Genomic DNA, 57671 nt, shown 5'->3' on the forward strand with positions numbered 1-57671 from the left:
ATTAAATATAAACAATTTTACTCTATAAGAAAAATTTTTCTTCTTTATTAGATTTCTCTTCTTCTACAATATTTTATTAATTCAAAGTTTTTCTTCTTCTGTAGTTTTTTCTTCTTCCGTAGTTTCTTCTTCTTCCGTAGTTTCTTCTTCTTCCGTAGTTTCTTCTTTTTCCGTAGTTTCTTCTTCTTCCGTAGTTTCTTCTTCTTCCGTAGTTTCTTCTTTTTCCGTAGTTTCTTCTTCTTCCGTAGTTTCTTCTTCTTCCGTAGTTTCTTCTTCTTCCGTAATTTCTTCTTCTTCCGTAATTTCTTCTTCTTCCGTAATTTTTTCATCTTCCGTAGTTTTTTCTTCTTCCTTAGTTTTTTCTTCTTCTGTAATTTTCTCTACTTGAATAGGTTTAATCTCTACAATGTTTTCCAATGAATTAGGCTTGCCTCTGTTTTTTAGAATTTGAGAAATCTCCTCTCCAGAATCTGATTCAGAACCCTTGAGCAAAAATTTCAGAATATACCCAAGAGAAACAAACAAAGCAATTGGGAGGACAAATCCCATCAGGAATTTATAGAGAATTATTCCTATGCCAATAACACCAATAGATATAAGAATGTTTTTGATGTTCATATGTTCTATATAAATAGAACTTAAATCTAAGCCATTTCTTTGCTTTCAACACCAAATGGTCAAAACACGATGTCTATTTAAATAATCTAGATTAAAAAAACCAACAACAAATCACATGCTCATCAAAGAGGAAAAATTAAAAAAGTTTTTCAATTTATCCTATGGAGAGAAAGCTCCTACTAGAGAAGAATGGGAAGTCTTGTACAATAAAACAGTTAAGTTCATAGATCCTACCCAAGAAAAGAATGGAATTGATGCTTATATCAAAGCCCAAGACGGATTAATAAAGAGATGTGATGATATTTATTTAGAATCACATTCAATTGCAATAAATGGGAATATTGCTTTTATTGAATGGACTATGGGATTAAAAATAAAAGGTCTAGAATTTTTATACGACGGTACAACAAGATTAATATTCGATAAAGAAGGGAAGGTTAAAGAGCATAGAGATTATTTTGATTTTTGTTCAGGTACATTTGGAAATCTTCCAGTAATAGGAGGTTTAGTAAAATGGTTATATTCAATGTTTGTTGACTAAAAATTATTTTCATCAAACAATTAAATCAAGATTTAAACAAAAAGTTGATTAAATTTTAAGCTAAATTAAAGGAGATTCTCTTATTATTAAAAAAGGTATATAACTATTATAAATTTTTCATCTTCCAACAAAAAACAAAAACTATCCTAAAACATTAACAACACTTTTCTACATCTACTAAAAGAAGACACTAACTGGTTATTGGATCTATCTTGCTTTTCTTTGGCTAAATTACGTGAATCACATTTTTATTAGCTATAACATTGGGGTATTGGGATAATCTAATGGAAACATTAGTTGAAATAATCAAAGAAACTTATGACCAAAAAGCTTGCCAAGAGATTGCGAATAGTGGATGTTCCAATGGAGCGTGCACTAGACATAACCATCAAGCTGACACTCTTTTACTCTATATGAGTTATTCTGATGAGATTATTCAATACATTTCAGAAAAACTTGGATATTCTTTTCTTTCTAATCTTGCAAGAGATTTTGGATCCCCGATAAAAGGCATTCAAGAACAAGATGAATTCTCATGGCAAGATGTAGTCTCAGCTTGTCCTAACAAGGACGACTATAAACATGCACTGGTATGGAAATTTATAGAGTTAGTGGCTAAAGAAAAAAGTTTAGAACTTAACTAACAAACTTAAAACTTTATTTTCGCCCTCAGTATTTTCAGTTATTCAGTTAATGCTATTAGAGAATTTTTATTATTTAAAAAAAATTCAATTAATGGATTCATCCAATCAGGTTGAAAAAATAAATAAAATATAAAAAAGAAAAATATTGCTCCTATTATTCCATAAAATTGAGTCTCAATCTCCTCCCAAATATCTTCAAACCAAGCATGAATTGATTTATTAGTACTTTCCTTTTTCATAGAAAAAGAGATTAATATTATTGAATAATAAAAGTTCTGCAAATAATATTTAATAAAAAAGATTAAAATCTTAAAGATTATCTATATTTAATTTAGATTAATAAATTGAATATAAAATTATACCCTGAAAAGTCTCGGAGGTGAAAATAAATAACTAAATTGGGGTAGTTATTTATTTGTTAAAATTGAAAAATGAACCTTCAGTTGAAGAAATTATACTAGTCACTATTAATTGCGTCCTCATTAGGATGACCGAAATAAATAGAACAGATAGATCGGTTCTTTATCAAGAATTCAAAGAATGGATTATAAATTCTCAAGAACAAGATCAGAAGCAAGAAGTTTTGTGCTTAAGGTATCTAAAAAATGAAAGGTAAAAAATTTAGTATAACTTATATTTATTGATTGGATTAGCTTATATTTTTCACCAAATCCTCGTTCAAAACAAAAAAGCACTAATATGAATAAAACCTTAAGAAAATGCTCCCCTCACTTTTTTCCTTGGTTTTCTCGACACTCCTATGGGTCCAAGTACCTCAATGGAGCAATAATTGGTCAAAATGCGCTGTAGATGTTCCTGATACAGCTTGCCATTGGTATATTGTTTCACCTGATAATACTTTTGGGAAAGGATTTGATTGGGCGACTGCCTCTTGGTTTGATGCAAATGGGTTGAATGATGTTCCAAAAATTTCCTCAAAAACAGTCGTAGAGAAATTACAGTCTTGAGTAAAACTTGAAATTTATTCTTTTATAATAATAAAAAAGTTACTTTCTTATCTCGCCTAATACTCTTAATGCTTCATTAACATGAGCAGGTCCATTTAAAAGGTCGTTAAATATATGCCTAATTACACCATCTGCATCAACAATATAAGTAACTCGACCATCAAGTAAACCAAGTACTTTAGGAACTCCAAAAGCTCTCCTCAAAGAATTATCTGTATCGCAGAGCAAAGGGAATGGAAGTTTATTTTTATCTGCAAAAGATCGATGGCTTGCTTCATCATCACCACTTACTCCCCAGACTTCGGCTCCAAATAATTTAAAAAGGTCATATTTATCTCTAAAGCCACAATTCTCAGCGGTGCAACCTGGAGTATCATCTTTGGGATAAAAAAATAAAACTAGTGGCCTACCTTTTGCTTGCTTATTTGTCCTTTTAACACCTAGTTGATCAGACAGTGAAAAATCAGGTATTTGATCACCCAACTTTAAAGGCATTGGTTAGTAAAAGAATATCTAAATATTATATAAAAAAAAAAGTCTTTTTGTAGAAAAAATTTTAAAAAGGTTTTAAATTAAATACTAGTATTAATACTAACCAACTATAAATTAAAAATTGTACATTTATTACGGTGAAATAATAAGAATTTATATTTAAGTATAATAGAGTTACTTAAGCAAAAAAAATTGGGTGGATTCGGGCAAAAGAAAAAGGAGACTAAAGCATTCTCTAAAAAGCTCCAAAGGCTTTCAGAAAAAGAACTCAAAGAAAAATCGATTAGAAATCATATAAAAGGCGATCTAGATGAGGCAGAAAAAGGATACTTAACTTTTATAAAAAATGGATATTATGATGCAGATATATTTTCTAATTATGCACTAATATGTGAGAAAAAAAAAGAAGACAAAAAAGCGATTAAATTATATGAAAGATGCATAGAATATTTTCCAAATCATATCTTCTCGAAATTAAATTTATCTTTTTTATTTTATAAGTTGAATGATTTCGAGAAAGCAGAATCAGTGGTTAATGATGCAATTAATTTAAAACCAAGCCTACCAAATGGATATTGTATTAGAGGGTTAATATTTAAAAGTATAAATAAATATGTCGAGTCTCAATTATCTCTTGAGAAAGCAATCGAACTAGATAATAATTACATTGATGCATATATCAATCTTGGACTATTATATAAAGATTCTAATAAATATAATGAAGCAGAGGAATATTATTTGAAAGCATTAGAAATAGATACTAAATCAGCTGTCGCTCATTTGAATCTAGGTGCGTGTTACAGAGAGAAAAATGAGATGAAAAAGGCAATATTACATACAAGCATGGCAATAGATCTAGATAATACACTAAAGAACTGTTATTTAAATCTTGCTTCAATATACAACCAAATAGGTGATTATAAAAAATCACTCTTACTTGCAAAGAAAGAACTTCTTTTAAATAAAGATAATGAGTTAAGTTATCAACTTATAAGTGAATTGATGAAAAAAGGTGAATTACAAAACATATCAGAAAAAGATAATAGGGAATTACTTAAAAAGATATTAGATAGAAAAGATATTTCTCATCGAGAACTATTTGGGAATATAAACAGTCTTATCTCCAAAGAAATATTAGAGAAATTATCTATTTTAGGATCAGAATTGTATGAGAATAATGAATTTAATATTCTTATTAAGGACAAGGAGTTGGTAAAAGCACTTTCACTACTAATATTTTGCTCTCCATTATGGGAAAAGGTTTTAGGGAATATACGTAAGAATATTCTTATAAATTATTCAGATAAAGATAAAATAAGTAGTACTATTCTTGAATTTACTATAGGGCTTGGATCTCAATGCTTCTTAAATGAGTATGTCTATTATATATCCTCAGAAGAAAAGGAGAAGCTAAAAGAACTTACGAAAACAATAAAGAGTAATAAGAATCAAGACTATAAATTAGCAATAATCTCATGCTACAAATCTCTATCATCAATAAATGGCGAAATAATTAATTTAAATGCTTATAGCTCAAATAATCAGGCATTCAATAATCTACTTAATTTACAATTTAAAGAGTTAAATTATGAAAAACAGATTTCAAAAGGAATTAAAAATATAGGAACTATAAAAGATTCTATATCTAAAGAAGTAAAAAATCAGTATGAATTAAATCCATATCCTAGATGGAGATATAATTCATATGCTAGAGAAAATAAATTAAACTTTTTATCAGTTATTAATTCTGAGATTTATCCAAATTCTATTAAATCAAATTCAACTAAATTAAACAATCAAAGAATAAATGTACTTATAGCTGGTTGTGGAACCGGAATTCAAATAATTGAAGCTTCTCGCTACAATAATTGTAAAATAACAGCAATCGATTTAAGCAATTCAAGTATCTCATATGCAAAGAGAAAGGTCGATGAATATGGATTAAAAAATGTAGATTTTTTAGAAATGGATTTGCTTGAATTGAGATCACTAAATAAACGATTTGATTTAATAGAATGTTCAGGTGTTCTTCACCATATGAATGATGCTACTAAAGCATTGTCAAATTTATTTGATGCATTAGAACCAAAAGGTTTTTTAAAGTTAGGCTTGTATAGCAAGTACGCAAGAGAAGAAATATTAAAAGCGAGAGAGCTAATTAAAGAAAAAGATATTAAACCAAATATTGATGGAATAAGAAACTTCCGAAATGATGTTCTTAATGGGGAAATAAAACAGTTAAATACAATAACTAATTGGTCAGATTTCTACTCAACCTCAATGTGTAGAGATCTCTGCTTTCATAGTCACGAAAAATGTTACTCTCTAATTGAAATCAAAAATATGTTAAAAGTATCCGATTTTGAATTTCTAGGTTTTACTCTTTCAAAAGATATAAAAGATAAATATCAGAGAGATAATAAAGATAAAGACTCTTTAAAAGATTTAGAATTATGGGATAAATTTGAAAAACTAAATCCTAATTCTTTTAGAGAAATGTATCAATTCTGGGTCAGAAAATCAATTAAATAGTTGATCTTCTAATCCTGGAATAAACATTTTACATAAGGAGAAAATAAATAATATTGCTAGTACATTTCCTAGCATTGCAATTGCAAAGCGAATTCTTAGGTCCTTAGCAAATGGTAGTAGGTTTTCCCAAAGTTGTAATAATGGTCCGCCTGCCATTGGTTATTAATGTTTAATTACTAATAGCTTACATTGGGACTACCTTATTGGCTACATGAAAACAAAGATTTAAAGTAAAAAAATCCATTAATATCTTCTAATGTAATTTACTTCTCATAACAAACAGAAGTATCAAGCCTATCGAGATTAGGGCTAGAGGGTAAAGAAATAAAAATAATATATCTGTAAAGCTTTCTGATCTATTCACAATAAATAAACCTACTATAAAAATTATGATTGGCAAAAGTATAAGTGATTTTATTAATAGGCCTTCATTCCATTTTTTAATCTCATTTTCTTCATCTAATAAAGTTTCCAATTTATCCTTAAAAAGCTCTTCATTGAAATCAGACTGATCGCTCATAAGTTTTTGATAGTATTAATGCAAGATAGAACTATATAATAAATTATTATATAGTTTTGATCCATATCCATTTTTATAAAAAATAATGAGTCAATTAAATTATATAGATTTATTTGGTTTTTTAGCTGCTTTTCTCACTACAATTGCTTTTCTACCTCAATTATATAAAACATGGCAAACAAAATCAGCAGAGGATGTATCATTAATAATGTTGATTCTATTTTTAATAGGTCTTATTTGCTGGATTTTTTACGGGTTAAAAATACATTCAACTCCAATCATAGTTGCGAATGTTGTTACCTTTATTTTTAATTTTTCAATTTTAATTTTAAAAATCACTTATAGAAAAAGGAAGGAATAATGAATTTGTTTTATATATATTAAATATTTTTTATTGAGCTCCGTTAGACGCTATAGTTATCAAAGAATTAAATTAATTAAATGTCAGGAGAAGAACTACAACTAATTGGCAGATCTCTAGCGTTACATCCTCCTGTAATGATAATCACTCTTGGTTTATTTATGTACATAAGAGGTAAAGCTATTGCTAGTAGCAACCCTACAAAAAAAGTTACTCCGTTTTTCCCTTTCAGAAACGTCTGAAAAAACAATTAATTATCACTACCCAATATAAATAAAATAAATATTTGACCTAGAGATCAACCAAATGGATTAGTGCCCATAAGTGGTCCTACGAATAAAAATTCCATAACTGCTCCAGTTATTGCTACGGGGAAAACCCAAATAGACATAAATCTAATCCCCATAAATTTCATTCCTCCTTCCCCTGCAAATGCATCTTTAGTCATTGTGTAAACAGTTTCTGTATCTTTAACTGTGTATGTACTTTCTCCAGGATCGGAGTAAGGCTGTGCAAAATTCAAATTATTAATTAGATTTCTGACTTTGTTATGAAAAACTATGGGCCATACCCATAAGAAAAATATCCTACTTGCAAATGCAAAAGTATCAGATTGAGGAATACCTAATTGCTGATTAGCTTTATCCTTTGGAAAAGCATCCTCAATAATAGATGATATTAAATCTTGATCTGTTGGAAATAGCTCTTTTTCATTAACGTTTTTGGGTTCAATATCCACCGAAACAATATCAGCTTCATTATTTTCTAAAACAGCTGTTGAGCTATTATTTTCATTCAGATTTGATTCTTGACTTTCCATAACAAACTTTTTTCTTACCAGATTATAAGCTTTCTAAGTTGCTTTTGATTAAAGAAATATATAATTTAAAAATTATCAATAGAAATTTAAATATCTCTTTTTATTCCATAAAAAAAAAGGCCCACCAAAAGTTAAGACCTTTTAATTTTATTTTTATTTTTATTTATGCGTTTATTACTCCACGGCGGATAAATTGCATAGCAAAAATTGCACCAAGGAAAAAAACTGTTGGAATTCCTAATGCATTCACTGCCAAAGTTCTAACAGTAAATACAGGGTATCCATCTCCTGGTCTTCCTTTATCTGCAACGATCGCTGTATCTTCCCAAACTTGCTGGTTCTGAATAGTAGGACCATTATCCCAGACAAATACTCCCCATCTTCTCAACCAATAATCAGTAAAGGCAACTGAAAAAATGACTGGGGTTAGTACCAAGAGTAATTTGAGGTTGATCATCCATCTATATATTTATCCAATAAATCTTGGCATATGAGAGCCAAAAAGGCTGATTGATTGATTGACCGTATGAATTCTGTAACAAATTGGGCCGATTTTAGAAGCTTTGATAACTCCATAAGTTCACTCGCTTTACTTCTGATATGGTGGAATCATTGCCTTAAAAGGCGTAAATTAATTGGTTAAATTTATGGAATTCGGTTTTAAAGAAATTCTCTTCGGATTAGCTGGCGTAAGCATGATTGCTTGGGCTGGAGTGATCGGCCTATGGCATACATATATGTTTCCAAGATTTTTCAGAGAAGATTCAAGTCGAATTAAAGGCGCTTCTGCTGTAACTTCAGGAATCTCCGAATTTCAGTCGATCACTGATAACAATAGTCCCAAAAAGCCTTGGTTCCTTAATGACGAAGGAGGTACTCTTACCCCTCAATCAGCAATAGGAGCGATAGGTCTTAACGATAGAGGGAAATACAGCAAAAAATCTTTTGTAGTTGCTGATTTCAATCCTGTTGAAGCTGGTTATGGAGTTAATAGGCTTTACACTTCTGTTTTAATTGGGTTGGCTATTAGTACTTTTGTAATAATTTGCTTTGGACTTCAAAGTGGATTCGGAATGATGGGACCAAACTTATAAATTGACAAAAACAGAACTATTCAGCAAAATTTAAATTTTCTTGGTACCAAATAAACTTTAATAAAACGAATACAAATGTTTTCAGATAAAGATCTTTAATAAGTGCATTTTTGAATAATTTTTTCATTTTTTGTCCCAAGGCAAGTCAAAATAGACAACAATTGATTTTTAGTTCGTATACTTTTCAAGAGTTTTCCTTAAAAACCCTTTTGAGAGCTGAATTGAAAAATCTTCATTGACACGAAAAATAATCTTGGAAATTAGTTTCCAAGAGAGAAGAGCAACAAATATTGACTTGTTTATGTATCAAAAATCAATATTGAATAGACAAGAAAATTTAAAAAAAACCAAATTCACTCTAAATGTGCAAAGCTGCTTTAAAATATTCTTGATTTTAAATTGCTCCATGACTGTAGGAATCTACTTCGCTACAACAACAGGTAAAACCGAAGATATAGCGGAAAGGCTGCACGGCTTACTTGACTCTGCTGAAGGTCCAAAGGATATTTCAGACGTCGATGACCTTAGTGAATTAGCTGGACATGATGGGGTTATTTGTGGCATCCCTACATGGAACACAGGTGCTGACTCTGAAAGATCAGGAACTGCTTGGGACTCAATCCTTGAAGACATTGGAGAACTAGATCTCAATGGTAAGAAAGTTGCAATTTTTGGTTTAGGAGATTCTTCTACTTATACCGAAAACTATTGCGATGCTATGGAAGAACTTCATAGATACTTCCAGCAAGCAGGTGCTTCAATGGTTGGATACACTTCTAAGTCTGATTACACTTTTGATGAGTCCAAAAGCGTAGTTGGAGAAGAATTCTGCGGATTACCTCTTGACGAAGACAGCGAATCAGACATGACTGATGAAAGGCTTTCAGGATGGGCTGAGAAACTAAAAGGCGAAATGTTTTAAGCCTTAAACAAAAATTAAAATAGTTAAATCTTCCTAAGTAATTACTTAGGAAGATTTTTTTTGCACATTTTTGATGAGATCAAAAATATCCCTAAAAAATCATTTTCTAAAGCTATTTAAAAAAAACCCCCAAACAGTCCGGCAATATCTTAATGTTTTCTTTATGAACTCGAACAATTGCCCAGATAAAAACGTTTCTATAAACGTAAATCTCTCTTTAAAAGATGAGACTTTGCGTATGTTGATAGAGATGGCAAATGATATGGGTACAAGTCTTGAGGATTTAATTAGCTCAATTACTGAAGACTCAGTAATTGATTTAGAAAGGCTTCAGGATGATTTAGACATTGTTATCATCCCAGAAAAATGTAGCAAGCAAGATTTAATAAATTCGATCCAATAGATATTTGATGATTTTTTAAAATCTTTCCGGTCTAGGATTTTTCCAAGTAGAAATAACACCATCTCTTTTCAAAGAATTAGCACGTCTTTCAAGATTTTCTCTATCAAGTCTCCAAACGCTATATACACCGAAATTACCTAATACTTTTGGATTAAGTCCTTGCCAATAAGATTTTTCCACTGATCTTTTATCAATAACTAGAAGAGTAGTTTCTGAGCCATTGGTTCCGTATATAGGTTTTCCTTTCCACCCTCTTCGTTTTTCATTTTTAAGTCGATCTGAAACATTTACCAATGCATTTTGGGATCGACCTTCAAAAACAATAACCTGATTGGTATAAAAATGAATTGAGGGTTTCATAGCTCCTACCATTACTAAAGGCTCGTTTCTATTTTTAGAATTTAAAAGCAATTCTGAGGCTTTTCTTAGGGGTAGTTGTCTTAACCTATCTGCCAAATCAAAAGTTGGTAAAACAATCAAAAAATGAGATAAAAATATAGGGATTTGAAAAATCAATAGTTTTCCATATATTTTCCTAGAAGAAAATATAATTCCAAAAACAGCCATTAAAAGAAAAATAATTCCAGCCTTTTCAATTAAAAAGCTATTGGTTAATTCTTCAGAGAAATTGGGTATCTCGGGATCTTTAAGAAGCTTAATCCATAGTTTTGAAGAGAAAAAAACTATGGAAAAGACTATTGACAAAAATATTGTAAATTTCCAAGCCAAAGATTTTAAAAATTCCTCTTTAACATTACTGCTTAAGGAAAGTGATATTAAAACTGATGCCGCAGGAGTAGCAGGAAGCCAATAGCTTGGCAGCTTTGTCGCTGAAATAGTAAAGAAGACAAATACAGCAATCAACCAAAAAAATGAAAACTCAAATAACGACTTCTCTGGTTTTTTAATAAGCCTTGTAGACCATTTAGATATATTGCAAAAATTCTTCCAAATGCTTATCAATAAAAATGGCGTAAAAGGCAAAGAAGCTATGCATAATACTATTAAAAAAAACCACCATGGCTCCCCATGGGAATTTACTACTGAGGTAAATCTTTGAAGATTATGATATCCAAAAAAACTATCTAAAAATGGTTTTCCCTCTATTAATAATTCAATTAAATACCAAGGGAAACTAATAATAAAAACAATAAAAAGTCCTGGTATTACTCTAAATATTTTTAAAATTTCAAGGAAATTATTTTGAAAAAAGGCAAAAAATAAAATTGTTAATGCTGATAAAACCAAGGCAACAGGACCTTTAGTTAGAACTGCTAATGACAAAAAAATCCAAGACAACCACCAAACTTCTCCTTCTGGATTAGCGAATCTTCTCCATTTAAGAAGTAAGCAAATGCCTAGAGTGCTGCAAAGTAGTGCATCACTAACAGCAATTCTTCCCCAAATTATTACCAAAGGCGATAGAGCAAATACCAGCGCAGTAACAACTGCTGTTCTCCTATTGAAATTATTTTCTTCTTGGGGATATTTCATCATTGTGTCCCCTAAAACAAGCATTAAAAGAATTGTCGATAATGCAGAAGGAATTCTGGCAGCCCAGGTACCTAAAGGATCCCAAGAAATATTTCCTGGCATTGAAAATCCCAGTCCCATTAACCAATAAACCAAAGGGGGCTTATCAAATCGAGGTAATCCATTTACTTGTGGAGTCAACCAATCACCTGTTTCTGCCATTGCTCTACTGGCTGCCGCAAACAAAGGTGGGGTTTCATCAACTAAACCTGTTGACCCTAATTGCCAAACAAAAATTAATAATCCAAGAAATAAAATACAAAGAAGACCACGTCTTCTTTGTTTAAATGTTGGGGAAAAAGAATTCGTTAAACTTTTCAATTAATCTTGAAAGTCTGCAGAGATTTTTATATTTAAGCCTTTATTAAGCCAATTCTCCACTCTTTGGGCAAAGACTTTGTCAGTGGCTTTTTTTTCAAACCAATCCCTGCAATTTTTTCTTTTAATTTCTGAGATTGATTTTGTTGCTTTTATCAATCCTTCAATATCATTCGGCTTAACCAAAAATCCATTGAATCCATCTTCGATCAATTCCCCAGGTCCTCCAAGGTCGTAAGCAATTACAGGAACACCACATGCCATCGCCTCAACAATAACGTTACCGTAGGCTTCATTCCATTTAGGGGTATTGATCAACGCTCTACATCGTCCTAATTGTTCCTGAAATTTAATCGTTGGAAGAAATCCTCTCCACTCAATAATTTCTTTTGTGAAAATATTTTCAATTTTTGATGCATATTCTTTATCTTCTATAAGTCCCCAAACTAACAATTTTTCTCCTAAATTATTCGCAACTTTCACTGCATCTTCTAAACCTTTCTCTGGGGCAATTCTTCCAGCCCAACCTAATGGTCCGTTCTCATTTTCATTGAATGAATAATTTTCGATATCAAAACCATTACCGACAATAATTGGATCGTTTTTTAAGCAATAATCTTTAGATTGTCTTTTAGTATGAAAAGCAAACTGAAAAGGAAATAACTGACTTATTTCACTAATAGATTCTTTCATTATTATTGATTCAGCGCCCATACTAATTAAGTGAAATATTTTAATTGCTTGAATTTTTGTTAACCATAATGGAAGCCAATCATATGCAAAATTAATAACTGCATCGGATTCATTTGCTATTTCAATTACATCTTCCCATAACTTTGGTAAAACACTATTAGAGGGAATTAAAACTGGATCTGTTCTCTTCTGATGTTGCCAACTAGGTTGATCAATTCCATCTATTAATCTTATTTCAAGTAATTCACTTTCAAAAGGTAATTTTGATCCTTTTGGTGCAATTAAAATAATTTTATGACCTAATGAAATTAATCCTTTTATGAGAGAAACAATAGTAAGTTCAACTCCTCCACCTTTGCCACTGCCCAGATAACCAATAGGTGTGCTTACAAGAATAAGTTTTAATTTCTTATTAATCACTTAAATTAAGCCTCTTTTATTAATTCATTTTTGCTTTTATCCCCCCAAAATCTTCTCCTCTGACTTACAAATAGTACTGAAATTAAAACTAAAGCCACTCCAATCCATTGAAGGAGGAAAAGTCTCTCGCCCAACCATATTCCGCCAGTTATCAAGGCAAAAACAGGTGTTAAAAATGCAAGGGTACTAAAACTTGTTAATTCTTTGCGACTTGCAAACCAAAAAAATAAGCCATAGGCCAGTGCACTGCCAAACAAACTTGAATAAGACATCAAAGTCCATTCAAAAGCAGACCAATCTGGAACTAAAGGCCAATTTTTATCGAACACATGCCAAACGAGAAGAGGAACACTTCCTAAAACCATGTGCCATCCTGTTACGGCAACAGGATCACTGTTTCTGCAAGCAAATCGAATAAGTACCGTTCCTAAAGCCATCGAAGTTGCTGCGCATATCATCCATACTTCTCCATGGCTTAAAAAATTACTTCCTGATTCAAATTTGCCAAGCAAAAACCAATTTCCTAGCAGCTCAGTAGGGACTCCAAGACAAATTATGCCGACCAAGCCAAGCACCAATCCAAGCCATCCAATTGGATTTATTGCATCTCCAAACAAAATTCTTGCCAATAAAGCAACCATCAAAGGTTGGGAATCGATAAGAACAGAACCCAATCCTGCTCCAGTTTCCATTAACCCTTTAGCCAAAAAAATCTGAAAAAGAGTTGCGTCAATCAAAGTAAATACTAAAAACCACACCAAATCATCTTTTGAAATATTCCAACTCCTTTTCAAGAAAGGTATTGACGCTAAAACTACTAGACCTGCAGGCAAAAGCCTTAGTGAGGCTACAATCTCAGGCCCTGCTGCATTAACCAAAGGTGCCATAGCCGCCATTGAGGTTCCCCAAAGAGCGAACGGCAAAATCATCAAAAACCAATTCCAAATGACAAACATAAGGTCAGAAAGCAATCTCCTTTTTAAGATCAATAAAGTTATGCATAATTTGAATGATTTGGCCCTTAAGACGAAAATCCAAAAAAAGGATGGCGCGAATCTGTATTGAAGGTCCTATCAATTCAGAAACTCGAAAAAATGTTCTAAAAGCATTAAAACAAATTGAGGAAAGAGAGTTTCCAGCCCTGTTACTTCGCATTGATAGCCCTGGAGGAACAGTTGGTGATAGCCAAGAAATTCATAGTGCTCTCCTTAGGCTAAGAGAAAAAGGTTGTCATGTTGTAGCCAGTTTTGGCAATATCTCAGCCTCAGGTGGGGTCTATATAGGGGTAGGTGCTGAAAAGATTGTTGCCAATCCAGGTACAATAACAGGATCTATTGGTGTGATTTTAAGAGGCAACAACCTATCTAAGTTATTAGAAAAGGTTGGTATTAAATTCGAGACTGTAAAAAGTGGAATTTATAAAGACATTCTTTCCCCCGATCGCGCTTTATCAAACGAAGAGAGAGCGCTCTTGCAATCTTTGATTGATAGCAGTTACGAACAATTTGTTTTGGCTGTTTCAAAAGGAAGAAATTTAACCCCAGAAGTTGTGAAGAGTTTTGCCGATGGAAGAGTTTTTACAGGAGAGCAAGCCAAAGAATTTGGACTAGTGGATGAAATTGGTGATGAAAATGATGCAAAATTGCTTGCTATAAAAATTGCGAACCTAGATGAAAAAACAAAACCTATAACTTTTGGCAAAACCAAAAAGAAATTATTAGGGTTTTTACCTGGAGGGAAATTAATTCACAATCTTTTAAATGCATTAAACGTAGAGTTGGAGGGAAATGGACAAATTCTTTGGCTCTATAAGCCATGAATTTTCAAAATGAATTAACTTTTCTTTGTGCATTGAGGGGAGCAACGACTTGTGAAAACAATTCTGTTGAGTCAATCACTTCGGCCGTAGAGGAATTGCTAATTGAATTAGTCTCTAGAAATAATTTGGTCCCAGATCAAATTATTTCTATTACTTTCTCAGTAACCTCAGACTTAGATGCTTGTTTCCCCGCTTCTATCGCCAGAAAAAAAACAGGTTGGGAAAAAATCGCACTTTTAGACTGCCAGCAAATGTTTGTTAAAGACGACTTATCTCAATGTATACGTCTACTCGCTTACGTTTATTTACCTAACGAACAAACGCCCCAAAATCCTTATCTTGGTAAAGCAAAAAATTTACGTCCTGACCGATAAATCCAGATTTTGTTCCAACAAACGCTTATATTCATTAAATATCATGCAAATGCACTTGAAAATATTCAAGTGATTAATATTCCTAAAAAATTCAAGTTATGTTCACGAAGAAATTTTTATCAACCTTCAAAAAAAGTTTTTTTATTGGATTTTCAGCTTTTTTATTTGGAACAGGGTCTTCTATTTTAGCGCCTCAATCTTTTGCATCCCCAGGGTTCTTTGAATACCAATGGGATCCTGAGCCTGGATATAAAAGACTTAAATATTATCAATCCTCCTCTGAAAGGAATGAAAGATCGACTTATTACTTCTTCCTCAGAGGTAAGGAAAGAAAAGAAGATATTGAAAAATTGACTATTGTTGTGCCTGATTACTTTGAAGCAAAAATCAAGACAAAAAAATTAAACCTCTGTAAGGTAAAAGTTGGTGGTTACACAGCAAGGACTCGTTGCTTAGAAAACATTCCTTCTCTAATTTCAATTAATGATAAACAGACTATTATTGAAATTCTCCCAGAAAACCCAATTCCATTCAACAAGGATAATTACGCTGTAGAAATGAAAATCTTCAATCCTAGAAAAAGAGGCATGTTTCAATTCAGAGCGCTATCTCAAAATACTGATGAAATTCCTATCTCAACATATTTAGGGACTTGGAACGTAGACGTACAGTGAACTGATAAATTAACCTTTATATCTAATCCAATACGAGAATAAATAGAAATGACAAAAAGGACTTTTGGAGGAACTAGCAGAAAAAGGAAAAGAGTTTCTGGTTTCAGAGTGAGAATGAGATCTCATACTGGAAGAAGAGTCTTAAGAACTCGTAGAAAACGAGGAAGAGCTCGTTTAACTGTCTAAAAAAGGTTTCAATTAAAGATACTTACAATAAAAGTTTCTTCTAATGGTTTTGCCAAAACATATGAGACTCAAAGGTCATAGATGTTTTGACTTCATCTATAAGGAGGGCGCAAGGTTCTACGGTCCCTCAATGGTTCTTAGAGTTACAAACGCAAATACAAAACTTCAAGTCAAAGGAATCAACTCAAAGATCAGGCCCCCGATAAAATGTGCCATATCAATAAGTAATAAAGTAAGCAAAAAATCAGTTACCAGAAATAAGCTTCGACGGTTATTCCACCAACATTTGTCATACAGACTTTCTAAAATGGCGTTTAAGGAGGAAATATGGGCCTTTATTTCATTAAAACCTTCTTGTATGAAAAATACCGAAAGCAATTTGCTTAAAGAATGTGACAAACTACTTATTAAGGCTGGAATAACAAAATGACAGTTAATCCAAATGAAAAGATTTTTTACGAAGGTGGTCCTGCCAACGGTGACCTGATAATAAATTTGATGGCTGGGATAACTCTTATAGGTTTACCCTTTACTTTTGGAGCCTTGGTTAGAGCCTTATGGGTTAGATACAAAATAACGACACGTAGAATATCAGTTACTGGTGGCTGGCTAGGAAGGGATAAAACACAAGTTGTGTATAGTCAAATTGCTGAGATCAGAGCTATCCCAAGAGGATTAGGGTCTTACGGTGATATGGTTCTAGTCCTAAAAGATGGAGCTCGCCTCGAAATGAGATCACTTCCAAACTTTCGAGAAACAGAATCTTACATTCTTGAAAAAATAGAAAAATCACCCTCCAACAAGTCCGATAAAGATGTTCAGGGGTTTTCAAACCAATGAGCCCTTAGAAATATGTGAGACAAGAACACATCTTCTAAGGCAAACTGGCCTAACAACCTCAAACTTTCTACATTAAAAACCGTGATCGGGTACATCTCCGACAATCTACTTATCCCGATCCTAGATTTTTTCTACGGATTAGTTCCAAGTTATGGACTAGCGATTGTCGCATTAACCATAGTTATCCGCTTAGCACTTTTCCCTCTTAGCGCTGGATCCATTAGAAGCGCAAGAAGAATGAAAATAGCGCAACCTGTCATGCAAAAAAGACAGGCTGAGATCAAAAGCCGCTACGCAAGCAATCCTCAAAAACAACAGGAAGAATTAGGAAAATTAATGGGTGAATTCGGTAGCCCTTTAGCTGGTTGCCTTCCTCTACTGGTCCAAATGCCTATTTTATTTGCGCTATTTGCAACTTTGAGAGGTTCACCTTTTGCTGATGTTCCTTATCTTGTCAACATCAAAGTTCTGCCATCGGACCAAATAGCAGCAATTGAACCAAAACCTTTTAAGACGGCCAAACATTCCATATTTATAACTGAAAAAAATCACTTTCCAGTTATTGCATCTCTTCCAGGGGGTACAAAAATTGGTTCAGGTGATTCAGTTAAAATCAATTTGCAAACTTTGAGCGGAAATTCATATGTCAACGAATTACAGAAATATGAAAATGGATCGAAGTTTTCTCCTTCATGGAAAGTCACGAAAGGGGACGACATAGTCAAAGTCTCATCTGACGGGACTGTAAATGCAATTAATACTGGTGATGCGACTGTAGAAGCGAAGATCCCTGGTTTAGCAGCCAAAAGCGGCTTCTTGTTCATAAAAGCATTAGGAAATGTTGGTTTTTATGTAGATGGAGCAATTCATTGGGATATTGCCATTCTGGTAGCAGGCTTCGGCTTAACACTTGTCATCTCTCAGGTGCTCTCTGGAAGGGGAATGCCAGTCAACAAACAACAATCAACTGCAAATAAAATCACTCCAGTAATGATTACTGGAATGTTTTTATTCTTCCCTTTGCCTGCTGGTGTTTTGCTTTATATGGTCATTGCAAATATTTTCCAAGGATTACAAACATTTCTGCTTAGTAGAGAAGCCTTACCAGACAATTTACAAAAAATACTTGACGATCAACTTAACCAGCAAGATAAAGCTTCTATTTCTGTCGCTTCAGAAGTAATAAGCGATACAGATAGATTACCCTTTGAACCAAAAAGTAATAAATAATTTTAAGAGGAACTTATTATTTAAATCCAGCCTAAAATAGAAACAAATCCATAACTGATGTCTAATTGGGACGAACAACTTGATCTACTAATTCGAGCGAGAACTCCTATTATTTGGATAAGAAGTAATGAAGAAGAAAGAGTTGAAACTCTATTAAAAAACGCGTCTAAAAGGCTTGCCCCAAGAAGACTTGCTACATGGGATTACATAGATGGAATTAGTAATGTTCTTAATTCCAATAATCTTGGTTCTAGGCAGCCAATGGCCATTCTTGAATGGCTTAAAAAACTAGATGAGAGTTCTCCAACCATTCTTCTTTTAAAAGATTTTCACCATTTCTGTGAAGATCCAGGCATTCTACGAATGCTAAAAAATTTAACTATTCATCTTCGCTCAAAGCCTCATTCAATAATTATCAGTTCTGGATTATGGAGCCCCTCAAATGACCTAGAAGAAGACCTAACGATTATTGATCTTCCCTTGCCTAATGAAAATGAGATCAAGACACTTTTATCAAATATTGCCGAAGCTAGTAATTCTCAATTAGACGAAAACGTCCTAAAGGAACTTACTAATGCATGTGGGGGGCTAAGTGAATCAAGGATCCGGAAAGTAGCTGCTAGAGCTCTTGCTCAAAGAGGCCAAATTGGTAAAGAAGATTTAATAGAGGTCCTTGAAGAGAAACGCCAATCTATTGCTCGTAGCGAAGTACTGGAATATTGCAAAACAAATAAGTCGCCAAATGACGTTGGGGGTTTACAAATATTAAAAGATTGGTTGAAGCAAAGGAAACAAGCATTCTCTGAAGAAGCAAAAGATTTTGGATTACCTTTACCGAAAGGGGTTTTATTAGTTGGTCCTCAAGGGACAGGGAAAACTCTGGTAGCCAAAGCGATAGCGAATAGCTGGTCTATGCCCTTGCTAAGACTTGATGTAGGGAGATTATTTGCTGGCTTAGTAGGAGCTAGTGAAGCGCGAACAAGAGAGACCATTCAAAGAGCCGAAGCCATGGCACCATGTATTTTATGGATTGACGAAATTGATAAAGCTTTTGGCGGAGATGGTAGAAGTGACGGAGGAACCAGTCAAAGAGTTCTTGCAAATATTCTTACTTGGATGTCAGAGAAAACCTCTTCTGTTTTTCTTGTAGCCACTGCAAATGGAATAGATAAGCTTCCTGCCGAGCTTCTTAGAAAAGGAAGATTTGATGAAATCTTTATGCTGGAATTACCCTCTAGAAATGAAAGACATAGCATTCTTGAACTTCATCTTCAGAAACGTAGACCTAATTTAAAAATTGATTTAAATGCTGTTGTAGATAGAACGGAGGGATTCTCTGGCGCAGAATTAGAACAAACCGTCATAGAGGCAATGTACTTTGCATTTGCAGAGAAAAGAGAGCTGCTTGAAGGTGATTTAATTCTCGCTACAAGTCAACTAGTTCCTCTTTCAAGAACTGCAAAAGAACAACTTGAATCTCTAAGAGAATGGGCTTCGAGTGGAAGAGCAAGAGCTTCATCTCCAAAACTTTTTTAGAATTTTCTTGTTATTTTTATTTTAATTAATCAAAAAAAGTCCCTGATTTAAAAGAAATTAACAAGCGAGATTATTTAAGGAACTATTAGCGATTAGGCTAAATGCACTTCCATATTTAGATAGTGATAGACCAGAGACTGCTAAGAGACAATCCTAATTTAATTGCAGAAGGGCTTAAATCAAGAGGCATGGATGTTGATCTAAGACCTCTTCAAAAATTCTGCAAAGATCTTAAAGAGCTTGAAGAAAAGAGAAATTCTTTACAAGCTCAGGGGAATTCAATTGGAAAAGAGGTTGGACAAAAGATAAAGCAAGGTTTTTCGCAAGATTCTGAGGAGATTTCAAATCTTCGCATTAGAGGCAATCAAATCAAAAAACAAGTTGGGGTTATTGAAGAAGAAGAAAAATCAATTTCAAATAAATTAAATGAACAAATCCTTTGCTTACCAAACCTTCCAGGAAAGGATTCTCTTAAAGGTAAAAGCGAAAAAGATAATAAGGAAATAAGAAAATGGGGGAACCCTATTTCAGGCAATAATTTAAAAGAGCATTGGGAAATTGCTAATCAATTAAACCTCTGGGATAGTGAAAGATCATCAGTAATAGCCAAAAGTCGATTTGTAACCCTTTTCAACCAAGCTGCAAAACTTGAAAGATCTCTTATAAATTTCATGCTTGATTTGCATGTTAAGAAAGGATATTTAGAAGTCCTTCCCCCAGCTCTTGTAAACACAGCTAGTCTTACTGGATCTGGACAACTACCAAAATTTGCAGAAGAAAGTTTTCGATGTGCAGAAGATGATTTATGGCTGACACCTACTGCTGAGGTTCCACTTACATCACTTCATAGAGGTGAGATTATTCCTCAAGATTTACTTCCATTGAAATATGTAGCATATAGCCCTTGTTTTAGAAGAGAAGCAGGAAGTTACGGTAGAGATACCAGAGGTTTGATTAGACTTCATCAATTCAATAAAGTTGAACTTTATTGGTATGTTGAACCAGAGAAATCGGAAGAAGCCTTAGAGCTAATAACTTCTGATGCAGAATCTGTGCTAAGAGAACTAGAACTCCCATACAGAGTAATTCAGTTGTGCACTGGGGATTTAGGTTTCTCTGCAAAAAAAACTTATGACCTTGAGGTTTGGCTTCCTGGAGCGAATGCCTTTAGAGAAATATCAAGTTGCAGCAATTGTGGAGATTTTCAAGCCAGACGCTCATCAATACGAACAAAAGATAAAAATAAAAAAAATATGCTTTTGCACACCCTAAATGGAAGTGGTCTAGCGATAGGTCGCACTATGGCTGCGATTTTGGAAAATGGTCAACAATCTGATGGAAGTATCAATTTGCCAAAAGCCTTAATACCTTACTTCGGTTCAAACAAATTAAAGCCAGAATAACCTAATCAAAATCTAATTAATGAACGTTCTTTTATCTATTGCTGTACTTGGCCTTCTAATTTTTTTTCATGAGGCTGGTCATTTTTTAGCTGCCATACTTCAGAAAATCAAAGTAAGTGGGTTTTCAATTGGTTTTGGGCCAGCTCTTTTAAAAAAGGAAATAAATGGAATTACATATTCAATTAGAACTCTTCCTTTAGGGGGATTCGTCTCCTTTCCTGATGAAGAAACAGATTCATTAGTTAAACCCAATGACCCAGATCTTTTAAAAAATAGACCGATACACCAAAGAGCAATTGTTATTTCAGCAGGAGTAATAGCAAATTTACTATTGGCTTGGATAGTACTTATTGGACAAGCAAGCTTTGTAGGGATTCCCAATCAACCTGAGCCAGGGGTAATAATCACGGGTATTCAGCCTGATGAACCTGCCTTTCAGTCGGGATTAGTTACTGGTGATCGAATAATGAGTGTTAATGGTCAATCTTTAGGTAGCGGTAAAGAAGGAATCATGAATCTAGTTAATATTATCCAAGCTTCCTCAGGGAAAGAATTACTTTTTGAAAGATTTAATGAAAATGAAAGCACTACAATTTCCATAACTCCGGCTGATAATGAAGGCAATGGCAGAATAGGAGCTCAATTACAACCAAATCTTCCAAATAAGGTATCTAAAGCTAAAAATGTTAGTGAAATCATTAATAGCTCAAATTCACAATTTTATGAATTACTAAGTCGAACAGTTATTGGTTATAAAAGTTTAATCACTAATTTTTCTTCTACTGCACAACAATTAAGTGGACCAGTAAAAATCGTAGAGATTGGTGCACAGCTTTCAGAACAAGGTGGATCAGGACTTGTACTTTTTTCTGCCCTAGTTTCAATTAATCTTGCAGTACTTAACTCATTACCACTACCACTACTTGATGGAGGACAACTTCTTCTTCTTATTTTAGAGAGTATCCGTGGAAAACCAGTGCCTGAAAACATTCAATTAGCTTTTATGCAATCAGGCTTTGTTTTACTTGTCGGCCTTAGTGTTGTTTTGATAATTCGTGATACAACTCAACTCTCTTTAGTTCAACAATTTGTTAACAGATAACTATCCTTATACTGAAAACATTGTTTGGTTCCAAAAATGTTTTAAAAATAAATTCTATGTAATGTCTAAAAACAATCATGCCAGGAGTTAAAATGTTAGCCAAATAAGTCAAATAAGCTCCTGAATGGCCAAAAAGTCAATGATAGCGCGAGATGTAAAGCGCAAAAAACTCGTAGAAAGATACGCAGCTAAGCGTAAAACTCTGATTGATGCCTTCAGATCAGCAAAAGATCCTATGGAAAGATTAGAAATTCATAGAAAAATTCAAGCTTTACCTAGAAATTGTGCACCTAATAGAATAAGAAATCGTTGTTGGGCAACTGGAAAACCAAGAGGTGTTTATAGAGATTTTGGCCTCTGCAGAAATCAACTTAGAGCTAGAGCTCATAATGGAGAATTACCTGGAGTTGTAAAATCAAGTTGGTAATACTAATAGATTTTCAATTAGTCCAAAAAGTGGGAAATATTAATTCTCCCACTTTTTTTAAGTTTTTTCGTTTTAGTAATTGCGGTAAATATTTCCTCTAACAAACAAATCTATCAAAATTTTTACTCAATTAGTCCCATTAAGTGTAAGAATGTCTAAAGACAAAAAGCTATAAAGTAACGTGCAAGGTCAGACAAAATCCGTTTCCTTCGATGGTAGAGAGATAAAGCTCACTACAGGGAGATTTGCTCCACAAGCTGGTGGTTCAGTATTAATTGAATGTGGGGATACCTCCGTTCTTGTAACAGCAACACAATCGACAGGTCGAGAGGGAGTTGATTTCCTACCTTTAATGTGTGATTACGAAGAAAGGCTCTATGCAGCAGGAAGGATTCCAGGAAGCTTTATGCGTCGTGAAGGACGCCCTCCTGAAAGAGCAACTTTAATTTCAAGACTTATTGATCGTCCAATGAGACCTCTTTTCCCTGGTTGGATGAGAGACGACATACAAATAGTTGCAACATGCCTTTCCTTAGATGAAAGAGTTCCAGCAGATGTCCTAGCTGTTACCGGAGCTTCTATGGCAACATTAATAGCTGGTATACCTTTCCAAGGCCCAATGGCTGCTGTTCGAGTTGGACTTTTGGGAGATGATTTTGTTCTTAATCCAAGTTATCGAGAAATAGAAAGAGGTGATCTTGATTTGGTAGTAGCAGGGACTCCAGATGGCGTAGTTATGGTTGAAGCTGGAGCTAATCAACTATCAGAACAAGATGTTATTGAAGCAATTGATTTTGGCTATGAAGCTATTACTGAATTAATTAATGCACAGAAGGAAGTTTTAAAAGAATCAGGTATAAAACAAGAAATGCCTGATGCGCCTAAAGTTGATGACACAATTTCGAACTACTTAGATAAAAATTGTACAAAATCAATTAGTGAGATTCTAAAAAATTTCGAGCAAACAAAAAAAGAAAGAGATAATAAGATTGAAGAAATAAAGACCAATATTTCATCAAAAATAGATGGACTAAAAGATGATAATGCTGTTAAAAAATCTGTTTCGACAAATAGCAAGCTACTAGAAAATAGCTTTAAAGCTTTAACCAAAAAATTAATGAGAGATCAAATAATTAATGACGGTAAAAGAGTCGACGGAAGAGAATTAAATGAAGTCAGAGAAATTGATGCCGCTGCCGCCGTTTTACCTAACAGAGTACATGGATCAGCTTTATTTCAAAGAGGTTTAACTCAAGTTCTTTCTACAGCAACATTAGGAACTCCTAGCGATGCTCAAGAAATGGACGATTTAAATCCAAGTACAGATAAGACCTACATTCATCACTACAACTTCCCTCCTTACTCTGTAGGAGAAACTCGTCCAATGAGAACTCCTGGTAGAAGAGAAGTTGGTCATGGAGCATTAGCAGAAAGAGCTTTAATGCCAGTTCTGCCAGCAAAAGATACTTTTCCCTATGTTTTAAGAGTTGTTAGTGAAGTACTCAGTTCAAATGGCTCAACATCAATGGCTTCAGTATGTGGAAGCACCTTAGCACTTATGGATGCAGGCGTACCTTTGAAAGCTCCTGTAGGTGGAGCAGCGATGGGCTTAATTAAAGAAGGAAAAGAAGTGAAAATTTTAACTGATATTCAAGGAATTGAAGACTTTCTTGGAGATATGGATTTTAAAGTTGCCGGTACAGAAAAAGGAATTACAGCCTTGCAAATGGATATGAAAATAACTGGTCTTCCAATTGAGACAATTGGTGAAGCCATTAATCAAGCACTTCCTGCTAGGACTCACATTTTAGGAAAAATGTTAGAGGCAATTGAGACACCAAAAGATAATCTTTCACCTCATGCTCCAAGACTATTAAGTTTTAGAATAGACCCAGAATTAATTGGTACCGTCATAGGACCTGGAGGAAGAACAATAAAAGGAATTACAGAAAGAACTAACACAAAGATTGATATAGAAGATGGAGGAATAGTAACTATTGCTTCACATGATGGAGCGGCAGCAGAGGAGGCACAGAGAATTATTGAAGGCTTAACAAGAAAGGTACATGAAGGAGAAATATTCTCAGGCTCAATAACTAGAATTATTCCGATTGGCGCATTTGTCGAAATTCTTCCTGGCAAAGAAGGAATGATCCATATTTCTCAATTATCAGAAGCAAGGGTTGAAAAAGTTGAAGATGTTGTAAAAGTCGGGGACCAAGTGACTGTCAGAGTCAGAGAAATAGATAATCGTGGCCGTATTAATTTAACTTTAAGAGGAGTTCCTCAAAATGGAGGGATGAATAATTATCCCGAGCCAACCCCTACTCCGGTAGCCCCGCTCACCTAACAATCAAACTTTATATTCAGATTCCTTTTCTTTAGAGAAGAACTCCATAGCTTTTTGACAAATCTTCTCATGGGATTTTCCATGGCTTGCTATCAAGCAACCTGACTGGGAATAGTTGGGATTTTTATAGATCAATTTCCTTCCATCTGCATGAGAAAAAACCCCACCAGCGGCCTCAATAATCGCATGTGGTGCGGCCATATCCCAATCTTTTGGAGAAGTTTTACCAGATAAAGAGATATAAACATCTGCTTCTCCCCTCAAAATTGATGCGACTTTGCATCCAACACTTCCTATTTGTTTAGTTTCAGCAAAGCACAAAGTTGATAAAAGATTTAAAAGTTTTGTTTGTTGATGATTTTTGCTTGAGACAAGAACCATTTCGGAAATATCTAGCCTTTTACTAAAACAAACATCCTTTTTAGAGCCATTACGATTTTCATACCATGTGCCACTTCCAATGATTCCAAACCATAGCTCATTCTTTTCTGGAATTAAAACTACCCCTATTTTTGGTTTTCTTTTATGAACCAAAGCAATATGAACCGCATAGTTTTCAGAGCCTTGAAGAAAGTCTTTTGTTCCATCAAGTGGATCGAGAATCCAACACCAATCACTTATGTATTGATCTTCCTGAAAAGTTTTTTCCTTAGAATTTTCTTCACTTAAAATATCCCATTCTTTAAAAGAAAGATTATCCTTTAAACCAGAGATCAATAATTTATTAACCGCCGTGTCAGCTGCTGAAACAGGTCCATCTCCACCTTCTTCTACAGTTAAAGATTTTGGGAATCCATAAGGAGGTTTTTCTCCACGAGCATATGCCATCAAAACATCAGCAGCAGCCCAGCTCAGCTTTCTAAGCTCATCCAATAAAGTCTTTAATTCGACCTCTTTGGGTACAACAGGATCAATTGACATAATGGATTCAAGTAATAATCACCAATCTCAACAAGAAAAATCTGAACCTTGCCCAGGGACTCTTTATATAGTTGGGACCCCAATTGGAAACTTAGGTGATCTGTCTCCTAGGGCAAAAAACATTTTAAATAATGTATCACTCATAGCCTGCGAAGATACTCGAAGAAGTGGAAAACTATTGAAAACAATAGACTCTAATGTACCTCTTCTTAGTTATCACAAACATAATTTCAAAAGTCGGCAATCTCAATTATTAGAAATTTTAAAAGACAATGGGAGTATTGCTCTTATTAGTGATGCTGGTTTACCAGGGATCAATGACCCTGGCGAAGAGCTTGTTTATGCTGCGAAGTCAAAGAGCCATAATGTGATTTGTATACCTGGTCCCTGCGCAGCGACAACAGCATTAGTAATAAGTGGCTTACCTTCTCAAAGATTTTGCTTTGAAGGATTTCTTCCCAAAAAACTAAATATTAGGAAAAAACGTCTAGAAGATATTGCGAAAGAAAACAGAACGACAATAATCTATGAATCGCCCCATCAGTTAATAAAACTGTTAGAAGATTTATCAATTGCATGTGGGAAAGACCGACCTATTCAAGTCGCTAGAGAACTTACAAAAAGATACGAAGAATCAATTGGAAATACGATAGAAAAGGTACTAGCATATTTTATTATCAACAAGCCAAAGGGAGAATTTACAATTGTTCTGGGAGGAAATAATAATAAGCAAAAGAACAAAATAAGTGAATTAGAAGCATTAAATAAACTAAATATATTAATAAAGCAAGGAGAGAGATCTAATATCGCAGCAAGAAAAGTTGCAGAAGAAACAGGTTTTGAAAAAAAATGGCTTTATTCCAAATTACATAAGAGACTTGACAAATAAACTTTTTCGCTTAAAGCTAATTAAAAGTATATATCAATAAAAGTTTTCGTTAATGTTTTTTAGACTTCAACTTTTAACTCTTAATATTGCTAGTGCAATATTATTAATTTTCTTTCTCTGCCTTGGGTCCCAAAACCTAGAAAAAAGATATAGTTTAGATCTTTTCATAAATAAAACTGTAGCTCTTCCAATTGGTTTCTTGATTGGTAGTTCATTTACTTTAGGAATAATTACTGGAGGTTTAACTTCAGTAATGATGATTAAAAATAATGATTAAAAATAAATTTTATAAGCCTAATCATCTAAAGCAATTATTGAATCTTCAAGAATTAACCTTGTAATACCTTTTGAAATTAAATATGGTTTAGAAATTTTAAAAATACCTGTATTTGGTATTTTAATAACTCTTTGATTTTTTGAACAACTTCTCTTAGCAGTTCGCTGATTAGCAAATAATAAAATCGCATTTCTTTGTAATTCATTTTCAGGTAAGAAGCTCCATTCAGGCAAAGCAGAAATAGGTTGTAACTCAAGTTCAACTTTTTTATCCACAATCATATAAACACTTTCAGGAAGACTTTCATAATTAAGAACCTCAAAATCTGATATTTTTCTCTCTTCATCAAAATCAAAGCCAGAAATTAAAGGGGCTATTATTTCTATTTTGTTTTCTTCATTTTGATTACTTTTATTTATATCTTGTTTTTTATAATCATGATTATCTAATGAGAAATTATCTTCATCTTCAACCGCTAAAGAATCTATATTGTTATTCTCGTTACTGTAATAATCTTCGTTTAATTTTTCCGTTAAATCATTTTGAGTTATACTATCCTTTGTTGAATTTAAAGATTTTTTTTGTTCTACATCTACTTTTTGATCTTTTATCGTTGAATTAACAACCATTCCACCATTTTTATTGCTAATTTTTGATCTTTTTTCCTTTAAAAGTATATATTCACTATCTGATAATAAGTTTTTAACTGTTCTATTTACAGTATTAGAAGTACAACTATATTTTTCAGCTATGACATTAGTATTTTCTCCAGCCCTATATGCCTCGAGAATTTCGGCTCTTTGATTCTTTGTCAACCTTCTTGAAATCATTTCTATCGTTTCTACTTTTCCAAGATAAGACCTAAACAACAGAAGTAGTTAAAAAAAGTCTCAACCTACAAAAAACTCACATAAAAATCAGATGCTCAACAAAATAGTCAAATATCACTAAAAGATTTACAAAAACTCATTTCTTAGAGCACAAATTTTATGCACATATCATTTGTGAAGAGTCCTTTTCAAAAAAATTTTAGCCAATCAGTTGTTGGTCTCCTTAATTCTGCTTGTTGCGAGCTATGTCAGTATGTAATCTTGAAGAGTTGATTTTTCAAGGCAAAGCATCATTATCGTTTTCCCTTGAAGATCTCCTCTGGCTCCCTTAGCTCAGCTGGATAGAGCAACTGCCTTCTAAGCAGTGGGCCGCTGGTTCGAATCCAGCAGGGAGCGTAGTCAAACCCATGTGATACCAGGAGATTACAGTAATTACACTAAGATCTGCTCCATAGCTTGCTATGGAGCAGATATGGCTAAATATTGCTAACATGCGCATAATTTAAAAACTCGGAGAAAGATGCTGATTTTCTTCGCCGTGTTCACTTCTGCGCCCGAGGGATGAGAGGAAAACCAAATAACGATGAGGATTCAGGAAGGTTTAGGGCCAAGTAATCAAAAATCGACTTGCATGTTGGATATTGAGTGGAAAGCAGCCAATCAGACCCAGATTTTGAAGACAATAGAGGACTTAAAACGGCTTGTATACGAGAGAAATCTATCTCTAAATGAGGCAAAAACTGCTATTTGCACCCATAAATCAGGTCGATTCAAGCTCTGAAAATTAGCAAGCTTTGAAGGATTCATTCCTACCTTGAAAGCAAGTCCGATCGGAGAAGCACAACTCTTAAAGACATAAACAGCCGACATAATAATTTACTGGAAACTTTGCAGAAGACTCCGAAACCGCGAACTGGTCAAGATGCGATGAGAGTTTATACAAAAATAGGTAGTAAGTGTTCAAAAAAATGTAAGTCACCTATGACACTTTTGCTGTCCAACTACTCCTTATAGAGGCGCTCAAAAGGGTTAGAATTTAAAACAAATAAATTCAGAAGAAAATGGTCTATTCATTGGAAACTGATATAAAAGAAATGTTAGATATTTCAAAAGAAGCTCACATAACGTCTACCGATGCGCAGAAAGTTGGTGAAATTTTAAGTCGGTACTTTAGGTCACACAAAAGAAATCAATCTTTTCAATCAATAAAAGACCAAATAATTGTAAAATTTGATGAATTCCTTCCTTATTTTGATCTAAACAACGGTACAAGATTTGCCAGTAATTTTTATCTTTTCTGCTATACACTTTCAAAGAATAATTATATTGATGTTCAAAACCAGATTTATTCCAACATTGCAATACCTTTCCAAAGATGGGTTAATAAAAAAGGGACAAAATTTTCTGCCTTACTAGACAGTATTCCAATAGGTAAAGATTACGTATTTATTTGCAGAAGGGCTACAGCGAATGGGGTATATGCACCTGGCAAATCAATTTACACCTATGCAGAAGCTTTACTTTCACGTGGCGAAAATGTTTGGATAATTGTACTTTGGAGTTCAGATGAACAATTCATGGGTTTAAAGAAAAAATATACGAAACTTAAGATAAGTGTACTATTTAAAGCAAATTTAGAAGTGAATTTAATATCAGTAATCGAAATTCTCAAATTAGCTGAACCTAAGGTTATTTTAACAGAATCTGTATTTGATTTACCCTCTGTATTGGCTATTTTAAACTCAAAAATTCCTACTATTTATTTATCACAAACTTTTTATAATCTACCTTGGTATGACTCTATAGGTTTAATGACAGATATAGATTCAAAACATGAAGGAAGATCAAAGAAAGACTTTTTTGATATTCCAGTATGGATTAGTCTTGATATTTTGGCTCCTAATATTGATTTTAAATTAGTTGAACAAGCCAAAGCTAAATTAGGAATTAAAAAGCATGATTTTGTGATTGGAGCATTTAACCGAATGGAGAAATATACAGAACCCTTCCTTGAATTTCTTTGCAGATTACTAAATAAAGATGAACGAATTAAGATACTTCTAGCGGGGCCTAATAATCAGGATACTGTAAATAAAAGATTAAAGAGATACATTAAAGAAGGTAGAGCGATTGTTTTGGGAACTGTAAACGTAAATATTTTTAGTCACTGTCTTGATCTTGGTGTAGATACTTTTCCACTTCACTCTGGATATTCGGTTTTAGAACTTATGGCTAAAAAAATACCGGTTATTACAAAGAAAGATAAGTATCTAGGATCTTTAATTAATTATAGATTGCCAGAAACAATAAAAAGTGAAGAAAGGGATCTCGAATCTCTTGTTATAAACTTAATCAATGATTCCATATTGCTCGAAGATTATAAAAAGAAAACAAATAATTTCATGAAAACTCTTGATAAAAGTAAGATATTTTTAAAAGCATTAGACGATAGATTGAATATTCTAAACCAAGCTGAAAATATAAATAATCAAATCTAATTAGACAATTATAATGCCTTAAAACAAGTAGATTAAAAGAACTAGCAGATCAATAATTTGATAAATACTAAATAACATTTAATCAACTTCAGAAATTTCTATAGTGACTTGTGCATCTTTGCAGTTAAGTATTAATCTATTATTTTCAATAAAAATATTTTTATCATGGGAATTATTAAGCGGATTAATGTTCCTTACAGACTTAAGAAAAACTTTTCTTTTTTCAAGTACAATATAAGCACCTTTAGTGTAAGGAGGAGTATGTGCTCTTATGAAATTATAAACATCTAAGCTAGACGAATTAATATTCAATTCCATATCACATAATGTTCTTTTATGGAAATAAGTTGCTTTAGTACTATCTTGATGTACAGGTTTAATCTTATTAGATAAAACTCTTAAAAGAATATTAGGCAACCATTCTTCAACGACCAAATGAGCCTTAGCAAATAGATTATTAATATCATCATTATCATCTATTTCAACCTCACATTGGCCATATATAGGACCTGCATCTATTTCTCTTATAACTTTATGCAATGTAAAACCTGATTTTTTTTCACCATTAATCATTGCCCATGTAAATGCATGCCTTCCTCTATATTTAGGAAGAAGTGAATTATGCAGGTTCAATACAAGTTTTTGATTAGAAAGTATTTTCTCCGATAATATATATTTCCATGAAAGTAAAAGAATATTTTTACTTTTCAATTTGCAAAGTTCTTTTTTAGTCGTAATCACATTTTCAACTATCCCTAAATCTGTAATTCTTTGTATTAAATTAGATCTCTTATCGAATGAGGTAGCTATAAATAATTTTTCCACTTATGGCCTAAAGACAAATGTATTTCTAAGTACTGGAAAGGCTCCGAAGTTTTCTTTATGTCTGATTAAACCTTCATTAATCTCCCTAGCAATTGTTACTGTGCCCAAGTCAATATAGTTCATATTAAGCTTAAATCCATTTTCTATTCTATTCAAAAGTAGTTGATCTATAGCTGAATACTGCCTAGAGAATTCATCTTGATCCCATGAAACAAGCAACGATATATTATTAAGTCTTACTTCTATTATTGCAGTACGAAGTATCTCTTCAGAGCAAAAGCTACCACTTAGGAAAACCTTTTCAGGAAATCTTTCTACTTGTCTAATTAATTTTTCTTTTGTATACCCAAATTTATATCCTTTATCTCTTTTAACCTTAGCTAGAAAATCAAAACATTGACTTGCATTAATTGGTTTTATTATATAGCCAGCTCGAAATGCTTTCTTACTATTTCTTAAAACACTAGATTTAGGTTTCAAACTATTTTTACTAATAATATAATTAACTTCACCTACAGATATTGCGCCTGAAAGTTCAAGGGAAGATCTTAATGCAGAAGATAATTCTAATGGATAATAAATATCTGGGGCGAGTCTAATAGTAATTGATGATATATCTTTGTGTTTTGTAAATAGATATTCCTTTAACTCAATAAAAGAAACTCGCAATTTATTAAATCTTGGAGGTTTGATCAATTTATTAGAGAAAGAGATGCCACCAAAACTTGCCCCTGGACCAGTAACAATCTTCCCATTATTTACTGTATAAATGCATCTTATATCTCCAATTTCTGCTATGTATGATTTTCCAAATATTGAAGTATAATGAGTTTCATCAAATAAGCCATGTAAATTATCCTTCTGAACCATATTTAATCTCTTAAAGATTTACATTTTATATTAATCCACACAAATTTATACCAAGTTTTTATTTTTAACAAGCTGTACATATTTTTTTTTGCATTCCTTGTTCGAGTCCATTGCCATCGCAGTCACCCTTCTAGCCAAATCTTCTTATACAAGTTCTTCTTTGAGCACAGTAAGTATCCTTTTCTCAATCCCAAAGCTCAATTGAATCATCTCTAGCCTTGAACCATTCACTATCAAGAATAGATAGAGGCTCCCTTTGCTCCTTAAACCACGGCCCTCCAAGGGTTCGTGAAAAGGCGGAATTTGTTGCTTCTGCGACAATTAAAAAAATATATTAAATTATTTTTAACAGTTAAATCTTCATAACAATAGATTAAGATTTTTACAATTTAATTAGTCAATTTATATAAGAAAGGAAGAATAGCTAAAATTTATTTTATTTATAACTTTTAAGTAAATTAAATTCTATCACAAAAATAATCGCTTAGTATACAAGCTAAAGTGGGTATTCATTTTTTCTTAATATTGATGGAGGAGATGGAGGCCCTGAATTAAAATAAACTTTTCTGCTAGGAAATGATATTTTATCTTTGACAATATCAAAACTACAAATTCGAGAATATTGATTTATCTCTGGGATCCAAATTTTGTCATCGAAATATGATAGATAATATGGAGTGCCTAAGAATTCTGAAGATATATCAGTCGCAGTTCCATTCTCTATTTCTGATAAATTTTTGAATAGAAAAGCTTTTTTTGGTGTACATGTAAGGATTGCTGATTGATTAGAGAAAAAATACAGATCATTGGGTCGAATATATAAGCGATTTAAGTTAATAGTTGATATAAAAGTTAAGCTATTCCTACACAATTTATATATAACAATTTTATAATTACCAATAAAGTAAATCAAGTCACCCCAAATAGTTATTGAACGACAATATTGACCTTGAAGCTCTGGAATTAATTGGGCGCTTTTTATAAATACCTTTCCTTGATTATAACCTAAAGAAAATATTGTTTGATCTAGAGAAGAAATGATGTAGAAAGTATCGGTTTTAGAGCAATAGATTGATCTGTGAGGACGTATACCTATAGAAGTGATTATTTGTTTCAAGCATAAACCCTTACCATGAATTTCTCTGTAGATTCTAATTGCATTTTTCCCTGTGTCTTCCGCAATATATATCTCACCATTAGAAACTATGGAGTGTGGACCAGAAATTTCCTGATCTAAAACTCTCCATTTATTCATATTTGCCGAATATAATATCCTATGATGCCAACAATCAACAATGAAGTAGTTATTTTTTATTTTGGTTATATATGTAGGGGTGTAAAGTTTGTTTATATTAGAAATCATTATTTAAGAACAGATAACATTAACTAAATTCAAAATTAACTAAAAATCATAGATTAAAATCAATTAAACCTATATCATTAAATAAACAAAGAAGTAAATCTGTCAATCATCTTATTAATATGGATTCTTTTGAGGAAGCTAGAAAGATAAACGGAATAAGCTCTTTTACCGATAACTCAAAGGTATTAGACAAGTACGGTTTTAGAGGATTAGAGATACTTGGATCTGGAAAAGATGGAGTTACTTTTAAAGCAATCAAAGATGATAATCTTTTTGTGTGTAAAGTGCTTAAACAATATGCCAAGCAGTATTTGGATGTAACTAAACAAGTAATTTTAGAATTAGAGTCCACCAAGTCTAATCTTATTTATCCAGATATAATTGATGATCAAATTTTAGTAAGACCTTATTTACCTCTTCAAGAAGTTAATACTAGTCCTTATAAGTATTTAAATTTCTTGATCGATCTATGCGACTTGCAAATTGAATTAATTAAAATCAACCTTATTTATTGGGATCATGGGTTCGATAGACATATTAACTATATGTATAATAATGAAGAACTTTTATTAGTTGATTTTGGGGGGAATGGATTTCTATTTATTAATCCACTAGAAGTTCCAAATATAAAAGAAAGGAGACAGAATCTTCTCTTTTTTAATAACCTCTTTGCGCAATGTCAGTTACTTTTACATCTCAACTATATAGCTTTAGGTAAACGTTTTAAAGATCCATTGCCCTCAATAAGCCAAGTCTGTAGTAGCAATGATCTTAAAAAGATAGCGGCATTTGCAGCTAAATTACTCAATGGCTCTTATCTTAGTGGGATTCAAAGTCATATTCTAAATTCAGACCTTAAGACACAAGAAGGTTGGAATTATATTAAGGATTGGTGCATTTCTAGACTTGAAAAGAACAATGACTTTTTGCATGAGCCCGCTGATGTTCAAATTGTAAAAAAGGAAAAAGATCAAATCACAGTTAATGGATACCAGTCATATAAAATTATAAATAATATCGTATTGCCTATAGATAAAGGAGGATCTGGATTATGGAGCTCTAAGAAAAAATATGATATTGTTAAAACAGCACTGAATCACTGTTGCAATAAATTTAGAATATCATCTGTTCTTGATTTAGGTTCCAATTTAGGGATGCATTCTTTTACTTCTTCTTTGGAATTTAGAGTCCCTGAAGTTATAGGAATTGATTATAATAATGACTATATAGATATATGCAGAAAAATCACAAAATTATTAGAGGTGAAATCTAAAATTACATTTATTTGTAAAAAATTTGAGCAAGTAGAGGAAAAAGCTGATGTTGTTATTTTGATGGGACTTATTCATCATATTTATCATCGAACTGAAAATTTTGGAGACCTTAATGATATTGTAAAAAAGATTCGCCGATTAACTCGTAAATGTGCAATTATAGAATTTCCTGATGAAACTGATCAGAAAGCGATTAAATGGACAAATATGATTGGAAGGGTTAAAAAGGATGCTTATACAAAAAGCCTATTTAATAAAGCACTCAATAGGTATTTTTCACAGATTGATATCATAGGAGAAATTAATGGCAGCAGAACAACTTTTATCTGTTATGTTTGAAATAAGTCTTAAATATTTTGCTTAAATAATCATGAGAAGCAAAATATTGATTTTGTTCGAATAATTAAAAGATATATTGTAATCAAGAGGTGATTAATGAATGCTTCTACTGATTTAGTTCAGATCATATAGAAGTATGAAAATTAGCGATTTCAAAATTATCATTACTATCTTTAAAAATAAAGTATTTTATTTAAAACGTCTTATTTAGATATGTTTATATTTAAGTAATTGTTAAAAAGTTAAAAATTCTATCTTTCACTCGATTCATTCTTTTCGATATAATCTTTGGCAAATGATGCCCCCAATTTTTTCCTTTTAGGTCCTTTTAAATGATCAAAAAACTGACCTAGCCCAGTATTAATAAATGGGTGATCAGTATGCGAAAATTCTCCTGAAATGTTTTTGAAGAGAAGACCTTTTTGCTCGTACTCCTGCCTAACATAATCCCATAACCATGAGTCAGTCCATTGTTTTTGTGTGAAAAATTCTCCGGTCAGATACATATCTTCCATTCTTCTTAGGAATGGATCTATTTGTGGATGTTCCGAATTAAAGCCTAGAAATCCTGTCTCAGAATAAGGATAGGGGGAAGGGAAATTATCTCGTCCTAAGTAGCTCATGAGTTGATTTCTCTCTGGCATAAAAGGATAAATATCCTGCGATGAAAAGTTTTTCAGACACCTAACATCTGCATCTATCCAGGCAAAAGGTAGTGAACTTTTATCTTTCTTTTTCGACAGAATCAAGGAAAAAATTTTAAAAGAAAAGCGAATAGCATCAAACCGGAAGTCATGGAAAAGCTTAGTCTCAATCTTTCCATTAGGCAGCTTCTGTTGCAATAGCTTATAGCCGTTTGCTTCATATAATTTGCCAAATAAACTTTTAAATCTTGGATGGTTGGAATCCTTTATTTCTAAACAGTTTAGTCCTGGAAGGAGAGCCAAGCCATTAGGAATACCATCCTCGAAAACAATATTTAAAAAAATTTCATTGCTTTTATTTTGAAGAAATTCCCTTATAAATCGTTCTCCATAATCTAAATATAGTCTTTGGTTCATTGAGCTTACAAAAATAAATTCTCTCATTTTGAACAAGGCTATAAAACAGGATTTTCAAGAGTCTTAGACATAAATCATCTTATAACATGTGAACATTAATTATGATAACTTTGAAGTTCCTAAAGTTAAACTATTTCAGTTCCTTTTCTAGGATTATTAACTTATAGTTTTTTTATCTTTAGCTTTATAAGCATATTCATTTACAAACTCAATAGATCAACAAGATAAATCTAGAACTGGTTTTTGCTATTAATTGTGATAAATAGCTATTAACGTAAGCTCATGAAAAATTAGTGAAAAATTAAATCTTCTTTTAAAGTTCTTCTTTGAGCACAGTATCCTTTTCTCAATCCCAAAGCTCAATTGAATCATCTCTAGCCTTGAACCATTCACTATCAAGAATACCTAAAGGCTCGCGTTGTTCCTTAAACCAAGGCCCGCCTAGAGTCCAATGACAAATATCAATAGAAGAATTGGGTGTCTTCTTATCTAAAATAAGGTGATTCCAGCTGCTGTGGATCTCACCAATTTTTTTTTCATCATCTAGCCAATTGAAACGATGTAAATCCAATCCCGAAGCAGAATTTACATATTCAATCGAAAGGTGTGTGCATGCAGCACAATTGAAGAGTATTAATGAGCTCCAATTTTTTTTAGGATAGGCTGTCTGCACTTCTCCTTGAAATTTAAAATTTTCGGATGGATTGTGTTCATGTTTCACACACATGACCGAATATTTATCGTCTTTGAGATCCCACAAACGTTTAATGTCACTTTTACATAGCATGTCGCAATCCATGAAAATAGCCCATCCATTAAAATCCATTAAGAAAGGAACTAAGAAGCGGGTGAATGAAAAATCTGTAGATTGCTTAGGGTCTCTATTTCGAAAATAATACTTTTTTTTAATTAGTTGAGCGTTTACTAATGGTGTGATTGAAAGTGGTGCGGAACTTTTCTGATACAGACTATCTATTAAAACATTAGTTGCAGCTCTTTCTCTATAGTCATAGCCAATAAATATAGGAATTAGAGAATCAGGCATTTATAAATGCTATCATAGAATTTATAGATATTTTAAAAGTAAATATAATTTCTTTGAAGAATCTTCAAATACATTTTTAAAACTATCTTCAAAATTTAAATATACAATTAAATGATATTTATCTTTTGGAATGATTTAATTAATGTATCCAAATCCTTTAATTGCTTTAGAACTAGTTCTACATCTTTCAATGGTAAAGCACTAGGTCCATCACACTTTGCAGTATCAGGATCTGGATGTGTTTCAAGAAAGAGACCTGATAAACCTAAAGAAGTAGCAGCCTTTGCCAATTCAAATAGTTGGGCTCTTCTGCCTCCTGACTCGGTTGCTTCTTTATCTCTACATTGTAATGAATGGGTAACGTCAAATATGATTGGAATATCATTGCAGATCTTTTTTATCACACCAAACCCGAGCATATCTACTATTAAATTATCATAACCAAAGACAGAACCCCTTTCACATATTATAAGTTTGTTATTACCGCTCTCAATAAATTTTTTAACTAAATTAACCATTTGGTAAGGACTCATAAATTGCGGCTTCTTAATATTTATTATCGCATTAGTTGATGCCATCGCTGAGATAAGATCAGTTTGTCTTCCTAAAAAAGCAGGTAATTGAATAACATCACAAATCTTGGCAGCAAGATAGGCTTCTTCTGGTGAATGAACATCAGTTAATATGGGAATATTAAAAGTTTGTTTTACTTCTTTTAAAATTTCTAAACCTTTATTAATACCTGGTCCTCTATATGAATGAAATGATGAACGATTAGCTTTATCGTATGAAGCCTTAAATATAAGTGGTATTTGTAATTTATCACATACATTTTTCAAATGAGATGCTACAGAAAAAACAATATCTTGAGTTTCTATGACATTTATTCCGCCAATTAATACAAAAGAAGATGTATTAGAAATTTCAAAATCGGAGAGTTTTAATTTGGTCCTTATATCAAACATTTTCTCAAGTTTATTTTAAGATAGCATATTATTATACAATTTCCACTGTTCATATATTTCAGAGTCTTTCTTTTCCTTTAAGCTTTATTAAAACCTTAGCAAATTCAGTACATTATTTATATTCAAATTATAAAAAAATAAGATTATTTATTATGCTAATTTGAGGAAGAATTAATGATTGAATTCATGAGTTTTAGATTTGCATCGTTTTATTATTAGTCAGTTCTATTGTTTTATATAATATAACAATATTTTTCATACAGGATCTTTTATGCTATAAATTAATTTATTTTTTGCGCATTGGATAAATTTATTTTGGAAAAGAAATTTATAATGAAAGAATGTCTTCTGCATGAAAGCCAAGCAATCCGTAAAGCTGCTGAAAATTTAAATAAGGAAGTTTGCGATCAAGCTCTGATTGCCTTAAATAAAACATTTGAAAAACACGGTAAGTTATTGTTGTCAGGTGTAGGTAAAAGTGGGATTGTTGCGAGAAAGATTGCTTCAACTTTCACTTCATTAGGTTTTCCAGCGTTATTTTTAAACCCTACCGATGCTCTTCATGGAGATTTAGGTATTGCAATGCGTAATGATACAGCAATATTTTTGTCTAACAGTGGAGAAACAGCAGAAATACTAGAACTGTTGCCCCATATAAATAAAAAAGTAAGACAGATAATATCAATAACAGGAGAATCTAATTCGACTTTATCAAAAATATCAAATATACATCTTAATTGCTATGTTGATAGAGAGTCATGCCCGTTAGATCTTGCTCCGACTACAAGTACAACTTTATCTTTAGCTATCGGTGATGCTTTGGCGGCACAATGGTCTATATCAAGGGGGATAAATGATAAAGTTTTTGCACTAAATCACCCTGCTGGCTCTATAGGCAAAAGATTAACATTGACAGTTGATGATATAATGTTTAATCTTTCTGATCTTCCTTGTGTTTCTTATAACTCCAATATTAAATCAATTATAATCACGATAACTTCATCTTTAGTAAATAAAGAAAATGTGGGTTTCGCATGGGTAAAAAATGATATCAAAAGGGTTGTAGGCTTGATTACTGATGGAGATCTAAGACGAGCTCTTTCAATTTATCCATCTTCTGAATGGGATAAAATAGTAGCTAAAGATATTTATACTAAAAATCCTAAAATAATAGACAAAGGAACTTTAGCAATTGATGCATTAGACAAAATGGAAAGGAATTTACCTAAGGCGATAAATAATCTTGGAGTAACTAATAATGGAGAGATAATAGGTTTTGTTACTATGCATAGTATTTTAAAAAGAGGTCTTAAAATAATATGAACATACTATTTTAATTTTGATTAATTATTTTCCCAAGACCACTTATTACATTTTCTAATTCAGATTTATTATCAATAGAAATCACCTCATTAGGATATTCAAAGGCATAGATAGGAATATCAGAATCTAGCCATTTCAATTGCTCTAGTGATTCATATTCTTCTAATTTACTTTTCGGAAGAGAACCCCAGGTTTTTAAAATATCAAGTCTGTAGGCATACACCCCTATATGACATTTGGCAGTTAAAGGTACTAACTCTTCATTACTTTTATTGTTATTAGAGCATATAAAAGGAATATCTGATCTACTAAAGTATAAAACACGTTTGTTTTTAGATGAAATAACTAATTTGACTACATCTCTACAACTTTGAACTGTAGAATATTCTTTAGTGTAATAAGAAGTTAGGATTTCTGGGCTATCCATCATAGTGATATGTTTTATAAAATTTAAAATAATATCTTTTTTTATAAAAGGTTGATCAGCCTGAATATTGATAATATAAATATCTTTTAAAGAGAACTGCTTAGGCAAAGATAATTTCAACAGGATCTCATCAATGGAGTTAAATATCCTATCAGTCCCAGAAGTAAAATTACCAGACTTAAGAATAACTTCTACAGGGAATATATCTCCCTCGTTTGCTATTTTTTGATTATCAGTACATAGAATTGTTTTTTCAATATTTGGCGTATTGCAACAGGTATTTATAACCCGAGAAATCATTGTCTGGTCTCCTATGCGTTCTAAAACTTTGCCAGGTAGTCGTTTAGATTCCATCCTTGCTGGGATTGCAATTATAAATTTTTTACTTGCCATTTATTATTTTAGCTTTAAGACCTGATATTAGCAGAATTTTTTTTAGTTATGATTTATGTCCATTTTCAAGCCTTACTTAAACTATTGTTGAATTTTCCAGTTATTCTGTCTTCAGTTTCTTTTAGAGGTTCAATATATCGTTATAATAAGCAATTAGAAATAGAATCATTTAAGAGTCTCTTTATTCCTAAGAAAGAATGAAAGAATCAAGAAAAGATAAAAAGAAAAAAACTAAAATTACTACATTTACAATTCCTATCTCTATGGGAGAAATAAAAACTGAAGTTAATATATCCAATAATCCACAAGATGAATTAAATATAAAAGAGATAATTACTAAAGCTTTTAAATTACATTCAGAAGGTAAACTACTAGAAGCTGAAAAATTGATTCGCAAAGGAATTAAGACTCATCCAAATAGCGTAGAAGCTTATATCAATCTAGGGATAATATTAAAAGATCTAGGGAAACTCAATGATGCAGAACAATCTATTCGTAAAGCTATTGAATTAAAACCTAATCTTGCATTGGCTCATAATAATCTTGGGACTGTTTTAAAAGATCTTGGAAGACTAAAGGATGCAGAACAATGCATTCGCAAGGCTATTAAATTAAACCCTTATTACTCTACTGCTTATTGTAATCTCGGATCTATTTTGCGTGAACATAATTTAAAAGAAGCAGAAATATCTGTCCGTAAAGCAATTGAGCTAAATCCTAAGTTTGCATTAGCTCACAGTACCCTAGGCGCAATATTAAAAGATACCTCTCAATACATAGAAGCAGAAGAGTCACTAAAAACAGCTTTAAAAATTAATCCTAACTATGCAGATGCTCATAGTACTCTTGGGCACTTATATTTAAAACAGCAAAGATTCAAGGAGGGTTGGCAAGAATACGATTGGAGATGGGCAAAAAAAGGTTCAAATATTGGCAAAAAACTTGATACAATTCGTCCAGAATGGCGTCCAGGTTGCAGAGGAAGACTTTTATTATGGCCTGAGCAAGGATTAGGAGATGAAGTTTTATTCTGCTCCTTAATTCCTGATTTACTAGATCAAATTGACAATCTAATACTTCAGATAGACAAAAGACTTATTCCGCTATTTAAAAGAACATTTGGAGATCAAATTAAATATTATGAGAGAGGAGTCCACATAGATGCCGAACACTATGATTATCATATATCAATGGGTACATTGCCAAAATTCCTTAGAAATTCTCATGCTAGTTTCAATACATCTAAACCACTAAAATTAGCGACAAATAAGGAAAAGACCGATCAATTAAGATTTGATTTAAAAAGAATCTCAAATAAAAAAATAATAGGTATTTCTTGGAAGTCAATAAAAGCTAATGTAATCGATAAATCATTAACTCTTGAACAACTGATTTTAGGAATATTTTCTCCTAATCTATATTTTGTTTGTCTTCAATATGGAGATGTTGATAATGAAATTAACTTTATTAAATCTAAATATAATATAACCATTCATCAACGAAAAGATATTGATACTTTCAATAATTTAGATGCTCTATGTTCTTTAATTAAAGCCTGTGACGAAGTTGTTTCTATAGCTAATATAACTGTAAATCTTTCTGGAGCCATTGGTGTTGAGTGCAAAACATTAGTCAGTGGATCCCATCCTTGGAGATATGGCGTAGACAACAAATATTGCTATTGGTTTCCTTCACTTAAACTATTCAGATCAAAGCAATCAATTGGTCTACTAAATCATCTACCTAAAGTAAAAGAGGAGATTATTCAATAATAAAATGATAAATTTAAGTTTTACATTGTAATCTTTAATAAGATAAATAGAAATAATATTTATATCTAAGATCAAAAATAAAACCAAGAATAATATATTATAATTTATATATTAAAATATAATATATTAGTTTACGATTAGAATAATTTTAAATTATTACTGATAACTTTTATGCTGTTATTCAAATAGGCTTGCCTGCGTTTTAAAGGGAGCAGGAAAAAATAAATTGTACAAATATTATCTTATGAAAAGCCTTTTTTACTTATTAAGATGAAAGGTTTAAATTATAGTCACTTTTAATCCTAAACAATTGATTATTAGTTAGTTTTCACCTATTTTTTCAAGCCAAGCCAAATCCTCTTGCCATCAGGCTTGCCAACAATGGAATTGAGGCAAAACCTATCAGTTCAATATTAATTATTACTCTTAATCTAGAAACTAAATTCTTAGTGACACTTGGAAGTTCCCCTTTACTTAAAGGTACTGCCCAGAGCACATATGTAATTGTTGGATAAAGTGATAGTGATCCAACAAGCGCAAAAACTACTATTTTTGTCCAAAAAATAGGGTTTTGAGTGTAAAACTCAGCTCCTTGGCCAAACTTGATAACCCTAAAGATACCACTTATCAAAAGGGCTATTCCAGCTATTCCATAAACAATATCTGCCAAAACCATAGAAATAGCTTCTTGCCTGTTGGGATCAGGCTTCAATGATATCCTTTCATAAATCAAAGCTCCAAAACATAACATGAAGCTTAAATAATGAATATAAGCAATTGATGCAGATTGCAATAAGTCAGAGGGGAAACCCGATCCAATCACATTTTCTTTTGAATCAATTTACACATTAGCAGGTATCATTGCTCAAGGTGAGGACAGAACGCTGGGAGTAAAAAAATTAGATTATCCAATCTATTGAATAGGTTGATATTGAATAGGTTGATTTATAGAATTCAAACTAGAAAAAAGGAAAAGACAATTATAAGCAATGTAGCTATAAAGGTTATTTAATAAGCATACAGGTTGAATATCAGCTGTTAAAATTTGTTTAATAATTCGCCAGATAGTATTAAATTGACTAATTTAGAATCGTTGAGATAATTTCATGAGGAAGATAGTAAAAAAAGTTTTTTATAGAATATTTTTGTTTAGTCTTATTTTTTTTACGACGAAATTTATTTTTAAGGCACAGACAGTTTACGCCTCAGAATTTGATTCATCTAGTTTTATCAAGAAAGTATCTAAATCCTACACAAAGAAATTTTGTAATTCTATTGCCTTTGGGCTCTCAAAAGAAAGTGCTATGAACTTTTCAATAGCAGAAAATAACCAAGTTTTTAAGAAAAGAAAAGAGATGAAAAATATTAATAAAGAATTACTTGCAGAAGAAATCGCTATCTCAGTCGTAGAGGAGTGTGGTTATCCCATTAGCCTTTCGGGTCAAAAAGGTATTAATGAATTTAAAAACTATTATATAGAAAAGGATAGTGAATCAAAATAAAGATATTAAACAACGTGAAAACATTTCCAGTTATTTTTTCTACAGAAGATTTTAAAGAAAGCATTAACATCAAAACAAATACAAGAAAGAAAATAACTAAAGAAGAAATATTAACTCAAGCATTAAAATTTCATTCAGAAGGCAATATTTTAGAAGCAGCAAAATGTTATAAACAATTTATAGATGAAGGATTCTTAGACCATAGAGTTTATTCTAATTACGGTGCAATATTGCAAAACCAAGGTAATCCATATTCAGCAGAGTTAGCTACTCGTAAAGCAATTGAACTTAAACCTAACTATGCTAATGCTCATCTAAATCTAGGATCAATTTTGACTGATCTTGGTAAATTGCATGCTGCAGAATTAGCTACTCGTAAAGCAATTGAACTTAAACCTAACTATGCTAATGCTCATTTAAATCTGGGATCAATATTGACTGATCTTGGTAAATTACATGCTGCAGAATTAGCTACTCGTAAAGCAATTGAACTTAAACCTAACTATGCTAATGCTCATTTAAATCTGGGGAAAATATTAATCATTCTAGGCAAAATTCGAGATGCGGAATTAGCTACTCGTAAAGCAATTGAACTTAAACCTGATTGTGCAGATTCTCATTTAAATCTGGGAAAAATGCTCATAGATCAAGAAAATTATCACAGTGCAGAATTAGCTACTCGTAAAGCAATTGAACTAAATCCTAATCTGGCAATCGCTTATTTAAATCTTGGCAAAATATTCATGGATCTTGGTAAATCGCAAGAAGCGGAGTTATCTACTCGTAAAGCAATAGAACTTCAGCCTGATTGTGCAGATGCCCATTTAAATCTAGGTAACATTTATATAGATTTAGAAAATTATCAAAAAGCAGAAATATCTATTAGAAAAGCTATTGAACTAAAAAATAATTTTCCTGAGGCTTATTACTTCTTGGCAATAATTTATAGACGTAATGGTGATAATAAAAATGCGATGTCATCTATAGAAAATGTACTTAGGGTGAGGCCATGGTCAATAAAAGGTTTGTATGCATTAAACCATACTTATGAAATAGAATCCATTTCGTAAGTAATTGCTCTAATTATATTACAAGATGAGTAATTGTTAATTAATTTAAATTGATCAAGAATTTCCTTACGCTTAGTATAATTCAAACTTATTATATTAGAAAAAAGGTCCTCATAAACATCTTCTACATTAATAAAATCTAATAATTTATCAAAATAAGTTTTAATAAATGATGGTCTCTTAATAGCTGCAATTGGCAAGCCATTAATAATAACTTCAGATTCATTAGTCTCATAAATTATCTTATCATCCTTCAAATCAAATCCCTTACAAATAAGTTTAATTCCTGAATCATTTATATTCAAAGAAAAGGGCATAGAAAATACTATGGTTTCTTTACAGAAAAATCCATAATTAAAAACACGCTGTATAGGACTCATAAATCCGTAAAAAAAGGTCAACTCTGAAGCTTTAGGTTTATATTTAGGAGTACTTAGACCCAAAAAAGACTTTTCATATGGATAGGCATTAACTTCATGATTTACAAGATCCCAAATAGGTGCTATAACAGAAAAATTCCCAAATCTGACTGCTCTAGCATTTAAAAACTGATTTTTAACAACCTCGGTAAATTTACCTTTATGTCGTTCTTCTAAATTTATTAAATTATACTTTTTAAGTAATTTCTTTAAATCATAAGGTAAACAATATAATTCTTTTTCAAAAGACTCTGTTATATCTTTACCACCATAACCCCATGAAAAATTGTCTTGATAATAGTTAAAGAAATCACTAATTTCTTTACTATATTCCCTATCTTTTTTTATTCTTAATTTATTATTTTCCAAATAAATATCTGATTTCTTTACCAAAAGATTGGATGGAGTATAAATTCTAGATCCAAGCTTTGGATTAATAGAAAAAATTCCTCTGCCAAATTCGCCTTCCTTTTGACATACGTTTTCTGCTATTCCACCTAATCTACGAAACTCAGAAAGTAAAAAGTTCCACTTAACATCCATAGGATATTAATTCAAATTTTATACAACCCTAGTATATATTAAACTTATAAAAAAACATACTTGTTGTGAAACAAACAGGATGTTAAATTAGTCAAGTTAGAAGCTTTACAAGCAAAGAGAATGGATTTAATTAAGCAATGCTTAAAGGATCTTTTTATTGAAAAAAATGTTGATATTAGTAATCCCTTTTTAGGTTGGAATTATGCCTTAAATTATGATAGTCAATATTTTTCAAATATAAGAAATAACAGAAAGAAAAAAAATTATGAATATAAATATGAACCTAGGGGCTTGAAATCTGAATTATTGGAATTAGAAAAAAGAAATAAAAGTACTAATCTAAATATTAAACCTATGCAAGATTCTAAAATAGCAATATTTGGTTGTGGACCTATTGGTATGGCCACTGCATTATGGCTGAATAAGTTGTACCCTAATAATGATATTTCTATCTATGAAACTAGAATAGATTTAACTTCAAAACAGCTGAAACCATTTTCAAGAAGATGGCTTACTTCTATAAAGTTAGATTTATTAGAGCCCATTCTGGAACAAAAAGATCTAAAGATTCTACAACAAATTGGCTTAAATAATTATATTGGTATTGATATAAGAAATTTAGAGTATTCATTATTAAGAGCAATCAATAAAAAAGGAATAAGTATTTGCCAACTCAAGAAGGATATACCAAAACCAGAAATTATTATCGATGCTACTGGTGGAAAGTTAAGACCACAAAATCAATCAGGAATCAAAGAAAAAATCATTATGAATAGATTTCATTCCAAACATAAAAATATATATGGTCAAAAAATAATTCCTCAAGATAAATTTAATAAATTTGAATTAGTTAATTTCGGAAATATAATCAAACCATTTCATAATGATTATCCATTTCAAATCCCCTATCTGAAAATAAACTATCTACCTACACATCTTAAAAAAGATTTTATTTATTTTTCAAATGAATTAAATAATGATTATGGAGTATATTACTGGAATGGTTTAATGAGAAATGATTTAAATCACTCTCTATTGATATTATCTCTTTTTCAAGAGGAATTTGAAGCAATTGATGACTTAATTAATTTTCCTATTAGATTGGATCAAGCTTGGGATGAAAAGAAGTTTAGAGTGAACACTTCAAAAAGGTTATCTATTCTATTTGAATGGTTATTATCAAGTCTTGAGGAAAGCAATATGTGCTACCTAGAACCACTATTTCTCTGGCAGCCATTCTTATGCTTGAGAAATAAAAGTGCAATAGTAGATGATATCTTATTTTTCAATGTTGGAGATTCTCACTATATAGGAAATCCAAAAATAGCAAATGGGTTAACTTTTCATCTAAAAGAATTAAAAGAAATCTTCTCATCAAAATGTTTTAATTAATTCATTAGATAAATTAATAAGATTTTGATTTACCGATCTTATTAGTAACTTTAAAAACTGAGCAATTAATTACTTTTATGTTAATAAAAACCATACATAGATAGATTAAAAACAACCCCTTACAAGTACCTTCCGCAATTCAAAGAGAGCACAACTGAGCGCATAATAGCCATATCAGGCAATATCATATTATTCACGCTTTACCGCAAAATCCCTGACATCATTTGCTGTGACTGAGAAAAACTAATGGAGCCAAGCGGACTTGAACCGCTGACCCCCTGCATGCCATGAAGCTCAAAAATTCCTGAATATCCTAGTTATAGATTGAAAGCTAACCCCTTAAAAGCACCTTACACAAAGTAAAGCGCGCATAATTGAGCACTATATCTGATAACCCTAGATATAGTGCCATTCAATCCACTGCGAACAGACTGATATTGATAGATATATCTTTATACTTAAGTCCATAAATAAGAGACCAAGAAGTCAGCATGCATTATAATTTTCAAGATTACCCAGTAAAATTTTATTGAGATTTTCTTCTAATCCTTTCTGATTGAATTATTTATAACTTTAAAATTATAAATGATTAAATCAATTTGATTTTATATCATTCTTTTTTTAATTAAAAGTTAACACTAACATAACAAAATCAATAGGGGTTAAAGCCTCTCAACTTTGCTTCCTGAAGTTGCTTTTCGTCTGATCTATTCAAAGATCTTAAATAAAGATTATTGGCTAATAATTGTGACTTGCTAAAGTCTCTTGATCTTTTCTCGAATAATTCTGATGGCATCTCTCTTATCCACGATCTAGGTGATTTCTGTTTTTGGAGGCAGGCCCAGTTTTTCGGGAAGTCCCATCTACCCTTATAAATATGATCTCTACGATTACATAAATAGATTAATCCCTCATCTGTTATCAATGTTTTATCAAATAATTCCATATAAAAATCAATATGATGTTTATCCATTTCCTGCATACTTTGTATATTAATAGCAAGATCAAAATACTCTCTTGGTAGTAAATCACTCCGCCATGAAGGTAATATATATATATCTAAATCTAGATCCATTAAATTTTGATTTTCATAGAAAGATCCAATTTTATGATTTGGTAGTGCAATATTTAGATATTCATAAGCCAGAAATAGAGAAATGGGTACTGCATCAATTAAAAAATATTTTATTTTTCCAGGTATTGTATGCTGAAAAATTTCGGCAAGTCTTCCGTAACCTCCTCCAACCTCGATAACTTTTAAGGCCCCTTTACTTTGATCTATAAATGAATAGATCAGATTAAGGTCCATAAAAAAGGCAAGATCGGAGACTGTTAACTTTTTATATGATCCTTCCTTATTAAAAATATCCTTGGCAATCTCTAATAAATCAATATCTTCAAGAAAAGATCTGTACCAAAAAATATCTATTTCAGTTATCTCTTTCTTGGCATAACCACAATATGAGTAAAGCAAATTCTCTATTTTTGGTTGAATCTTTTCTCTAGGATCAATTATTTCTGAGTTAATTTCCATCCATCCTTTACTAGGATTGAACTTCTTATTATTTCTAGCAAGATCATTATCGATTATATTAATTTTCTGCTTATTAATTTTTAAATGAGATAAATTCTTCAAATGATTTTGAATAGAATAAATTTTTGACATCTTAGCTAAAAGTTGATGATAAGCCTTCTATCTTTTCAAACATAGAAGTTATAAATATTCTATCTTTAATATTTCCACTTAAAGTTTCCTCTTCAAAATTTAAATTATTATAAATAGTTAGAAGTAGCAAAACTCCATTTTGCTTACATTTATTACTATGATATTTTTATAGCTTCATGAATAATTCAGACCACTGTTTCAGCATTGAATTAAAGAACTGAAAATGAGCGCATAATAGCTATATCAGGCAATATCATATTATTCACGCTTTACCGCAAAATCCCTGAAATCTATTGCTGTGAATGAGAAAAACTAATGGAGACAAGCGGACTTGAATCGCTGACCCCCTGCATGCCATGAAGCTCAAAAATTCCTGAATATCCTAGTTATAGATTGAAAGCTAACCCCTTAAAAACTCTTGCCTAAAATCAAGTTCGTATAGTTAAGAGCCTTAAGGGCCTAACACTTTTATCTGCAATCAATTTACTTTTAAAAAATATTTAATTATTATTTAATGCCTGCATGAATAGCCAAGGAGTCTCTCCACTTCGCCACTCCCAAATCGAAAGCAGTTGATCTAAGTGATCAAGTTCCAAGAACCATTTCGGGGAACTATTCAGTCGCCTTTGTCCGTCATCCTCAATGAGAGTAATTTGATGAGAAGATGAAAAACGATTTATCAATTCCTCCGTCATTCCTGGTACTAAACATTCATGCGACTCTACAAGGATATCAATTTCTTTAAGTTCAGAAAATTTATTAATATCTAATAGCTTTTTCTCATCGCCTTCTACATCACATATTAGAAGAGTTCTAGTATGTTTGTAATCTTTAAGAATTGAAGGGTTGAACTCTGATTCTATTTTAATTGAATCTTCAACACCATTTTTAATAGCTAAATGTTTAAGGGTTTTTTGAGCCTCTTCATTTATATCAAAAGACAAAATCTTACTCTTTTTGGAACGCATAGCAAGTCCTACAGAATAATATCCCTCTGCGGAACCAATGTTAAAAATTAATTTATAGTTAGAGGAAATTATCTTCTCTAAATAAATATGTAATGGTTGCTCATAGGTACCTAAAAGCTTTGCAAGATGACAACCCTCAGAGCATTTTTCTAAAAAGTTCATACCTTTAAATGGACCTTGAAAAACTTTTAAACCTTCATGATCAATATAGGTATTAGTTAGTAAAGAGCTTCTCCATTTAGCTAAATACCTGAGAGCAGTATTTAAATGATTAACATCATCCTTCCATGTTTCAGTTGAGAGAGACTCTAATAAATTATCTTTGACTGTCTGATGGAAATTATTCATCTATGTAAATGCACTAATTTTTGCACTAAATTTATTTGAGACAGGTTTTAAGACCTCTGAGAAAGAGCTCTAATCCTTTTCACCTCAGAAGGTTTTAAGTATGGAGCCAAGCGGACTCGAACCGCTGACCCCCTGCATGCCATGCAGGTGCTCTACCAGCTGAGCTATGGCCCCAAATCGTTGATATGAAAATGATTGCAATCAATCTCAAGCAACTTAATAATTATACTTCACGTCCGATATCACACAAATTTATGAGTTCCATTACAGATGCAGCATTGGCAGTCATCAATTTTTTTTTACTCCTTTTAGTAATCCTTTTTCAAAACGAACGATTAATTTTGTAGTCATTTGTGGACGTTGTTTGCAGATCAATGTTCTCTAGATTATTAACAAATGATTTACAAGCAATAGGTTATAATAGGAATCAATAGATCCTAAATATAAAAATAAACGTGAGTAGAGGACAAAACGATAAAAAGAAAGAAAGAAAGAAAGTGGAAACATTTCAAGTGCCATCAACTTTAGAATTAATTACAGAAATACAATTATTACTAATAAAATAACTCCTAAAATATCTACAGAAAAATTATTTAAACAAGCATGAAAATATCTTATACAAGGAAATATTTCAACAGCAGCAAAGTATTATCAACTTCTGATTAATCCAGGCTTTGAAGAGCACAGAGTTTTTTCAAATTATAGTTTAATTTTAAAAAGTTTTGGCAAATTAACAGACGCAGAGCTATCTACTCGTAAAGCTATTTCACTTAAGCCTGATTTTGCAGAGGCTCATTTAAACCTAGGAATCATATTAATGGATATAGAAAAATTTAAAGATGCAGAATTGTCACTACGCAAAGCAACTTCAGGAAGCAAAGAAGGCATTGTTCGTAACTATTCTATTGAAACCGTGATCCAGAGTGATGCAGCAAAAAAATTACGTGCCAGTATGCTGAGGAAATATTCCCCCTTCCATTTATTTGTCAAACGTGCCAAGAGAGGCCTATTAAGCGTGAGAAAACTTAAATCCAATAAGAAACTACAACTCTCAGAAATAGTTAAACTGGCTGTAGAAAAACTTTTTTTCCATAAGAATGGTACCGCTCAACATTCATAGCTTTTGAGCTTATGCCAAATTGATTACTAAATCTTTCTCAACCGATTGTTATATGATGAAAAAAGTTCTTCTGACAGGCTCAAATGGTTTCCTAGGGACACATATTTTATCTAAAATTATCAATTCAAATCAATTCGATTCGATTACTAATATCACAGGTATAGATAATTTCATTAGTTCTAATAAATCAAATATTGATAAAAGAAATTCTAAATATAACTTTATCGAAGCTGATTTAATAAAATTTGACTTCAATCAACTACAAGATTTTGATACTGTAATTCACTTGGCTAGTCTAGCTAGTCCTTTCTACTATAATAGATATCCTCTTGAGACAGTAGACATAGGTACAACAGTTACACGGAAATTACTAGAAAAATGTAAAGACTGGAATGCAAGATTTATCTTCTTCTCTTCATCCGAAATTTATGGTAATCCATCACCAGAAAATATCCCTACAAAAGAAGAATATAAAGGAAATGTTTCATGTCAAGGGTCAAGATCTTGTTACGACGAAAGCAAAAGACTTGGAGAGACTTTGTGCTATATATACAATAAAAAATATAATATAAGTACAAATATAATTAGGCCGTTTAATATTTATGGGCCAGGTATATCTATCGAAACAGACTATAGAATGATTCCAAATTTAATAAAATCTGCATTAAGAGCGCAACCAATTAATATATATGGCAATGGTAATCAGACAAGAACCTTTTGTTATTATACAGATGCAATTGATGGGATAATTAAAGTTATTAGAAATGGCGTTTATGGTGAGACTTATAATATTGGTCATTACAAGCCTGAGATATCAATGATAGATTTAGTTAAATTATTTCGCAAAATAATAAATATAAATCTAAGTTATAAATTAACTTCATATCCAGAATATTATCCCGATGATGAACCGACAAGAAGACTTCCATCAATTGACAAAGCAAGAGAACATTTAAACTTCCATCCTCAAGTAACTTTAGAAGCTGGTCTGACTAAAACTTGGAAGTGGGCTTTGAAGAATTGATCGTATAAAACTAAAATTTTTATAGATAGAATTATTATTATTAATAGTAATTCTATCTATTTTATTGGATTACTTATCAGCAGCTAATTCAGCCAGTGCAATTATTTGCTTTAAATAGGCATCAACTCAACTTAATTGTTTACTGATGTCTCCTTTCTGATTCGCTTGTTAAAGATTTACGAATATTTTCACACCATATCAGTCCGCTCAGCATTGATCTCTTTAACGCTTGAACAATCGAGTCAATTGCTTCGCTGTATTTCTGCGAGCTTGTTTTCTACTTAATTTTTATTCTTTGGTCACTCTGGTCGTTACTAAGATGAAACTATAACCTTGAGAAAGCAAGTCAGCAGAGAAACCGGCTCTTAATTCAGTTGCTTATTTAGTTGATCTTCCTAAATCCAACATATAAGCATGTAGTTTTAATTCCATCCAGGAAGCCAGTCGGGACAAATAATATAAATAGCTTGACTAGTCTTCACTATTTAATCTGCAAACAAAAAAAGTTTTAGCGAAGAGAAAGTAGGATATGGATTTCTAATCCCTCAATTTTTTGATAGATATAGAATAATTATTCCCACTTGCACAAAATTTTCCGAAACCTAATTGAATGTGGTCTTCTTTATTTAAAGTTAAAACCTCAGAGCAAGATATAATTTCGTTATTAACTCCTTATATAAAATCAATAGAAGTGACTGAAAAAAGAACTGACAAAAAGAAAGATAGATATAAAGTTAAAACATTCCAAGTTCCATTTTCTTTGAAAGAAGTAAATGAAGCTTTTTTTTATAAGTCCTCTCCTCCATCTAAAACTTCTAACAAACAAATAGTTAATAAAGCATTTAAATTTCATTCACAAGGAAATCTTTCAGAAGCCGCAAAATGTTATCAATATTTGATTGGGCATGGATATAAAGATTACAGAGTTTTTTCCAATTATGGATCTATTTTAAAAAAGCTAGGAAAATTGCCGGATGCAGAAATATTTCAAAAAAAAGCAATTGAACTTAAACCTGATTTTGCTGAGGCTTATTCCAACCTTGGAAACATATTAAAAGATCTTGGAAAGTTACATGAAGCAAAATCCTATCAAATGAAAGCAATTGAACTTAAACCTGATCTCGCTGAGGCTTATTCCAATCTTGGAAACATATTAAAAGATCTTGGAAAGTTGCATGAAGCTGAAAAATCACTTCGAAAGGCGATTGAAATCAAACCTTATTTAACTAATTCTCATTACAATCTTGGGATAATATTATTTGATCTTTACAAATTAAAAGAAGCAGAATCATTTCAGCGCAAAGCAATTGAACTTAATCCTAATTTCGCTGAGGCTTATTGCAGTCTGGGAAACATATTGAAAGATCTTGGAAAATTACAAGAAGCTGAAAAATCACTTCTAAAAGCAATTGAACTTAAACCTAATTTTGCAATTGCTCATTGCACTTTAGGTTCAATACTTAGAGATCTAGGGAAATTAAATCAAGCAGAATCATCTCATCTAAAAGCAATTGCAATAGATCCAGACCTTGCAGAAGCACATCTTAATCTTTCCATGGTTCTGCTAACTAAAAAACGATTTAAAGAGGGATGGAATCAATATGAATGGAGATGGAAAGTCAAAAATAAAAACAAAATGTTGAAGACATCTAAACCTGAATGGAAACAAGGAAATAATGGGAAAGTTTTAATTTGGGCAGAGCAAGGAATAGGAGATGAGATTCTCTTTGCATCGCTAATACCTGAATTTACTAAAAATATAAATCAATTGATTCTAAAAGTTGATAAAAGATTAATTCCTCTATTTAAAAGATCATTTGATAAGAAAATTATTTATGTAAATAAAGAATCTCATATAAATGAATTAGATTATGATTACCATATCGCAATTGGCTCACTACCAAAATTCCTAAGAAATAGCCAAGAAAGTTTTAAAAAAGGAAAAACATCTTATTTAAAATCAGATACAAGAAAAACAAATCTTTTCAGACATAAGCTAACCAATCAAAAATACAAAAAAGTTGTAGGGATCTCATGGAAATCAGATTCAAAAATCAATAAACACAAATCGATAAGTATTGAAGAATTCATTCTAGGAATATATTCAAATGATGTATGTTTTGTAAGTTTGCAATATGGTGATACAAAAGAAGAAATTAAAAGTATAAAAGAAAAATATGGTATAAACATCTTTGAAATAACTGAAGTAAATAATTTTAATGATATTGATGGACTTGCCTCAGTAATAAATGCTTGTGATCTCGTTGTATCAATTGAAAATATGATATTTTCTTTAGCAGGTTCTCTTGGTGTTAAAAGTAAAATACTATTAACAAAAAACTGCCTTTTTTACAATAGGGTTAATAATTTAGAAAGCTACTGGTTCCCATCACAAGAATTTTTCAAGCAAAGTTCATCTAATGAATGGGGCGAGGCACTAAGACAAATAAAAAAGGCAATCGACAATTGCAATTAATTTATTAACTCATATACCCTGGAAATAATATCAATAGAATTTGCATTGCAATAATCTTGATAAGATCTAAATTCAGTCCAATTACTTACAAAAATAAAATCTAAACCATTAGCAACAGATACTTGATGATCTAAAGCAGTATCTCCTAAGAATAAAGCAGGAAGTTTTAGAGCTCCGCTTTTCAACTCCCTCTGAAGAATTGTATTTTTTGTATCTGGACTTCCGAAAATACCTCCATTAAATAAATGCATTAGTTTCTTTTTTCTAAAAACAAAATTCAATTGATCCTGATCTCCTCCAGAAACTATCATCCATGTCGCATCCTTAGTTGTTTGTCTTAAAGATTCAAGACCATAGGTTATTTCTGAATCTATTAATCCCTTTTGAGTTTCCTCTGCATATACTTTCAGCATTTTCTTAAGATATAAGGCCTTCTTCTTTTTACAATTAATAGGAACAATAGATTTGAGAAAATAGTCAAATTTTGCATATCTAGACACTCCTCCATTCTGTAAATGGTACTTCTCCAGAGAGGCTGATGCTTTATCCCCAAAAGGATGAGAAACTATTCCAAAAGCTCTTGTTTTAATATTATTTGAGTTTAGGATGACCCCATCACAATCAAAAACAATTGATTTATATTCCTGAATTTTTATACTCAATTTCTTAATTTCAGCTCTCTTTCTACATCCTTAATATCTTCCAAGATATCAACAGATAAACTATTACCCTGAGATTTAAACATTTTTATAGGATAACCTAATTCAAAAAATCTTAGAATCTCAATATCTTCAGATTCTTCTATCTTACTTTTGCTACCAAATTGAAGGAAATCAAATAATTCTTTTTTATTATATCCATAAATACAAACTTGTTTTAAATATAAACCTACTTTTGATTTGAAATCTTTAAATCCGGGAATCAATGATCTTGATATATAAATCAAATCTTCAGAATTATTAATTACCACTTTGGGTATATTTATACTAGCAGGGTCTTGATTTTTGCTGATAATATTATAGGAATTAATAATATGATTTGTATATTGGATTTTATAATCTATACATCTCACAATATCTCTAGGTGAAACAAGTGGTTCATCACCTTGAACATTAACAAAAATATCATAGTTTAAATCAATACTTGCCTCAGCAACCCTATCAGTTCCAGTAAGAGAAGAGCTGGAAGTCATTATATATTTATATCCTTTTTTATTTACTGTATTAGCAATCCTCTTGTCATCAGTCGCGATAAATACATTTGAAATACCTACTGCTTTTGAGGCGATTTCTGCGACCCAAATAATCATGGGCTTACCAAGAAGGTCTATCAAAGGTTTGCCAGGTAGTCTTGAGGATTTATACCTGGCTGGGATAATAACGCAAGATCTCATTATCTAGATTCCATATATACTAATTTTTTCTAATCCAGAATATTCACTAGGAGTAATCGCTATCAGTCGTAGATTATTTTCTCTCTGCTTGAACTTATCAATCAATTCATTAATTTCTGTATTTCGAATATCTCCCAAACCATAACCTTCAAACCCAGAAAGAAAAGCCTTATTAGCTTTGCCACTAGCAATAAATGAAAGAACGTATGCAAATACCAATTGATTAGGAATTATTCCATAGCTCTTATTAAATTCAAATCCATCCCTTGAAATGCCAATGCCATAGTCCAATACCTTTATCCCTCTGAGTTTACGAGATAAAGATTTTGGAAGCATAGATAAAGGAGTGATCAAAGGCTGAGTTAAACCTAAATATATATCTAAATCAGCCATTAATCTCATCGGATTGCATGCGATACGATAATCAATCAAACTATCATCAATTTGAGAGCATGCGTTTAATGCAATAACAATAGGTTTTCGTTTTCTAATAAAATCTTCAAGGGCATTTCTATGAAGCTCTAAATTCTTGCTTGAACCAATAATCAAAACTTCTTTATTATTTAATATTGTAATTGGAGAAAACGTCCCAATAGGTTTTCCATGGTAGAAGTTTTTAGAACTCTCTAATTTATGAGAACTAAATTTTGTAGAATCCTCGCATTCTAAATAATTAATTACAGACAAAATATCCTCTTCTTTAAATCTACCATCTGTTAAAATAGTTTGAATATAAGTTGGATGAATAGAACAGTCTGCCGCCATAAAATAATAGGGATTAGTTCCCCAAAGATATTTTTGTTTGAGTTTTGCAAAATCATTGTTTATCATTTTCATAAGAGGTATCAAATTTGATTTATTCCTCTTATATCTATCTAGCGATAATACTAATTCCTCTGTCTTAGTATTACCTGCTCCTCTACCCATCCCATTAATAGTACTATCAACCCAAACAATTCCATGTTCAATTGCTTTTAAAGTATTTATCAAAGCAAAGCCTTTATTATCATGAGCATGAAATCCAATTTGACCACCCCAATACCTTTTTAAAAATTTTAAAATGTCTACAATTTCATCAGGCATCAAGGAACCAAAACTATCAGCTAAATAAATTATATCAACATCATTTTCATTAGCTAATATAGAGATTTTTTTAAATTTATTTTCTCTAATCTTAGAAATCTGCATTATATTTACAGCTGTTTTGTAACCTTTCTCTTTTAATATTTTAAAAGCAGGAGCTATGATTTCAAAATCATCAATTGTACATGCAATCCTTAACAAATCTACTTTAGAATTTTTTGAATCTAAAGGTACGAGCATTTTAAGTGTTTCACTATTTAACTGATTATCTGATATTAAATCATCAGCATTAATCATTATTGCAACATTAATTCCAGCTGGAATATCAAGTTTATTTAAAAAATCATCATTACAAAATGCATATGCACCCTTAAAGCCCTTATTGTTTAATAATCTAAATCCAAGTTCTACATAATGAATTTTAGCAACACTTAAAGCAAGTAGATAGTTTTTTACGAACTCATAAGAAAAATTCCAATAGTTATAATATCCCCCATCTCTCAATGTACAATCTACATTTATAATATTACTCTTCATGAAAAAGAAAGAACAAACATTCTAAACATAATTTCATTCTATCTAATAATGAGAAAACTATAAATAGATGATTCATCTTATTGAATATTTAAAGTGTCTAGATATTCCCATACAAACAAAAGGCTATAGTTTAGGAGACGAGTTTTCTGCAAAACAAACATTTGGCTTATGTTCAAAAGGCGTTTAATTTAGTCCATTTCCTTTAACTATTGCTGAGACACTCAAACACAAACTAATT

Annotated in this window: 60 protein-coding genes and 2 tRNA genes; 35 read left to right on the forward strand and 27 right to left on the reverse strand. The window is 31.7% G+C overall.

Features of this window, described 5'->3' with window-relative positions:
* Positions 1 to 81: 81 nt before the first annotated feature.
* The gene (locus AC6EJB_RS04810) at positions 82 to 618 is read right to left on the reverse strand and encodes a hypothetical protein (RefSeq protein WP_498492569.1); all 537 of its coding nucleotides are present in this window, start codon (positions 616 to 618) and stop codon (positions 82 to 84) included.
* Positions 619 to 733: 115 nt separating this feature from the next.
* Between AC6EJB_RS04810 and AC6EJB_RS04815 the strand changes: the two genes are divergently transcribed.
* Both AC6EJB_RS04815 and AC6EJB_RS04820 read left to right on the forward strand, forming a co-directional pair.
* Positions 734 to 1159 carry a nuclear transport factor 2 family protein gene (locus AC6EJB_RS04815; RefSeq protein WP_498492571.1) on the forward strand — a complete coding sequence of 142 codons (426 nt, stop codon included), beginning with the start codon at positions 734 to 736 and terminating at the stop codon, positions 1157 to 1159.
* 284 nt (positions 1160 to 1443) lie between these two features.
* The gene (locus tag AC6EJB_RS04820; RefSeq protein ID WP_498492573.1) at positions 1444 to 1803 is read left to right on the forward strand and encodes a hypothetical protein; all 360 of its coding nucleotides are present in this window, start codon (positions 1444 to 1446) and stop codon (positions 1801 to 1803) included.
* Positions 1804 to 1841: 38 nt separating this feature from the next.
* Here the strand turns inward: AC6EJB_RS04820 and AC6EJB_RS04825 are convergent, their stop codons facing one another.
* On the reverse strand, positions 1842 to 2042 hold the full coding sequence (locus tag AC6EJB_RS04825) for a hypothetical protein (protein WP_498492575.1): 201 nt from the start codon (positions 2040 to 2042) through the stop codon (positions 1842 to 1844).
* Between the two features lie 248 nt (positions 2043 to 2290).
* On the opposite strand from AC6EJB_RS04825, the gene AC6EJB_RS04830 reads away from it, so the two are divergent.
* Both AC6EJB_RS04830 and AC6EJB_RS04835 read left to right on the forward strand, forming a co-directional pair.
* The gene (locus tag AC6EJB_RS04830; protein ID WP_498492577.1) at positions 2291 to 2419 is read left to right on the forward strand and encodes a hypothetical protein; all 129 of its coding nucleotides are present in this window, start codon (positions 2291 to 2293) and stop codon (positions 2417 to 2419) included.
* 103 nt (positions 2420 to 2522) lie between these two features.
* Complete coding sequence (locus tag AC6EJB_RS04835; RefSeq protein ID WP_498492579.1) at positions 2523 to 2771, forward strand: DUF8643 family protein; 249 nt, start codon at positions 2523 to 2525, stop codon at positions 2769 to 2771.
* 39 nt (positions 2772 to 2810) lie between these two features.
* Here the strand turns inward: AC6EJB_RS04835 and AC6EJB_RS04840 are convergent, their stop codons facing one another.
* Positions 2811 to 3266 carry a peroxiredoxin gene (locus AC6EJB_RS04840; RefSeq protein ID WP_498492581.1) on the reverse strand — a complete coding sequence of 152 codons (456 nt, stop codon included), beginning with the start codon at positions 3264 to 3266 and terminating at the stop codon, positions 2811 to 2813.
* Between the two features lie 189 nt (positions 3267 to 3455).
* Between AC6EJB_RS04840 and AC6EJB_RS04845 the strand changes: the two genes are divergently transcribed.
* Positions 3456 to 5795, forward strand: a complete 2340-nt coding sequence (locus AC6EJB_RS04845; protein ID WP_498492583.1) for a tetratricopeptide repeat protein — start codon at positions 3456 to 3458, stop codon at positions 5793 to 5795.
* Here AC6EJB_RS04845 and AC6EJB_RS04850 read toward each other — a convergent pair.
* Positions 5784 to 5951, reverse strand: a complete 168-nt coding sequence (locus AC6EJB_RS04850; RefSeq protein WP_498492585.1) for a hypothetical protein — start codon at positions 5949 to 5951, stop codon at positions 5784 to 5786. The genes AC6EJB_RS04845 and AC6EJB_RS04850 overlap by 12 nt on opposite strands.
* A gap of 97 nt (positions 5952 to 6048) precedes the next feature.
* The gene (locus tag AC6EJB_RS04855; protein WP_498492587.1) at positions 6049 to 6315 is read right to left on the reverse strand and encodes a hypothetical protein; all 267 of its coding nucleotides are present in this window, start codon (positions 6313 to 6315) and stop codon (positions 6049 to 6051) included.
* A gap of 85 nt (positions 6316 to 6400) precedes the next feature.
* On the opposite strand from AC6EJB_RS04855, the gene AC6EJB_RS04860 reads away from it, so the two are divergent.
* Together AC6EJB_RS04860 and AC6EJB_RS04865 are read left to right on the forward strand one after the other, a co-directional pair.
* Entirely contained in the window at positions 6401 to 6676 is a 276-nt protein-coding gene (locus AC6EJB_RS04860; RefSeq protein ID WP_498492589.1) for a SemiSWEET family sugar transporter, read from the forward strand.
* Positions 6677 to 6756: 80 nt separating this feature from the next.
* Positions 6757 to 6918 carry a hypothetical protein gene (locus AC6EJB_RS04865; RefSeq protein WP_011294990.1) on the forward strand — a complete coding sequence of 54 codons (162 nt, stop codon included), beginning with the start codon at positions 6757 to 6759 and terminating at the stop codon, positions 6916 to 6918.
* A 56-nt stretch (positions 6919 to 6974) separates the two neighbouring features.
* Here AC6EJB_RS04865 and AC6EJB_RS04870 read toward each other — a convergent pair whose 3' ends face one another.
* Positions 6975 to 7496, reverse strand: a complete 522-nt coding sequence (locus AC6EJB_RS04870; RefSeq protein ID WP_498492591.1) for a hypothetical protein — start codon at positions 7494 to 7496, stop codon at positions 6975 to 6977.
* A 163-nt stretch (positions 7497 to 7659) separates the two neighbouring features.
* Positions 7660 to 7953, reverse strand: a complete 294-nt coding sequence (psbF, locus tag AC6EJB_RS04875) for a cytochrome b559 subunit beta, long form (RefSeq protein WP_498492593.1) — start codon at positions 7951 to 7953, stop codon at positions 7660 to 7662.
* A 190-nt stretch (positions 7954 to 8143) separates the two neighbouring features.
* Between psbF and AC6EJB_RS04880 the strand changes: the two genes are divergently transcribed.
* The 3 genes from AC6EJB_RS04880 to AC6EJB_RS04890 all read left to right on the forward strand — a co-directional run bounded on the left by AC6EJB_RS04880 (position 8144) and on the right by AC6EJB_RS04890 (position 9915).
* Positions 8144 to 8590, forward strand: a complete 447-nt coding sequence (locus AC6EJB_RS04880; RefSeq protein WP_498492595.1) for a hypothetical protein — start codon at positions 8144 to 8146, stop codon at positions 8588 to 8590.
* Between the two features lie 406 nt (positions 8591 to 8996).
* Positions 8997 to 9512 carry a flavodoxin FldA gene (gene fldA, locus AC6EJB_RS04885; RefSeq protein ID WP_498492597.1) on the forward strand — a complete coding sequence of 172 codons (516 nt, stop codon included), beginning with the start codon at positions 8997 to 8999 and terminating at the stop codon, positions 9510 to 9512.
* Positions 9513 to 9675: 163 nt separating this feature from the next.
* On the forward strand, positions 9676 to 9915 hold the full coding sequence (locus AC6EJB_RS04890) for a CopG family transcriptional regulator (protein WP_498492599.1): 240 nt from the start codon (positions 9676 to 9678) through the stop codon (positions 9913 to 9915).
* 15 nt (positions 9916 to 9930) lie between these two features.
* Here AC6EJB_RS04890 and AC6EJB_RS04895 read toward each other — a convergent pair whose 3' ends face one another.
* Genes AC6EJB_RS04895 through AC6EJB_RS04905 form a run of 3 tightly spaced genes read right to left on the reverse strand, consistent with a single transcriptional unit; the run spans position 9931 to position 13835 of the window.
* On the reverse strand, positions 9931 to 11769 hold the full coding sequence (locus tag AC6EJB_RS04895) for an ArnT family glycosyltransferase (protein ID WP_498492601.1): 1839 nt from the start codon (positions 11767 to 11769) through the stop codon (positions 9931 to 9933).
* Positions 11770 to 12879, reverse strand: coding sequence for a glycosyltransferase family 4 protein (locus AC6EJB_RS04900; RefSeq protein WP_498492603.1), 1110 nt, complete (start codon positions 12877 to 12879; stop codon positions 11770 to 11772).
* A 5-nt stretch (positions 12880 to 12884) separates the two neighbouring features.
* Complete coding sequence (locus AC6EJB_RS04905) at positions 12885 to 13835, reverse strand: DMT family transporter (protein WP_498492605.1); 951 nt, start codon at positions 13833 to 13835, stop codon at positions 12885 to 12887.
* Between the two features lie 53 nt (positions 13836 to 13888).
* Here AC6EJB_RS04905 and sppA point away from each other — a divergent pair, with 53 nt between their 5' ends.
* The 12 genes from sppA (at position 13889) to AC6EJB_RS04965 (ending at position 24820) form a co-directional block, all read left to right on the forward strand.
* Positions 13889 to 14698, forward strand: coding sequence for a signal peptide peptidase SppA (gene sppA / locus AC6EJB_RS04910; protein ID WP_498492607.1), 810 nt, complete (start codon positions 13889 to 13891; stop codon positions 14696 to 14698).
* Positions 14695 to 15072, forward strand: coding sequence for a chorismate mutase (gene aroH / locus AC6EJB_RS04915; protein ID WP_498492609.1), 378 nt, complete (start codon positions 14695 to 14697; stop codon positions 15070 to 15072). The genes sppA and aroH overlap by 4 nt, the downstream gene beginning before the upstream one ends.
* Positions 15073 to 15170: 98 nt before the next feature.
* Complete coding sequence (locus tag AC6EJB_RS04920; RefSeq protein WP_498492611.1) at positions 15171 to 15746, forward strand: DUF2808 domain-containing protein; 576 nt, start codon at positions 15171 to 15173, stop codon at positions 15744 to 15746.
* Between the two features lie 48 nt (positions 15747 to 15794).
* Positions 15795 to 15932 carry a 50S ribosomal protein L34 gene (rpmH, locus tag AC6EJB_RS04925; protein WP_413678338.1) on the forward strand — a complete coding sequence of 46 codons (138 nt, stop codon included), beginning with the start codon at positions 15795 to 15797 and terminating at the stop codon, positions 15930 to 15932.
* 43 nt (positions 15933 to 15975) lie between these two features.
* Entirely contained in the window at positions 15976 to 16362 is a 387-nt protein-coding gene (gene rnpA, locus AC6EJB_RS04930; protein ID WP_498492613.1) for a ribonuclease P protein component, read from the forward strand.
* Positions 16359 to 16772, forward strand: a complete 414-nt coding sequence (locus AC6EJB_RS04935) for a PH domain-containing protein (protein WP_498492615.1) — start codon at positions 16359 to 16361, stop codon at positions 16770 to 16772. The genes rnpA and AC6EJB_RS04935 overlap by 4 nt, the downstream gene beginning before the upstream one ends.
* Before the next feature lie 81 nt (positions 16773 to 16853).
* On the forward strand, positions 16854 to 18002 hold the full coding sequence (gene yidC, locus AC6EJB_RS04940; RefSeq protein WP_498492617.1) for a membrane protein insertase YidC: 1149 nt from the start codon (positions 16854 to 16856) through the stop codon (positions 18000 to 18002).
* 57 nt (positions 18003 to 18059) lie between these two features.
* The gene (locus AC6EJB_RS04945) at positions 18060 to 19538 is read left to right on the forward strand and encodes an AAA family ATPase (protein ID WP_498492619.1); all 1479 of its coding nucleotides are present in this window, start codon (positions 18060 to 18062) and stop codon (positions 19536 to 19538) included.
* Between the two features lie 122 nt (positions 19539 to 19660).
* Positions 19661 to 20941, forward strand: a complete 1281-nt coding sequence (serS, locus tag AC6EJB_RS04950) for a serine--tRNA ligase (RefSeq protein WP_498492621.1) — start codon at positions 19661 to 19663, stop codon at positions 20939 to 20941.
* A gap of 19 nt (positions 20942 to 20960) precedes the next feature.
* The gene (gene rseP, locus AC6EJB_RS04955; protein ID WP_498492623.1) at positions 20961 to 22043 is read left to right on the forward strand and encodes an RIP metalloprotease RseP; all 1083 of its coding nucleotides are present in this window, start codon (positions 20961 to 20963) and stop codon (positions 22041 to 22043) included.
* Positions 22044 to 22167: 124 nt separating this feature from the next.
* Entirely contained in the window at positions 22168 to 22470 is a 303-nt protein-coding gene (gene rpsN, locus AC6EJB_RS04960) for a 30S ribosomal protein S14 (RefSeq protein ID WP_498492625.1), read from the forward strand.
* 181 nt (positions 22471 to 22651) lie between these two features.
* Entirely contained in the window at positions 22652 to 24820 is a 2169-nt protein-coding gene (locus AC6EJB_RS04965) for a polyribonucleotide nucleotidyltransferase (RefSeq protein ID WP_498492627.1), read from the forward strand.
* A 3-nt stretch (positions 24821 to 24823) separates the two neighbouring features.
* On the opposite strand, the gene AC6EJB_RS04970 is transcribed toward AC6EJB_RS04965, so the two are convergent.
* Complete coding sequence (locus AC6EJB_RS04970; RefSeq protein ID WP_498492629.1) at positions 24824 to 25741, reverse strand: 3'(2'),5'-bisphosphate nucleotidase CysQ family protein; 918 nt, start codon at positions 25739 to 25741, stop codon at positions 24824 to 24826.
* 1 nt (position 25742) lies between these two features.
* On the opposite strand from AC6EJB_RS04970, the gene rsmI reads away from it, so the two are divergent.
* A complete protein-coding gene (rsmI, locus tag AC6EJB_RS04975) occupies positions 25743 to 26630 on the forward strand; it encodes a 16S rRNA (cytidine(1402)-2'-O)-methyltransferase (protein WP_498492631.1) in 888 nt (295 codons plus the stop codon).
* A 52-nt stretch (positions 26631 to 26682) separates the two neighbouring features.
* The gene (locus AC6EJB_RS04980; protein ID WP_498492633.1) at positions 26683 to 26907 is read left to right on the forward strand and encodes a hypothetical protein; all 225 of its coding nucleotides are present in this window, start codon (positions 26683 to 26685) and stop codon (positions 26905 to 26907) included.
* A gap of 17 nt (positions 26908 to 26924) precedes the next feature.
* Here AC6EJB_RS04980 and AC6EJB_RS04985 read toward each other — a convergent pair whose 3' ends face one another.
* On the reverse strand, positions 26925 to 27737 hold the full coding sequence (locus AC6EJB_RS04985; protein ID WP_498492635.1) for a helix-turn-helix domain-containing protein: 813 nt from the start codon (positions 27735 to 27737) through the stop codon (positions 26925 to 26927).
* A gap of 322 nt (positions 27738 to 28059) precedes the next feature.
* Here AC6EJB_RS04985 and AC6EJB_RS04990 point away from each other — a divergent pair.
* Both AC6EJB_RS04990 and AC6EJB_RS04995 read left to right on the forward strand, forming a co-directional pair.
* Positions 28060 to 28133, forward strand: a tRNA-Arg gene (locus tag AC6EJB_RS04990).
* Positions 28134 to 28798: 665 nt separating this feature from the next.
* Positions 28799 to 30235, forward strand: coding sequence for a glycosyltransferase family protein (locus tag AC6EJB_RS04995; RefSeq protein WP_498492637.1), 1437 nt, complete (start codon positions 28799 to 28801; stop codon positions 30233 to 30235).
* Between the two features lie 78 nt (positions 30236 to 30313).
* Here AC6EJB_RS04995 and AC6EJB_RS05000 read toward each other — a convergent pair whose 3' ends face one another.
* The 3 genes from AC6EJB_RS05000 to AC6EJB_RS05010 all read right to left on the reverse strand — a co-directional run bounded on the left by AC6EJB_RS05000 (position 30314) and on the right by AC6EJB_RS05010 (position 33185).
* Entirely contained in the window at positions 30314 to 31060 is a 747-nt protein-coding gene (locus AC6EJB_RS05000; protein WP_498492639.1) for a methionyl-tRNA formyltransferase, read from the reverse strand.
* A complete protein-coding gene (locus AC6EJB_RS05005) occupies positions 31061 to 31930 on the reverse strand; it encodes a hypothetical protein (RefSeq protein ID WP_498492641.1) in 870 nt (289 codons plus the stop codon).
* Between the two features lie 496 nt (positions 31931 to 32426).
* A complete protein-coding gene (locus AC6EJB_RS05010) occupies positions 32427 to 33185 on the reverse strand; it encodes a hypothetical protein (RefSeq protein ID WP_498492643.1) in 759 nt (252 codons plus the stop codon).
* A gap of 227 nt (positions 33186 to 33412) precedes the next feature.
* Between AC6EJB_RS05010 and AC6EJB_RS05015 the strand changes: the two genes are divergently transcribed.
* Positions 33413 to 34906 (forward strand): class I SAM-dependent methyltransferase, encoded by a 1494-nt coding sequence (locus tag AC6EJB_RS05015; RefSeq protein WP_498492645.1) that lies wholly within the window; start codon positions 33413 to 33415, stop codon positions 34904 to 34906.
* Positions 34907 to 35157: 251 nt separating this feature from the next.
* Here the strand turns inward: AC6EJB_RS05015 and AC6EJB_RS05020 are convergent, their stop codons facing one another.
* From AC6EJB_RS05020 to kdsA, 3 genes are all read right to left on the reverse strand, one after another.
* On the reverse strand, positions 35158 to 35967 hold the full coding sequence (locus tag AC6EJB_RS05020; protein WP_498492647.1) for a hypothetical protein: 810 nt from the start codon (positions 35965 to 35967) through the stop codon (positions 35158 to 35160).
* A 346-nt stretch (positions 35968 to 36313) separates the two neighbouring features.
* On the reverse strand, positions 36314 to 37012 hold the full coding sequence (locus AC6EJB_RS05025) for a glycosyltransferase (protein WP_498492649.1): 699 nt from the start codon (positions 37010 to 37012) through the stop codon (positions 36314 to 36316).
* Positions 37013 to 37119: 107 nt separating this feature from the next.
* Positions 37120 to 37977 carry a 3-deoxy-8-phosphooctulonate synthase gene (kdsA, locus tag AC6EJB_RS05030; RefSeq protein WP_498492650.1) on the reverse strand — a complete coding sequence of 286 codons (858 nt, stop codon included), beginning with the start codon at positions 37975 to 37977 and terminating at the stop codon, positions 37120 to 37122.
* A 333-nt stretch (positions 37978 to 38310) separates the two neighbouring features.
* Here kdsA and AC6EJB_RS05035 point away from each other — a divergent pair, with 333 nt between their 5' ends.
* Positions 38311 to 39300, forward strand: coding sequence for a KpsF/GutQ family sugar-phosphate isomerase (locus AC6EJB_RS05035; protein ID WP_498492652.1), 990 nt, complete (start codon positions 38311 to 38313; stop codon positions 39298 to 39300).
* A 10-nt stretch (positions 39301 to 39310) separates the two neighbouring features.
* On the opposite strand, the gene kdsB is transcribed toward AC6EJB_RS05035, so the two are convergent.
* Positions 39311 to 40120 (reverse strand): 3-deoxy-manno-octulosonate cytidylyltransferase, encoded by an 810-nt coding sequence (kdsB, locus tag AC6EJB_RS05040; RefSeq protein ID WP_498492654.1) that lies wholly within the window; start codon positions 40118 to 40120, stop codon positions 39311 to 39313.
* 197 nt (positions 40121 to 40317) lie between these two features.
* Between kdsB and AC6EJB_RS05045 the strand changes: the two genes are divergently transcribed.
* Positions 40318 to 41892: a tetratricopeptide repeat protein gene (locus AC6EJB_RS05045; RefSeq protein ID WP_498492656.1), complete on the forward strand. Its 1575-nt coding sequence runs from the start codon at positions 40318 to 40320 to the stop codon at positions 41890 to 41892.
* Between the two features lie 340 nt (positions 41893 to 42232).
* Here AC6EJB_RS05045 and AC6EJB_RS05050 read toward each other — a convergent pair whose 3' ends face one another.
* Complete coding sequence (locus AC6EJB_RS05050) at positions 42233 to 42715, reverse strand: DUF2214 family protein (RefSeq protein WP_498492658.1); 483 nt, start codon at positions 42713 to 42715, stop codon at positions 42233 to 42235.
* A gap of 322 nt (positions 42716 to 43037) precedes the next feature.
* Here AC6EJB_RS05050 and AC6EJB_RS05055 point away from each other — a divergent pair, with 322 nt between their 5' ends.
* Together AC6EJB_RS05055 and AC6EJB_RS05060 are read left to right on the forward strand one after the other, a co-directional pair.
* Positions 43038 to 43394, forward strand: coding sequence for a hypothetical protein (locus AC6EJB_RS05055; protein WP_498492660.1), 357 nt, complete (start codon positions 43038 to 43040; stop codon positions 43392 to 43394).
* Between the two features lie 14 nt (positions 43395 to 43408).
* Complete coding sequence (locus AC6EJB_RS05060) at positions 43409 to 44464, forward strand: tetratricopeptide repeat protein (protein WP_498492662.1); 1056 nt, start codon at positions 43409 to 43411, stop codon at positions 44462 to 44464.
* Here the strand turns inward: AC6EJB_RS05060 and AC6EJB_RS05065 are convergent.
* Positions 44440 to 45276, reverse strand: a complete 837-nt coding sequence (locus AC6EJB_RS05065) for a hypothetical protein (protein ID WP_498492663.1) — start codon at positions 45274 to 45276, stop codon at positions 44440 to 44442. The genes AC6EJB_RS05060 and AC6EJB_RS05065 overlap by 25 nt on opposite strands.
* 270 nt (positions 45277 to 45546) lie before the next feature.
* Here AC6EJB_RS05065 and AC6EJB_RS05070 point away from each other — a divergent pair, with 270 nt between their 5' ends.
* Complete coding sequence (locus tag AC6EJB_RS05070; RefSeq protein ID WP_498492664.1) at positions 45547 to 46818, forward strand: hypothetical protein; 1272 nt, start codon at positions 45547 to 45549, stop codon at positions 46816 to 46818.
* A 652-nt stretch (positions 46819 to 47470) separates the two neighbouring features.
* On the opposite strand, the gene AC6EJB_RS05075 is transcribed toward AC6EJB_RS05070, so the two are convergent.
* The 3 genes from AC6EJB_RS05075 to AC6EJB_RS05085 all read right to left on the reverse strand — a co-directional run bounded on the left by AC6EJB_RS05075 (position 47471) and on the right by AC6EJB_RS05085 (position 49974).
* Entirely contained in the window at positions 47471 to 48484 is a 1014-nt protein-coding gene (locus AC6EJB_RS05075; protein WP_498492666.1) for a putative sugar O-methyltransferase, read from the reverse strand.
* Between the two features lie 500 nt (positions 48485 to 48984).
* A complete protein-coding gene (locus AC6EJB_RS05080; RefSeq protein WP_498492668.1) occupies positions 48985 to 49800 on the reverse strand; it encodes a hypothetical protein in 816 nt (271 codons plus the stop codon).
* Between the two features lie 101 nt (positions 49801 to 49901).
* Positions 49902 to 49974, reverse strand: a tRNA-Ala gene (locus tag AC6EJB_RS05085).
* 643 nt (positions 49975 to 50617) lie between these two features.
* Here AC6EJB_RS05085 and AC6EJB_RS05090 point away from each other — a divergent pair.
* The 3 genes from AC6EJB_RS05090 (at position 50618) to AC6EJB_RS05100 (ending at position 54420) form a co-directional block, all read left to right on the forward strand.
* Positions 50618 to 50920, forward strand: coding sequence for a hypothetical protein (locus tag AC6EJB_RS05090; RefSeq protein WP_498492670.1), 303 nt, complete (start codon positions 50618 to 50620; stop codon positions 50918 to 50920).
* 52 nt (positions 50921 to 50972) lie between these two features.
* Complete coding sequence (locus AC6EJB_RS05095; protein WP_498492672.1) at positions 50973 to 51944, forward strand: NAD-dependent epimerase/dehydratase family protein; 972 nt, start codon at positions 50973 to 50975, stop codon at positions 51942 to 51944.
* A 691-nt stretch (positions 51945 to 52635) separates the two neighbouring features.
* Positions 52636 to 54420 (forward strand): tetratricopeptide repeat protein, encoded by a 1785-nt coding sequence (locus tag AC6EJB_RS05100; RefSeq protein ID WP_498492673.1) that lies wholly within the window; start codon positions 52636 to 52638, stop codon positions 54418 to 54420.
* Here AC6EJB_RS05100 and AC6EJB_RS05105 read toward each other — a convergent pair.
* Genes AC6EJB_RS05105 through AC6EJB_RS05115 form a run of 3 tightly spaced genes read right to left on the reverse strand, consistent with a single transcriptional unit; the run spans position 54417 to position 57433 of the window.
* Entirely contained in the window at positions 54417 to 55082 is a 666-nt protein-coding gene (locus tag AC6EJB_RS05105; RefSeq protein ID WP_498492675.1) for an HAD family hydrolase, read from the reverse strand. The genes AC6EJB_RS05100 and AC6EJB_RS05105 overlap by 4 nt on opposite strands.
* Complete coding sequence (locus AC6EJB_RS05110) at positions 55079 to 55813, reverse strand: 3-deoxy-manno-octulosonate cytidylyltransferase (protein ID WP_498492677.1); 735 nt, start codon at positions 55811 to 55813, stop codon at positions 55079 to 55081. Before AC6EJB_RS05110 ends, AC6EJB_RS05105 begins: the two co-directional genes overlap by 4 nt.
* 3 nt (positions 55814 to 55816) lie before the next feature.
* Positions 55817 to 57433 carry an aldolase catalytic domain-containing protein gene (locus AC6EJB_RS05115; protein ID WP_498492679.1) on the reverse strand — a complete coding sequence of 539 codons (1617 nt, stop codon included), beginning with the start codon at positions 57431 to 57433 and terminating at the stop codon, positions 55817 to 55819.
* Positions 57434 to 57671 lie beyond the last annotated feature (238 nt).

It is taken from the genome of Prochlorococcus sp. G4PB17 (assembly GCF_059772445.1).

Excerpts from the sequence above, each read along its gene's own strand:
- AC6EJB_RS04810 (WP_498492569.1), bottom strand. The coding sequence starts at position 618 with ATGAACATCAAAAACATTCTTATATCTATTGGTGTTATTGGCATAGGA.
- AC6EJB_RS04815 (WP_498492571.1), top strand. The coding sequence starts at position 734 with ATGCTCATCAAAGAGGAAAAATTAAAAAAGTTTTTCAATTTATCCTAT.
- AC6EJB_RS04820 (WP_498492573.1), top strand. The coding sequence starts at position 1,444 with ATGGAAACATTAGTTGAAATAATCAAAGAAACTTATGACCAAAAAGCT.
- AC6EJB_RS04825 (WP_498492575.1), bottom strand. The coding sequence starts at position 2,042 with ATGAAAAAGGAAAGTACTAATAAATCAATTCATGCTTGGTTTGAAGAT.
- AC6EJB_RS04830 (WP_498492577.1), top strand. The coding sequence starts at position 2,291 with ATGACCGAAATAAATAGAACAGATAGATCGGTTCTTTATCAAGAATTC.
- AC6EJB_RS04835 (WP_498492579.1), top strand. The coding sequence starts at position 2,523 with ATGCTCCCCTCACTTTTTTCCTTGGTTTTCTCGACACTCCTATGGGTC.
- AC6EJB_RS04840 (WP_498492581.1), bottom strand. The coding sequence starts at position 3,266 with ATGCCTTTAAAGTTGGGTGATCAAATACCTGATTTTTCACTGTCTGAT.
- AC6EJB_RS04850 (WP_498492585.1), bottom strand. The coding sequence starts at position 5,951 with ATGGCAGGCGGACCATTATTACAACTTTGGGAAAACCTACTACCATTT.
- AC6EJB_RS04855 (WP_498492587.1), bottom strand. The coding sequence starts at position 6,315 with ATGAGCGATCAGTCTGATTTCAATGAAGAGCTTTTTAAGGATAAATTG.
- AC6EJB_RS04860 (WP_498492589.1), top strand. The coding sequence starts at position 6,401 with ATGAGTCAATTAAATTATATAGATTTATTTGGTTTTTTAGCTGCTTTT.
- AC6EJB_RS04865 (WP_011294990.1), top strand. The coding sequence starts at position 6,757 with ATGTCAGGAGAAGAACTACAACTAATTGGCAGATCTCTAGCGTTACAT.
- AC6EJB_RS04870 (WP_498492591.1), bottom strand. The coding sequence starts at position 7,496 with ATGGAAAGTCAAGAATCAAATCTGAATGAAAATAATAGCTCAACAGCT.
- psbF (WP_498492593.1), bottom strand. The coding sequence starts at position 7,953 with ATGATCAACCTCAAATTACTCTTGGTACTAACCCCAGTCATTTTTTCA.
- AC6EJB_RS04880 (WP_498492595.1), top strand. The coding sequence starts at position 8,144 with ATGGAATTCGGTTTTAAAGAAATTCTCTTCGGATTAGCTGGCGTAAGC.
- fldA (WP_498492597.1), top strand. The coding sequence starts at position 8,997 with ATGACTGTAGGAATCTACTTCGCTACAACAACAGGTAAAACCGAAGAT.
- AC6EJB_RS04890 (WP_498492599.1), top strand. The coding sequence starts at position 9,676 with ATGAACTCGAACAATTGCCCAGATAAAAACGTTTCTATAAACGTAAAT.
- AC6EJB_RS04905 (WP_498492605.1), bottom strand. The coding sequence starts at position 13,835 with ATGTTTGTCATTTGGAATTGGTTTTTGATGATTTTGCCGTTCGCTCTT.
- sppA (WP_498492607.1), top strand. The coding sequence starts at position 13,889 with ATGATTTGGCCCTTAAGACGAAAATCCAAAAAAAGGATGGCGCGAATC.
- aroH (WP_498492609.1), top strand. The coding sequence starts at position 14,695 with ATGAATTTTCAAAATGAATTAACTTTTCTTTGTGCATTGAGGGGAGCA.
- AC6EJB_RS04920 (WP_498492611.1), top strand. The coding sequence starts at position 15,171 with ATGTTCACGAAGAAATTTTTATCAACCTTCAAAAAAAGTTTTTTTATT.
- rpmH (WP_413678338.1), top strand. The coding sequence starts at position 15,795 with ATGACAAAAAGGACTTTTGGAGGAACTAGCAGAAAAAGGAAAAGAGTT.
- rnpA (WP_498492613.1), top strand. The coding sequence starts at position 15,976 with ATGGTTTTGCCAAAACATATGAGACTCAAAGGTCATAGATGTTTTGAC.
- AC6EJB_RS04935 (WP_498492615.1), top strand. The coding sequence starts at position 16,359 with ATGACAGTTAATCCAAATGAAAAGATTTTTTACGAAGGTGGTCCTGCC.
- AC6EJB_RS04945 (WP_498492619.1), top strand. The coding sequence starts at position 18,060 with ATGTCTAATTGGGACGAACAACTTGATCTACTAATTCGAGCGAGAACT.
- rseP (WP_498492623.1), top strand. The coding sequence starts at position 20,961 with ATGAACGTTCTTTTATCTATTGCTGTACTTGGCCTTCTAATTTTTTTT.
- rpsN (WP_498492625.1), top strand. The coding sequence starts at position 22,168 with ATGGCCAAAAAGTCAATGATAGCGCGAGATGTAAAGCGCAAAAAACTC.
- AC6EJB_RS04970 (WP_498492629.1), bottom strand. The coding sequence starts at position 25,741 with ATGTCAATTGATCCTGTTGTACCCAAAGAGGTCGAATTAAAGACTTTA.
- rsmI (WP_498492631.1), top strand. The coding sequence starts at position 25,743 with ATGGATTCAAGTAATAATCACCAATCTCAACAAGAAAAATCTGAACCT.
- AC6EJB_RS04980 (WP_498492633.1), top strand. The coding sequence starts at position 26,683 with ATGTTTTTTAGACTTCAACTTTTAACTCTTAATATTGCTAGTGCAATA.
- AC6EJB_RS04985 (WP_498492635.1), bottom strand. The coding sequence starts at position 27,737 with ATGATTTCAAGAAGGTTGACAAAGAATCAAAGAGCCGAAATTCTCGAG.
- AC6EJB_RS04995 (WP_498492637.1), top strand. The coding sequence starts at position 28,799 with ATGGTCTATTCATTGGAAACTGATATAAAAGAAATGTTAGATATTTCA.
- AC6EJB_RS05005 (WP_498492641.1), bottom strand. The coding sequence starts at position 31,930 with ATGGTTCAGAAGGATAATTTACATGGCTTATTTGATGAAACTCATTAT.
- AC6EJB_RS05010 (WP_498492643.1), bottom strand. The coding sequence starts at position 33,185 with ATGAATAAATGGAGAGTTTTAGATCAGGAAATTTCTGGTCCACACTCC.
- AC6EJB_RS05015 (WP_498492645.1), top strand. The coding sequence starts at position 33,413 with ATGGATTCTTTTGAGGAAGCTAGAAAGATAAACGGAATAAGCTCTTTT.
- AC6EJB_RS05020 (WP_498492647.1), bottom strand. The coding sequence starts at position 35,967 with ATGAACCAAAGACTATATTTAGATTATGGAGAACGATTTATAAGGGAA.
- AC6EJB_RS05025 (WP_498492649.1), bottom strand. The coding sequence starts at position 37,012 with ATGCCTGATTCTCTAATTCCTATATTTATTGGCTATGACTATAGAGAA.
- kdsA (WP_498492650.1), bottom strand. The coding sequence starts at position 37,977 with ATGTTTGATATAAGGACCAAATTAAAACTCTCCGATTTTGAAATTTCT.
- AC6EJB_RS05035 (WP_498492652.1), top strand. The coding sequence starts at position 38,311 with ATGAAAGAATGTCTTCTGCATGAAAGCCAAGCAATCCGTAAAGCTGCT.
- kdsB (WP_498492654.1), bottom strand. The coding sequence starts at position 40,120 with ATGGCAAGTAAAAAATTTATAATTGCAATCCCAGCAAGGATGGAATCT.
- AC6EJB_RS05045 (WP_498492656.1), top strand. The coding sequence starts at position 40,318 with ATGAAAGAATCAAGAAAAGATAAAAAGAAAAAAACTAAAATTACTACA.
- AC6EJB_RS05070 (WP_498492664.1), top strand. The coding sequence starts at position 45,547 with ATGGATTTAATTAAGCAATGCTTAAAGGATCTTTTTATTGAAAAAAAT.
- AC6EJB_RS05075 (WP_498492666.1), bottom strand. The coding sequence starts at position 48,484 with ATGTCAAAAATTTATTCTATTCAAAATCATTTGAAGAATTTATCTCAT.
- AC6EJB_RS05080 (WP_498492668.1), bottom strand. The coding sequence starts at position 49,800 with ATGAATAATTTCCATCAGACAGTCAAAGATAATTTATTAGAGTCTCTC.
- AC6EJB_RS05090 (WP_498492670.1), top strand. The coding sequence starts at position 50,618 with ATGGATATAGAAAAATTTAAAGATGCAGAATTGTCACTACGCAAAGCA.
- AC6EJB_RS05095 (WP_498492672.1), top strand. The coding sequence starts at position 50,973 with ATGATGAAAAAAGTTCTTCTGACAGGCTCAAATGGTTTCCTAGGGACA.
- AC6EJB_RS05110 (WP_498492677.1), bottom strand. The coding sequence starts at position 55,813 with ATGAGATCTTGCGTTATTATCCCAGCCAGGTATAAATCCTCAAGACTA.
- AC6EJB_RS05115 (WP_498492679.1), bottom strand. The coding sequence starts at position 57,433 with ATGAAGAGTAATATTATAAATGTAGATTGTACATTGAGAGATGGGGGA.